This window comes from Corynebacterium lemuris (genome assembly GCF_024919295.1).
In the GTDB taxonomy this organism is placed as follows: domain Bacteria; phylum Actinomycetota; class Actinomycetes; order Mycobacteriales; family Mycobacteriaceae; genus Corynebacterium; species Corynebacterium lemuris.
Window position 1 is genome coordinate 112,787 of record NZ_JANWTC010000003.1, and the last position, 56,097, is coordinate 168,883.

The 56,097-nt window shown below is 67.0% G+C and carries 59 protein-coding genes (2 of these 59 only partly in view); 22 read left to right on the forward strand and 37 right to left on the reverse strand.

All coding sequences use genetic code 11. The features are described from left to right. Together NYP18_RS05800 and NYP18_RS05805 are read left to right on the forward strand one after the other, a co-directional pair. Positions 1-527, forward strand: partial view of a hypothetical protein gene (locus NYP18_RS05800; RefSeq protein ID WP_259427225.1) — the 3' portion only. 220 nt of this gene lie to the left of the window's left edge; the window shows 527 of its 747 coding nt (coding positions 221-747); the start codon falls outside the window, past its left edge; its stop codon occupies positions 525-527. 12 nt (positions 528-539) lie between these two features. Continuing rightward, a complete protein-coding gene (locus tag NYP18_RS05805) occupies positions 540-1,070 on the forward strand; it encodes a hypothetical protein (protein WP_259427226.1) in 531 nt (176 codons plus the stop codon). Here NYP18_RS05805 and dapF read toward each other — a convergent pair. Genes dapF through NYP18_RS05820 form a run of 3 tightly spaced genes read right to left on the reverse strand, consistent with a single transcriptional unit; the run spans position 1,064 to position 3,380 of the window. Continuing rightward, positions 1,064-1,876 carry a diaminopimelate epimerase gene (gene dapF / locus NYP18_RS05810; protein ID WP_259427439.1) on the reverse strand — a complete coding sequence of 271 codons (813 nt, stop codon included), beginning with the start codon at positions 1,874-1,876 and terminating at the stop codon, positions 1,064-1,066. The two genes, NYP18_RS05805 and dapF, sit on opposite strands and share 7 nt — an antisense overlap. A 5-nt stretch (positions 1,877-1,881) precedes the next feature. Then, positions 1,882-2,784, reverse strand: a complete 903-nt coding sequence (gene miaA / locus NYP18_RS05815) for a tRNA (adenosine(37)-N6)-dimethylallyltransferase MiaA (RefSeq protein ID WP_259427440.1) — start codon at positions 2,782-2,784, stop codon at positions 1,882-1,884. Next, positions 2,781-3,380 (reverse strand): hypothetical protein, encoded by a 600-nt coding sequence (locus NYP18_RS05820; protein ID WP_439648057.1) that lies wholly within the window; start codon positions 3,378-3,380, stop codon positions 2,781-2,783. The genes miaA and NYP18_RS05820 overlap by 4 nt, the downstream gene beginning before the upstream one ends. A gap of 104 nt (positions 3,381-3,484) precedes the next feature. On the opposite strand from NYP18_RS05820, the gene NYP18_RS05825 reads away from it, so the two are divergent. Together NYP18_RS05825 and NYP18_RS05830 are read left to right on the forward strand one after the other, a co-directional pair. Then, on the forward strand, positions 3,485-4,849 hold the full coding sequence (locus NYP18_RS05825; RefSeq protein ID WP_259427228.1) for a DUF349 domain-containing protein: 1,365 nt from the start codon (positions 3,485-3,487) through the stop codon (positions 4,847-4,849). Continuing rightward, positions 4,850-5,878, forward strand: coding sequence for a GNAT family N-acetyltransferase (locus NYP18_RS05830; RefSeq protein ID WP_259427229.1), 1,029 nt, complete (start codon positions 4,850-4,852; stop codon positions 5,876-5,878). Here the strand turns inward: NYP18_RS05830 and NYP18_RS05835 are convergent. After that, entirely contained in the window at positions 5,875-6,510 is a 636-nt protein-coding gene (locus tag NYP18_RS05835; protein WP_259427230.1) for an Rv2732c family membrane protein, read from the reverse strand. The two genes, NYP18_RS05830 and NYP18_RS05835, sit on opposite strands and share 4 nt — an antisense overlap. A 64-nt stretch (positions 6,511-6,574) precedes the next feature. After that, positions 6,575-8,086, reverse strand: a complete 1,512-nt coding sequence (gene miaB / locus NYP18_RS05840) for a tRNA (N6-isopentenyl adenosine(37)-C2)-methylthiotransferase MiaB (protein ID WP_259427231.1) — start codon at positions 8,084-8,086, stop codon at positions 6,575-6,577. A gap of 247 nt (positions 8,087-8,333) precedes the next feature. Here miaB and gluA point away from each other — a divergent pair, with 247 nt between their 5' ends. From gluA to NYP18_RS05860, 4 genes are read left to right on the forward strand one after another with little or no spacing between them, the layout of a single operon-like run. Further along, positions 8,334-9,062 carry a glutamate ABC transporter ATP-binding protein GluA gene (gluA, locus tag NYP18_RS05845; protein ID WP_259427441.1) on the forward strand — a complete coding sequence of 243 codons (729 nt, stop codon included), beginning with the start codon at positions 8,334-8,336 and terminating at the stop codon, positions 9,060-9,062. A 42-nt stretch (positions 9,063-9,104) separates the two neighbouring features. Next, a complete protein-coding gene (locus tag NYP18_RS05850; RefSeq protein WP_259427232.1) occupies positions 9,105-9,977 on the forward strand; it encodes a glutamate ABC transporter substrate-binding protein in 873 nt (290 codons plus the stop codon). Between the two features lie 20 nt (positions 9,978-9,997). After that, positions 9,998-10,684 (forward strand): glutamate ABC transporter permease GluC, encoded by a 687-nt coding sequence (gene gluC, locus NYP18_RS05855; protein WP_259427233.1) that lies wholly within the window; start codon positions 9,998-10,000, stop codon positions 10,682-10,684. Further along, complete coding sequence (locus NYP18_RS05860) at positions 10,684-11,622, forward strand: amino acid ABC transporter permease (RefSeq protein WP_259427234.1); 939 nt, start codon at positions 10,684-10,686, stop codon at positions 11,620-11,622. The genes gluC and NYP18_RS05860 overlap by 1 nt, the downstream gene beginning before the upstream one ends. 71 nt (positions 11,623-11,693) lie before the next feature. Here the strand turns inward: NYP18_RS05860 and recX are convergent, their stop codons facing one another. From recX to NYP18_RS05875, 3 genes are all read right to left on the reverse strand, one after another. Next, the gene (recX, locus tag NYP18_RS05865; protein ID WP_259427235.1) at positions 11,694-12,269 is read right to left on the reverse strand and encodes a recombination regulator RecX; all 576 of its coding nucleotides are present in this window, start codon (positions 12,267-12,269) and stop codon (positions 11,694-11,696) included. A gap of 16 nt (positions 12,270-12,285) precedes the next feature. Further along, positions 12,286-13,425 carry a recombinase RecA gene (recA, locus tag NYP18_RS05870; protein WP_259427236.1) on the reverse strand — a complete coding sequence of 380 codons (1,140 nt, stop codon included), beginning with the start codon at positions 13,423-13,425 and terminating at the stop codon, positions 12,286-12,288. 217 nt (positions 13,426-13,642) lie between these two features. After that, positions 13,643-13,858 (reverse strand): DUF3046 domain-containing protein, encoded by a 216-nt coding sequence (locus tag NYP18_RS05875; protein ID WP_259427237.1) that lies wholly within the window; start codon positions 13,856-13,858, stop codon positions 13,643-13,645. 78 nt (positions 13,859-13,936) lie between these two features. On the opposite strand from NYP18_RS05875, the gene NYP18_RS05880 reads away from it, so the two are divergent. The 3 genes from NYP18_RS05880 to NYP18_RS05890 are packed head-to-tail and all read left to right on the forward strand — an operon-like array spanning position 13,937 to position 15,818. Further along, on the forward strand, positions 13,937-14,521 hold the full coding sequence (locus NYP18_RS05880; protein WP_259427238.1) for a biotin transporter BioY: 585 nt from the start codon (positions 13,937-13,939) through the stop codon (positions 14,519-14,521). Then, complete coding sequence (locus NYP18_RS05885; RefSeq protein ID WP_259427239.1) at positions 14,521-15,210, forward strand: energy-coupling factor ABC transporter ATP-binding protein; 690 nt, start codon at positions 14,521-14,523, stop codon at positions 15,208-15,210. The genes NYP18_RS05880 and NYP18_RS05885 overlap by 1 nt, the downstream gene beginning before the upstream one ends. Further along, complete coding sequence (locus NYP18_RS05890; RefSeq protein WP_259427240.1) at positions 15,207-15,818, forward strand: CbiQ family ECF transporter T component; 612 nt, start codon at positions 15,207-15,209, stop codon at positions 15,816-15,818. Before NYP18_RS05885 ends, NYP18_RS05890 begins: the two co-directional genes overlap by 4 nt. Before the next feature lie 80 nt (positions 15,819-15,898). Here NYP18_RS05890 and NYP18_RS05895 read toward each other — a convergent pair whose 3' ends face one another. From NYP18_RS05895 to pgsA, 4 genes are all read right to left on the reverse strand, one after another. Continuing rightward, complete coding sequence (locus tag NYP18_RS05895; RefSeq protein WP_259427241.1) at positions 15,899-16,732, reverse strand: PspA/IM30 family protein; 834 nt, start codon at positions 16,730-16,732, stop codon at positions 15,899-15,901. A gap of 80 nt (positions 16,733-16,812) precedes the next feature. Further along, a complete protein-coding gene (locus NYP18_RS05900; protein ID WP_259427242.1) occupies positions 16,813-17,139 on the reverse strand; it encodes a helix-turn-helix domain-containing protein in 327 nt (108 codons plus the stop codon). 8 nt (positions 17,140-17,147) lie between these two features. Next, positions 17,148-17,621, reverse strand: coding sequence for a CinA family protein (locus NYP18_RS05905; protein WP_259427243.1), 474 nt, complete (start codon positions 17,619-17,621; stop codon positions 17,148-17,150). Further along, complete coding sequence (gene pgsA, locus NYP18_RS05910) at positions 17,618-18,163, reverse strand: CDP-diacylglycerol--glycerol-3-phosphate 3-phosphatidyltransferase (RefSeq protein WP_259427244.1); 546 nt, start codon at positions 18,161-18,163, stop codon at positions 17,618-17,620. The genes NYP18_RS05905 and pgsA overlap by 4 nt, the downstream gene beginning before the upstream one ends. Positions 18,164-18,206: 43 nt before the next feature. Here pgsA and NYP18_RS05915 point away from each other — a divergent pair, with 43 nt between their 5' ends. Further along, positions 18,207-18,512: a YciI family protein gene (locus NYP18_RS05915; protein ID WP_259427245.1), complete on the forward strand. Its 306-nt coding sequence runs from the start codon at positions 18,207-18,209 to the stop codon at positions 18,510-18,512. A gap of 1 nt (position 18,513) precedes the next feature. Here the strand turns inward: NYP18_RS05915 and NYP18_RS05920 are convergent, their stop codons facing one another. From NYP18_RS05920 to dapB, 7 genes are all read right to left on the reverse strand, one after another. After that, on the reverse strand, positions 18,514-19,626 hold the full coding sequence (locus NYP18_RS05920; protein ID WP_259427246.1) for a TerC family protein: 1,113 nt from the start codon (positions 19,624-19,626) through the stop codon (positions 18,514-18,516). 164 nt (positions 19,627-19,790) lie between these two features. Next, positions 19,791-22,640, reverse strand: coding sequence for an FtsK/SpoIIIE family DNA translocase (locus NYP18_RS05925; protein ID WP_259427247.1), 2,850 nt, complete (start codon positions 22,638-22,640; stop codon positions 19,791-19,793). 85 nt (positions 22,641-22,725) lie between these two features. Beyond that, the gene (locus NYP18_RS05930; RefSeq protein WP_259427248.1) at positions 22,726-23,352 is read right to left on the reverse strand and encodes a TIGR03085 family metal-binding protein; all 627 of its coding nucleotides are present in this window, start codon (positions 23,350-23,352) and stop codon (positions 22,726-22,728) included. A 41-nt stretch (positions 23,353-23,393) separates the two neighbouring features. Beyond that, positions 23,394-25,475 carry a ribonuclease J gene (locus NYP18_RS05935; RefSeq protein ID WP_259427249.1) on the reverse strand — a complete coding sequence of 694 codons (2,082 nt, stop codon included), beginning with the start codon at positions 25,473-25,475 and terminating at the stop codon, positions 23,394-23,396. A gap of 2 nt (positions 25,476-25,477) precedes the next feature. Next, positions 25,478-26,386 (reverse strand): 4-hydroxy-tetrahydrodipicolinate synthase, encoded by a 909-nt coding sequence (gene dapA, locus NYP18_RS05940; RefSeq protein WP_259427250.1) that lies wholly within the window; start codon positions 26,384-26,386, stop codon positions 25,478-25,480. Between the two features lie 42 nt (positions 26,387-26,428). Further along, positions 26,429-27,187: an FAD-dependent thymidylate synthase gene (thyX, locus tag NYP18_RS05945; RefSeq protein WP_126121525.1), complete on the reverse strand. Its 759-nt coding sequence runs from the start codon at positions 27,185-27,187 to the stop codon at positions 26,429-26,431. Between the two features lie 3 nt (positions 27,188-27,190). Continuing rightward, on the reverse strand, positions 27,191-27,937 hold the full coding sequence (gene dapB, locus NYP18_RS05950) for a 4-hydroxy-tetrahydrodipicolinate reductase (protein ID WP_259427251.1): 747 nt from the start codon (positions 27,935-27,937) through the stop codon (positions 27,191-27,193). A gap of 119 nt (positions 27,938-28,056) precedes the next feature. Between dapB and NYP18_RS05955 the strand changes: the two genes are divergently transcribed. After that, entirely contained in the window at positions 28,057-28,314 is a 258-nt protein-coding gene (locus NYP18_RS05955; protein ID WP_369415245.1) for a VOC family protein, read from the forward strand. Next, positions 28,311-28,934: an AMIN-like domain-containing (lipo)protein gene (locus NYP18_RS05960; RefSeq protein ID WP_259427253.1), complete on the forward strand. Its 624-nt coding sequence runs from the start codon at positions 28,311-28,313 to the stop codon at positions 28,932-28,934. Before NYP18_RS05955 ends, NYP18_RS05960 begins: the two co-directional genes overlap by 4 nt. 151 nt (positions 28,935-29,085) lie before the next feature. On the opposite strand, the gene NYP18_RS05965 is transcribed toward NYP18_RS05960, so the two are convergent. Next, positions 29,086-29,556, reverse strand: a complete 471-nt coding sequence (locus tag NYP18_RS05965) for a M23 family metallopeptidase (RefSeq protein ID WP_259427254.1) — start codon at positions 29,554-29,556, stop codon at positions 29,086-29,088. Between the two features lie 77 nt (positions 29,557-29,633). After that, positions 29,634-31,877 (reverse strand): polyribonucleotide nucleotidyltransferase, encoded by a 2,244-nt coding sequence (locus NYP18_RS05970; protein WP_259427255.1) that lies wholly within the window; start codon positions 31,875-31,877, stop codon positions 29,634-29,636. Positions 31,878-31,963: 86 nt separating this feature from the next. Here NYP18_RS05970 and NYP18_RS05975 point away from each other — a divergent pair, with 86 nt between their 5' ends. Continuing rightward, positions 31,964-32,470, forward strand: a complete 507-nt coding sequence (locus NYP18_RS05975; RefSeq protein WP_259427256.1) for a CPBP family intramembrane glutamic endopeptidase — start codon at positions 31,964-31,966, stop codon at positions 32,468-32,470. Between the two features lie 62 nt (positions 32,471-32,532). On the opposite strand, the gene rpsO is transcribed toward NYP18_RS05975, so the two are convergent. Next, complete coding sequence (gene rpsO / locus NYP18_RS05980) at positions 32,533-32,802, reverse strand: 30S ribosomal protein S15 (RefSeq protein ID WP_126121530.1); 270 nt, start codon at positions 32,800-32,802, stop codon at positions 32,533-32,535. 833 nt (positions 32,803-33,635) lie between these two features. On the opposite strand from rpsO, the gene NYP18_RS05985 reads away from it, so the two are divergent. Then, entirely contained in the window at positions 33,636-34,409 is a 774-nt protein-coding gene (locus tag NYP18_RS05985) for an IclR family transcriptional regulator (RefSeq protein WP_259427442.1), read from the forward strand. 1 nt (position 34,410) lies between these two features. Here NYP18_RS05985 and NYP18_RS05990 read toward each other — a convergent pair whose 3' ends face one another. After that, the gene (locus tag NYP18_RS05990) at positions 34,411-35,742 is read right to left on the reverse strand and encodes an MFS transporter (RefSeq protein ID WP_259427257.1); all 1,332 of its coding nucleotides are present in this window, start codon (positions 35,740-35,742) and stop codon (positions 34,411-34,413) included. Positions 35,743-35,984: 242 nt separating this feature from the next. On the opposite strand from NYP18_RS05990, the gene mhpA reads away from it, so the two are divergent. The 4 genes from mhpA to NYP18_RS06010 all read left to right on the forward strand — a co-directional run bounded on the left by mhpA (position 35,985) and on the right by NYP18_RS06010 (position 40,692). Further along, entirely contained in the window at positions 35,985-37,562 is a 1,578-nt protein-coding gene (mhpA, locus tag NYP18_RS05995) for a bifunctional 3-(3-hydroxy-phenyl)propionate/3-hydroxycinnamic acid hydroxylase MhpA (protein WP_259427258.1), read from the forward strand. Positions 37,563-37,571: 9 nt separating this feature from the next. Continuing rightward, positions 37,572-38,588, forward strand: coding sequence for an amidohydrolase family protein (locus NYP18_RS06000; protein WP_259427259.1), 1,017 nt, complete (start codon positions 37,572-37,574; stop codon positions 38,586-38,588). 83 nt (positions 38,589-38,671) lie between these two features. Further along, positions 38,672-39,775, forward strand: coding sequence for a maleylacetate reductase (locus NYP18_RS06005; protein ID WP_259427260.1), 1,104 nt, complete (start codon positions 38,672-38,674; stop codon positions 39,773-39,775). 14 nt (positions 39,776-39,789) lie between these two features. Then, entirely contained in the window at positions 39,790-40,692 is a 903-nt protein-coding gene (locus NYP18_RS06010; RefSeq protein WP_259427261.1) for a dioxygenase family protein, read from the forward strand. A 33-nt stretch (positions 40,693-40,725) separates the two neighbouring features. Here NYP18_RS06010 and NYP18_RS06015 read toward each other — a convergent pair whose 3' ends face one another. Continuing rightward, positions 40,726-41,718 (reverse strand): nucleoside hydrolase, encoded by a 993-nt coding sequence (locus tag NYP18_RS06015; protein ID WP_259427262.1) that lies wholly within the window; start codon positions 41,716-41,718, stop codon positions 40,726-40,728. 7 nt (positions 41,719-41,725) lie between these two features. Further along, entirely contained in the window at positions 41,726-42,700 is a 975-nt protein-coding gene (locus NYP18_RS06020; protein WP_259427263.1) for a bifunctional riboflavin kinase/FAD synthetase, read from the reverse strand. Between the two features lie 29 nt (positions 42,701-42,729). On the opposite strand from NYP18_RS06020, the gene truB reads away from it, so the two are divergent. Continuing rightward, complete coding sequence (gene truB, locus NYP18_RS06025) at positions 42,730-43,623, forward strand: tRNA pseudouridine(55) synthase TruB (RefSeq protein ID WP_259427264.1); 894 nt, start codon at positions 42,730-42,732, stop codon at positions 43,621-43,623. Here truB and NYP18_RS06030 read toward each other — a convergent pair. The 11 genes from NYP18_RS06030 to rimP form a co-directional block, all read right to left on the reverse strand. Next, positions 43,620-44,564 carry a type IV toxin-antitoxin system AbiEi family antitoxin gene (locus tag NYP18_RS06030; protein WP_259427265.1) on the reverse strand — a complete coding sequence of 315 codons (945 nt, stop codon included), beginning with the start codon at positions 44,562-44,564 and terminating at the stop codon, positions 43,620-43,622. The genes truB and NYP18_RS06030 overlap by 4 nt on opposite strands. A gap of 260 nt (positions 44,565-44,824) precedes the next feature. Continuing rightward, positions 44,825-45,481 (reverse strand): 4'-phosphopantetheinyl transferase family protein, encoded by a 657-nt coding sequence (locus tag NYP18_RS06035; RefSeq protein ID WP_259427266.1) that lies wholly within the window; start codon positions 45,479-45,481, stop codon positions 44,825-44,827. Continuing rightward, complete coding sequence (locus tag NYP18_RS06040; protein ID WP_259427267.1) at positions 45,474-46,289, reverse strand: metallophosphoesterase family protein; 816 nt, start codon at positions 46,287-46,289, stop codon at positions 45,474-45,476. The genes NYP18_RS06035 and NYP18_RS06040 overlap by 8 nt, the downstream gene beginning before the upstream one ends. A gap of 23 nt (positions 46,290-46,312) precedes the next feature. Beyond that, positions 46,313-47,599 carry an MATE family efflux transporter gene (locus tag NYP18_RS06045; protein WP_259427268.1) on the reverse strand — a complete coding sequence of 429 codons (1,287 nt, stop codon included), beginning with the start codon at positions 47,597-47,599 and terminating at the stop codon, positions 46,313-46,315. Further along, complete coding sequence (locus tag NYP18_RS06050; RefSeq protein ID WP_259427269.1) at positions 47,596-48,555, reverse strand: DHH family phosphoesterase; 960 nt, start codon at positions 48,553-48,555, stop codon at positions 47,596-47,598. Before NYP18_RS06050 ends, NYP18_RS06045 begins: the two co-directional genes overlap by 4 nt. After that, positions 48,555-48,992, reverse strand: coding sequence for a 30S ribosome-binding factor RbfA (gene rbfA / locus NYP18_RS06055; RefSeq protein ID WP_259427270.1), 438 nt, complete (start codon positions 48,990-48,992; stop codon positions 48,555-48,557). The genes NYP18_RS06050 and rbfA overlap by 1 nt, the downstream gene beginning before the upstream one ends. A gap of 80 nt (positions 48,993-49,072) precedes the next feature. Next, positions 49,073-49,867 (reverse strand): metallophosphoesterase family protein, encoded by a 795-nt coding sequence (locus NYP18_RS06060; RefSeq protein ID WP_259427271.1) that lies wholly within the window; start codon positions 49,865-49,867, stop codon positions 49,073-49,075. Between the two features lies 1 nt (position 49,868). After that, entirely contained in the window at positions 49,869-52,679 is a 2,811-nt protein-coding gene (gene infB, locus NYP18_RS06065) for a translation initiation factor IF-2 (RefSeq protein WP_259427272.1), read from the reverse strand. A gap of 109 nt (positions 52,680-52,788) precedes the next feature. Further along, positions 52,789-53,100: a YlxR family protein gene (locus NYP18_RS06070; protein ID WP_126121542.1), complete on the reverse strand. Its 312-nt coding sequence runs from the start codon at positions 53,098-53,100 to the stop codon at positions 52,789-52,791. Positions 53,101-53,197: 97 nt separating this feature from the next. Then, positions 53,198-54,190: a transcription termination factor NusA gene (gene nusA, locus NYP18_RS06075; RefSeq protein WP_126121543.1), complete on the reverse strand. Its 993-nt coding sequence runs from the start codon at positions 54,188-54,190 to the stop codon at positions 53,198-53,200. Beyond that, complete coding sequence (rimP, locus tag NYP18_RS06080) at positions 54,187-54,741, reverse strand: ribosome maturation factor RimP (protein WP_259427273.1); 555 nt, start codon at positions 54,739-54,741, stop codon at positions 54,187-54,189. The genes nusA and rimP overlap by 4 nt, the downstream gene beginning before the upstream one ends. Before the next feature lie 33 nt (positions 54,742-54,774). On the opposite strand from rimP, the gene NYP18_RS15530 reads away from it, so the two are divergent. After that, complete coding sequence (locus NYP18_RS15530; RefSeq protein WP_259427274.1) at positions 54,775-55,545, forward strand: DUF4439 domain-containing protein; 771 nt, start codon at positions 54,775-54,777, stop codon at positions 55,543-55,545. Here NYP18_RS15530 and NYP18_RS06090 read toward each other — a convergent pair. After that, on the reverse strand, positions 55,542-56,097 hold the end of the coding sequence (locus tag NYP18_RS06090; RefSeq protein ID WP_259427275.1) for a proline--tRNA ligase. The gene runs 1,187 nt beyond the window's last position; 556 of the gene's 1,743 nt are visible here — the last part of the coding sequence; its start codon lies beyond the right edge, outside the window; its stop codon occupies positions 55,542-55,544. The two genes, NYP18_RS15530 and NYP18_RS06090, sit on opposite strands and share 4 nt — an antisense overlap.

Sequence of the window (56,097 nt, forward strand, 5' to 3'; positions counted from 1 at the left end):
TCAGCATGGTCAACGATGTCCTCGCCTTCTGCGAGGTCGTCGACCCCAACGGCACCGTGCTGACCTCGATCACCTGCAACCTCTCCCAGGGCCCCCTGCTTGTCGACGCACCGACGCAGTCCTGGCAGCAGGTCGGAGTCACCGCCCTGGCCCTCGACGTGCAGACCTACGAGTCCCCGGAGGCCTACGAGGCCGCCACCGGCGAGGTCCTGGGCCTGCTGGTCTCCGAGGGTGCCCAGCTGGTCGCCGCCGGTTCCGGTGCGGCCGTCCCGGATGCCGCGGCCACCTTCTCCGCCCGCGTGCTGGAGGCTGAGTACCGCAACAACCAGCTCACCGGGCAGCGTTTCATCCACGCGACCGTCGACGGGGCCTTCCCCTTCGACGTCTGCCTGGTGGATGCCCCGGAGCTGCCGCAGAAGAACTCCGTCATCGCCGGTACCGCGATGCTCACCGCCTCCGTCCTCTCCCCCATCTCGGGCGGCGGCTGCGGAGGGTGCGGCAGTAGCTGCGGCTGCGGCGGCCACTAGAGGGGGTCTGACATGCCGGACAGGATGATGGTGCCGCTGGAACCGCAACGACGGTGGTGGATCCTGCTGATCATCGTGATCAGCATCCTGCTCATCCTGGCCATCCTGCGGGTGCAGGGGCTGCTGCTGATCCTGCCCATCGCGGTGATTGCGGTCCTGGTGGTGGGCAAACGCCCCGACACCTCAGAGACCCGTGCCCTGCGTTCCTCGATCGCCCTGTCCTCCGAGGACATCCAGGACGTCATCGTCGAGTTCGAGAAGTTCTCCTCCTCACCGGAGGCCGAATACATGGCCGACCGCACCCTCACCCGACCGGCGCTCCTGGACCCTGACTGCCCCGATCCCGATATCGAGGCCTTCCGTCACGAGTACGCCACAGCCCGCCGCTTCCTGGGTCGGCTGGAGGCCCGGCTGACCAAGAACCACCTGGACATTCCCCAGCTGGAGTCCCTGCTCAAGGTAACTGACCAGCGGGCCCTGGAGATCCGGGAGGCGTGGATCGCCGCCCGGCAGGCGGCCCAGCGTCTCGGCCCGGACTACTGACGCCCCCCACCGCCCAGCGCGGCCAGCTCCACCTCACCGGTGGCGATGATCCGCGACGGCCCGGTCAGGGTGGAGGTCCCGTCCCCGATCTCCACCACCACGTGCCCTCCGGGGATGTGCACTGTGACCGTCCCCGCCGCCAGGCCGGCGTCCGCCAGGGCAGCACGCGCCGCGGCCACCGTCCCGGTGCCGCAGGAGCGGGTCTCCCCCACCCCGCGTTCGTGGACGCGCATGTGCACCTGTCCCTGCTGCAGCGGGGTGCTGATCTCCACGTTGACCCCGTGGGGGAAGAAGGCGCGGTCGTAGTCCGGCTCGGGCAGCTCCATCCCCGCCAGTGCGGCCGTGTCCAGACCGGGCAGCACGCAGGCCAGGTGGGGGTTACCCAGGTCCACGCCCAGGCCGGCGATGTGCCGGTCGCCCAGCCGCGCGGTGGACACCCCGGTCACCTCGGCGGGGCCCATGTCCACCGTCACGGTGGCTGCCGTCAGGGTGCAGCCGTGCACGCGGACGCGGCGTTCCCCGGCGCGGGTGCCCACGGTGAAGTCGTCCGTGTCCACCAGTCCGCGGGAGCGCAACCAGTGGGCGAAGACGCGCACCCCGTTGCCGCACATCTCCGCGACCGAGCCGTCGGCGTTGCGGTAGTCCATGAACCACCGCCCGTCACGCGGGGCGGCACGCAGGACACCGTCCGCCCCGAGTCCTGACCGGCGGTCACACAGGGCCCGGACCTGGGCGGGGTCCGGGTTGAAGGTGCTTGGGAGGATGAGGAAGTCGTTCTCGGTGCCGTGTCCCTTGGCGAAGGGGATGGGGTTCACCGGAGGAATTCCAGTGCCTGCTCCGCCGGGTCCGCGGCGGCGTCGAACCAGGTGATGCGGGAGTCCCGGTTGAACCAGGAACGTTGGCGCCGCACATAGCGGCGGGTGCCGGTGATGGTGCGTTCCACCGCCTCCTCCCAGCTCAGCTCCCCGGCGCGGGCGGCCAGGACCTGGGCGTAACCGATGGCCCGTCCCGCGGTGGAATCGGCGGTCAGGCCCTTGTCCGCCACGAGGTGGTCGACCTCCCCGACGAGTCCGCGGTCGAACATCTGGCGGGTGCGCAGCTCGATGCGGGGGTTGAGCCATTCCGGGTCGGTGCGCAGTCCGAGGATGCGGGTGCCCCAGCGTGGCGGGGCGTTCTTCGGCGGCTGGGAGGCCTGGAAGGGTTGTCCGGTCAGTTCGATGACCTCGAGGGCGCGGACGGTGCGGCGGGGGTCCTTGTCCTCGATGACTGCTGCCGCGGCGGGGTCCACCTCGGCCAGTTCGGCATGGAGGGCATCCACGCCGATCTCGGTCAGGCGGGCCGCCCAGCGGGCACGGACGGCCGGGTCGGTGGGCGGGAACCGCCAGTCGTCGACGAGTGACTGGACGTAGAGCATGGAACCGCCGACCAGGATGGGCACCCGACCGCGGGCCAGGATGTCCGCCACGTCGGCGACGGCCTCCGCCTGGTAGCGGGCCACCGAGGCGGTCTCGGTGACATCGAGGACGTCGAGCTGGTGGTGCGGGATCCCCTCGCGTTCCTCGACGCTCAGCTTGGCGGTGCCGATGTCCATGCCGCGGTAGAGCTGCATGGAGTCGACGTTGACCACCTCGCCGCCGAGTTCGTGGGCCAGACGCAGGCCGAGGGCGGATTTCCCGGAGGCGGTGGGGCCGACCACCGCGATGGGCCGGATCAGATCTGCCATGCCGCCACGTACCTTCCGACTCCGTGGGAGGTGTCCGCCGCCACCAGTTCCGCCCGCTGCGGTGACAGCGCTGCCAGTTCCAGCCACAGTTCCGGTTCCAGCACGCCGGCCTCCGCCAGGAAGCCGCTGTCCACGGTCCCATGGCCGGCGAGCAGGTCGCGGCACCACTGGTCTGCCTCGGGGCCGCGCTCAAGCAGCGTCAGCGGGGCGCGCGGGGTCAGTCCTGCGCTGCCGTCGACCGCCACGAGGGTCAGGGCGGCCGGGTCGGGCACCCCCAGCTCCCCCCGGACCGATCGGATGGCACTGGCCCGTTCCCCCAGGACGTGGCGCTGCACCAGTTCCGGAAGGTGTCGCCCGGCACCCACCTCCACCTGCGGGGCGCCCCACGCCCGGAAGGAACCCGCCGCCCCGGTCTCCCAGCGCGGGGAGCGCGAACCGACCAGGTGGATGGGGCGGGGGCCGGCGGCGTCGATAAGCGAGCGGACAGCGGCCACGATGCGCCGGCCGACCACATCAGCGGGGGCGAGGTCGGGGACCAGGGCGGGCCCGGCGGGCATGACGACAAGGTTGATGCTCACCCGGGACATCCTACTGGCTCGTGCTCACACTCCCGAAGCGTGCGCGGTATGTTTGTTGGAGCACAATTGGCAGCCGTGTCGCGCGGCATGACGACCAGTAAAGGACCCCCGACATGACCAACTCCCCGACGCCTTCCCCGACGCCCGGCCCGAAGCCAGGACCCCGGCCCGGGCCGAAGCCGGGACCCCTCCCGGGGGTCGGTTCCCGTCCCACCCCCTCCCCGCGGCCGGCAGCCCCCGCTGTCGTCCGCCCGGTGAAGAATGACCCTGCCAAATGGGGCCGCATCGACGCCGACGGCACGGTGTACGTGAAGACCGCGGACGGCGAACGCGAGATCGGATCCTGGCAGGCCGGCACCCCGGAGGAGGGACTCGCCCACTACGGCACCCGCTTCGACGACCTGGCCACCGAGGTGGAGCTGCTGGAGACCCGCCTGAGCGCACACCCCGACGATGCGAACGCCATCAAGGAGACCGCCGCCCAGCTGCGCGAGACACTGCCCACGGCCGCCGCCATCGGTGACCTCACCGCCCTGGACAAGCGCCTGGTCACCATCATGGAGCACTCCGAGGCCGCCGGTGAACAGGCCAGGGCGGACCGCGCACGACGCCGCGAGCAGGCCATCGCCCGCAAGGAGGCGCTGGCCGGTGAGGCTGAGGAACTCGCCGAGAACTCCACCGACTGGAAGCCCGCCGGCGACCGGCTCCGCGCCATCCTCGATGAGTGGAAGACCATCCGCGGCATCGACCGCAGGACCGACGACACCCTGTGGAAGCGCTACTCCCGCGCCCGGGATGCGTTCAATCGCCGCCGCGGCTCCCACTTCGCTGAACTCGACCGGGGCCGTGCCGCCGCCCGCCGTGCCAAGGAAGCCCTGGTGGAACGTGCCGAGGCCATCAAGGACTCCACCGACTGGAACGAGACCGCACGCGCATTCCGAGACCTGATGAAGGAGTGGAAGGCCGCCGGCCGCGCCCCGCGCGAGGTCGACGACAAGCTGTGGGATGCCTTCCGCGGCGCCCAGGACCACTTCTTCAACGCCCGCAACGCGGTGACCGCCGAGCGGGACAAGGAGTTCGTCGCCAACGCCGAGGCGAAGGACAACCTGCTCGCCGAGTACGACGCCCAGATCGACCCCGCCAAGGACCTGGAGGGTGCCCGGGCGAAGCTGCGTGACCTGCAGGAAAAATGGGAGGAGATCGGCTATGTCCCGCGCGGCCAGGTCCGCGAGTACGAGGACAGGATCGCCGCGGTGGAGAAGCGCGTCGCCGACGCCGAGGAATCCCAGTGGCGCCGCACCGACCCGGAGGCGCAGGCACGCGCCAACCAGTTCCTGGTCAAGGTCGAGGAGTTCACCACCCAGGCCGAGGCCGCCGAGGCCAAGGGCAACGCCACGAAGGCCGCGCAGCTGCGCGACCAGGCCGCCCAGTGGCAGGAATGGGCCGACGCCGCGGTGAAGGCCGTCGAGGACCTGTAATTGCGTTTCCTCCCTGTTGATCGGCCGGTTCCGGGAACGGAACCGGCCGATGCCGTCCGCAACCTCGTCTTCCTGGCCAACCTCGCCGCCCAGGAAACCACCGGCGACACCGCCTCCTCCACCTCGGTGGAACGGGTCCAGCACCGCCTGCGCGGCTCCGTGGAATACGACACCCTCGCCTTCGCGCTCGAGCTCGACCCCGAGGATGACTACGCCGGTTATCTCCTGGTGAGCACTCCCCTGCTTGAGGACACCCATGTCGTGGAGGCGGAGGTCATCCTCGACGCCGGATACCTCCCGCTGCCCGGTCATCCTCTCTCCCCTGAGTCGCACGAGGTGCTGGACCTGCTCTACGCGGAGGCGGAGGCCATCGCAGCCCGTCTCGGCCGGTCCACGGTCCAGACGTGGCTGCTGCACCCCGCCACGGAGGCACCCGGTGACGGCGACTGGGCCGGGCTGCTGCGCGGCCGCGGATACGAACTCGGCCTCACCGAGATCCAAGGGGTCGTCTCCGTGGAGGTGCCCGCGCCGGACTGGCCTCCGACACTGCGTATCGACGTCGTGCGCAACCTCGCCTTCCCCACCCCGCTCCTCGACGGCGTACTCGCCCTCTACCGGCAGGCCTCCCTCGACGTACCCACCGGTGGGCTGGACGCCGGGGAGGTGGACTGGACCCCGCAGCGGCTGGCGGCCGCCGCGCGCCGGGTGGTGAACACCGGCCGGGAGATGGTCAGCGTGGTCCTCTCCGATGCGGACGGGGTTATCGGGGTCAGTGAGATCACCCGTTTCCCCGGCTCGGAACCGGAGGTCGCTGAACAGGGTCTCACCGTCATCGCCCCCAGGGCCCGGGGTCGCGGGCTGGGTCTGGCCATCAAACGCGAGGTGCTCCGGCAGGCCGCCGCGGCCCTGCCCGGTGTGAAGCGGGTCTACACGTCAAACGCCACCGCCAACACCTGGATGATCGGGATCAACAGGCAGCTGGGGTGGCGTGTGGTCAGCGGGGGTTCGGGCTGGCAGCTCCGGCTCTAGCTCTGCGGATCGGCCTGCGGCCGGTGCCGTTCGGAGGCCCGGGCCCGGCGATCGTCCTGCAGCAGCGGGTTCGTGTCCGCCGAGAAATTCGCGTTCTGCTGCATGCGGCCCACCTCGTCGAGCGGATCGGCCTGCGCCCGGGCCCGGGCGATCTCCGCCTGCTCCGGGCTGCGTCGCAGCACCACGAAGGCGAAGCCGAGGAAGGCCAGGCCCACCGCGAGCAGGGAGAGCCAGAAACCGATGTTCATCTCCACCCCGTCCTCGGCGGTGGGGCGGGTCTGGCGCAGCCAGACCGCGAAGATCGAGTAGGCGAAGCCCACGGTGGTGAACATCCAGGCCAGCGAGGCCAGCGCCGTGCGGCGGGTGATCAGCACCAGGGTGCTCAGTACCCCGACACCCAGGAAGACGAGGATGGAGTAGACGTACTCGGTGATCTTGATGCCGGCCTCCCGGGCCGGCTCGAGCTGGAGCAGCACCTCGTAGCCCCGGACCTGGCCCGCCTGGGGCAGGACCAGGGAGACCACGTAGAGGGCGAGCGCGGCGACAAGCAGCCAGAACTGCTTACCCAGGTACACCCGGGCGGAGGCACGCTTCTCCCGGGCGGCGAGATCGGTGCTGGTGGGTTCACTCACGGTGGTGGTCTTCTCCTCAGGATCAACGGGGACGGCTCCCACTCTACCCCTGCTCAGGGGCGGGTCAGCAGCCGCAGGAATCGGCCGGCGCCGGTGCCGGAGCGGGGGCACCGACACCGGGCAGGCCCAGGCCGACGCCGATGGGGTCGGTCGTGGGCACCTTCCCGGCGGCAGACATGTCGCCGGCGCGGGTACGGCGGTGGGAGGTGACGGGGGTGTCAGCAAGCAGGAAATACGGGGCGGAGCCGGTGACCGTGGTGGTGACCACATCCCCGGGGCGGATCTCCCCGTCCAGGGCACCCTCGGGAATGAAGTGCACCAGGCGGCCGTCGCGGGCCCGGCCGGTCATACGGCCGGTCTTCTTGCGGCCCTCCGCCTGGACGAGCAGCTCGACATCCGTGCCCACCAGCTCGGCGTTGAGTTCCCCGGCGATCCGGTCCTGCAGGGCGAGGAGGCGCTCGAAACGCTCCTGGACGACCTCCTTGGGCACCTGGTTGTCGTATTCCGCGGCCGGGGTACCCGGGCGCGCCGAATACTGGAAGGTGTAGGCGGAGGTGAACCGCGCCTTCTCCACGACGTCGAGGGTGTCCTGGAAATCCTCCTCCGTCTCGCCCGGAAAGCCGACGATGAGGTCGGTGGTGATCGACGCGTGCGGGATCTTGGCCCGGACCTCGTCCAGGATGGCCAGGAACTTCGTGGAGCGGTAGGAACGCCGCATCTCCTTGAGCACCTTGTCTGAACCTGACTGCAGCGGCATGTGCAGCTGGGGGCAGACGGCCGGGGTCTCCGCCATCGCATCGATGACATCGGAGGTGAACTCCGCCGGATGCGGGGAGGTGAAGCGCAGGCGCTCCAGGCCCTCGATCTGTCCGCAGGCACGCAGCAGCTTCGAGAAGGCGGAACGGTCGCGCTCCAGATCCGGGTCGGCGAAGTTCACACCGTAGGCGTTGACATTCTGCCCCAGCAGGGTCACCTCAGTCACGCCCTGATCGACCAGCGCCTGCACCTCGGCGAGGATGTCACCGGGGCGGCGGTCGATCTCCTTGCCGCGCAGGCTCGGGACGATACAGAAGGTACAGGTGTTGTTACAGCCCACGGAAACAGACACCCAGCCGGCGTAGGCCGATTCCCGCTTGGCGGGCAGCACCGAGGGGAAGGCCTCGAGCGAGTCGACGATCTCGACCTGGGCCTCCTCGTTGTGCCGGGCGCGCTCGAGCAGGGTCGGCAGCGAGCCGATGTTGTGTGTGCCGAAGACCACGTCCACCCACGGGGCGCGGGCCACCACGGTCTCACGGTCCTTCTGGGCCAGGCAGCCACCGACGGCGATCTGCATTCCCGGGTACCGGTCCTTGGTGGCCTTGAGGTTGCCGAGGGTGCCGTAGAGTTTCTCGTCGGCATTCTCCCGGACAGCACAGGTATTGAAGACCACCAGGTCAGCATCCGTTCCCGCGGAGGCGGCCGAATAACCCGCCCCCTCGAGCAGCCCGGACAGCCGCTCGGAGTCATGCACGTTCATCTGGCAACCGAAGGTGCGGACCTCGTAGGTCCTGGACGGGGTATCAACGGGGGTGTTCACGGCTGGTAATTGTAGCTTTCTCCAGCGGGGGCACCCAATCCGCGGTACCGGCCATGGAGCCGACCCACAGTGTCTACCAGGTTTTTCCTGAGGGCACCTCAGTCCGTCTTTGCCCGATCTTTGTCTGTTCTTTGTCCGGTCACAGAATCGTTTGCTCAAAGCCACACCCGTGACGCCCGCCTGTGCCTAAGATCAGACTATGACGCAGACCACACCCTCATCTGATCGTGGCCCCACGGCCACGCCCATGATCCGGATGACGGACGTGCAGAAGTACTTCGACGATTTCCACGCCCTCAAGGACATCAACCTTGAGGTACCCCGGGGACAGGTTGTCGTGGTGCTCGGCCCCTCCGGATCCGGCAAATCCACCCTGTGCCGCACCATCAACCGGCTCGAGACCATCGAGGAGGGCACCATCGAGGTCGATGGTGTGCACCTGCCCGAGGAAGGCCGTGCACTGGCCAGGCTCCGCGCTGACGTCGGCATGGTCTTCCAGTCCTTCAACCTGTTCCCCCACCTGACCATCCGCGACAATGTCACCCTCGGCCCGGTCAAGGTCAAGAAGATGAAGAAGGCCGAGGCCGGGAAACGGGCCATGGAACTGCTGGAGCGGGTGGGCATCGCCAACCAGGCCGACAAATATCCGGCCCAGCTCTCCGGCGGGCAGCAGCAGCGCGTGGCCATCGCCCGCGCACTGGCGATGAGCCCGAAGATCATGCTCTTCGACGAACCGACCTCCGCCCTCGACCCCGAGATGGTCAATGAGGTGCTCGACGTCATGGCCACCCTCGCCAAGGAGGGCATGACCATGGTCGTGGTCACCCACGAGATGGGATTCGCCCGCAAGGCGGCGGACCGTGTCCTGTTCATGGCCGACGGGGCGATCGTCGAGGACGACACCCCCGACGAATTCTTCACCAACCCGAAGACGGACCGCGCCAGGGATTTCCTGGGCAAGATCCTCTCCCACTGATGTGCCACCGCTAACCCTCAATTCCCGAAGGAAACGATGATCATGAAGAAGAATCTCCTGCGTCTCGCCGCTGCCACCTCCACCGTTGTCCTCACCGGAGTCACTCTCGCCGCCTGTGGCGGGTCCTCGGGCGGCGACGGCATGCTCGCCGCCATCGAGTCCGGTGAGGTCACCATCGGCACCAAATACGACCAGCCGGGTCTGGGCCTGCGCAACCCGGACGGCTCGATGTCCGGGCTCGACGTCGACGTCGCCGAGTTCGTGGTCAGCCAGATCGCCACCGACAACGGCTGGGAGACCCCCGCCATCACCTGGCGGGAGACCCCTTCCGCCCAGCGCGAGACTCTCATCCAGAACGGTGAAGTCGACCTCATCGCCGCCACCTACTCCATCAACGAGGGTCGCTCCCAGTCCGTCAACTTCGGTGGCCCCTACCTGGTCACCCACCAGGCCCTGCTGGTGCGTGAGGCAGAGACCGAGATCACCGACCTGGAGAGCCTCGACGGCAAGATCCTCTGCTCCGTCACCGGTTCCACCCCGGCCCAGACGGTCAAGGACGCCCTGCCGGGTGTCCAGCTCCAGGAGTACGACACCTACTCCTCCTGCGTCGAGGCACTGCGCCAGGGCAACATCGACGCGATGACCACCGACGCGACTATCCTGCTCGGTTACTCCGCGCAGGCCCCGGGCCAGTTCAAGGTTCTCGAGATGGAGCGTGACGGCGAACCGTTCACCAACGAGTACTACGGCATCGGCCTGGCCAAGGACGACACCGAGGGCACCGACGCGATCAACGCCGCGCTGACGGAGCTGCACGACTCGGGTGAATTCGACAGGTTGGTCCAGGAGAACCTCGGCAGCGACGAGTCCGTCTCCCCGGGCACCCCGGGTGACCTCTCCTTCCTCGACAACTAGCGGGCCGGGAGGATACCCCCATGGACGCACTCTGGGCCGATCTCGGCCCCCGGTTGTGGTCGGCCTTCTGGCTGACCATCCAGCTGACGATCTACTCCGCCATCGGCGCGATGATCCTCGGCACCATCCTCACCGCCATGAGGGTCTCCCCCGTCGGGATCCTGCGGAACATCGCGACCTTCTACATCAACACCCTGCGCAACACCCCGCTGACCCTCATCGTCATCTTCTGTTCCTTCGGGCTGTACCAGAACCTCGGACTGGTCCTGGCTGACCGCGGTTCACCCACCTTCCTGGTGGACCAGAACTTCCGTCTCGCCGTCCTCGGTTTCGTGCTCTACACCTCGGCGTTCGTGGCGGAGTCCCTGCGCTCCGGCATCAACACCGTGCACTTCGGCCAGGCGGAGGCGGCCCGGTCCCTGGGGCTGACCTTCGGGCAGAGTTTCAGCAACATCGTCTTCCCCCAGGCCGTCCGCGCCGCGATCGTGCCCCTGGGCAACACCCTCATCGCACTGACGAAGAACACCACCATCGCCTCGGCGATCGGCGTCGCCGAGGCCTCCCTGCTGATGAAGTCCACCATCGAGAACCACGCGAACCTGCTGTTCATCGTGTTCGGCATCTTCGCCCTGGGCTTCATCATCTTGACTCTGCCCACCGGACTGGCGCTCAGCCGGTTGTCCGACCGACTGGCGGTGAGGAAATAATGACCGTACGCGCCACAGTGCTCTACGACGCCCCCGGCCCCCGCGGCCGCCGCGTCAACCTCCTTTTGACCGTCGCCACCGTGGTCCTCGCCGTGCTCATCCTCGCCTGGATCGGCTGGACCCTGAACAACAACGGCCAGCTCGAGGCCGCGAAATGGACCCCGTTCCTGGATTCCCAGACCTGGCGGACCTACCTGCTCCCCGGCCTGTGGGGCACGCTGAAATCGGCTTTCCTGTCGATCATCCTCGCGATGATTGTCGGCGTGCTGCTGGGCCTGGGACGCCTGTCGGAACTGGCGTGGCTGCGCTGGATCTGTGCCGTGATCGTCGAGTTCTTCCGCGCCATCCCGGTGCTGCTGCTCATGATCTTCGCCTACCAGCTCTTCGCCGAGTACAACATGGTCCCCTCCCGGCAGCTCGCCTTCGCCGCGGTTGTCTTTGCACTGACCATGTACAACGGTTCCGTGGTCGCGGAGATCCTGCGTTCCGGCATCAACTCCCTGCCCAAGGGACAAACCGAGGCCGCCCGTGCGCTGGGCATGTCGCACCAGCAGACCATGCGGACGATCCTGCTGCCGCAGGCGATCGCCGCCATGCTGCCGGCGCTGATCGCCCAGATGGTCATCGCACTGAAGGACTCCGCGCTGGGTTACCAGATCGGCTACGTGGAGGTCGTCCGTTCCGGCATCCAGTCCGCCTCCTTCAACCAGAACTTCCTGGCCTCGCTGACGATCGTCGCGATCATCATGATCCTGATCAACTGGGCCCTGACCTCCCTGGCGCAGCGCGTTGAGCGGCAGTTGCGGGCCGGCCGGGCGCGCCGCAACATCCTGGCCAAGGTCCCGGAGATGCCCGACCAGGGCATCGACACCAAGGACAACGTCAACGTCGACTGGCAGGCCCCCGGTTACGTGGACATCCAGAACCCGGACCGCTGAATCCTCCTCCGACGGAAAAACCGCCGCCACCCGGCTCCGGGTGGCGGCGGTCCGCTGTTTTGCCGGCGGTGTCAGCCGAGACCGGCGATGCGTTCCTCGAGGGCCTCCCGCGCGATGCGCAGGCTCATGCCCTGGGGGAAACCACGGCGAGCCAGCACCCCGACGATGCGCCGCAGCGCCTTATCGGTTTCCGCCCGGTCGGCCGGGGCCTCCCGGATGGTGCGGGCCTTCTTCTCCGCCAGGGCCCGGGCGGTGGCCTCCTCATCGGCGGCGTCGATCTGGTCAAGGGCCTCGGCCCGCGTGGCGGAGTCGATGCCCTTCTGGCGCAGCTCCTGCTCCAGCACGCGGGTGGACTTGCCGCGGCGGGCGTGGCGCTGCCGGACCCATTCCCGGGCGAAGGCCGCGTCGTCGATGAGGTTGACCGCCGCCAGATCATCAAGCACGTCATCGACGACCACGGGTTCAAACTCGGCTTCGATGAGCCGCTCGCGCAGCTCCTGGCGGGATCGGGCCCGCACATCAAGCAGCCCCAGGGCGCGCCGGCGCACGGCCGCCTTGGCCTCCTCCGCTTCCCGGTCAAACTGGCCCGACCTGAATCCGGCGATCGCCTCCTTCAGCTGGGCGATCTTCTGCTCCCGGCTGGTCATGGCACCTCCTGCCCCGCTATTCCGCGGTGGCCGCAGCCTCGGCTTCAACTTCAGCCTCGGCCTCGTCGTCGAAGTCGACGTTGGGCACCATGTCGACCGGCTCGTCGGTGAGGGTGTCGCCTGCGGCGGCCGCCTCGGGCCCGATGCCCAGCTTGATGAAGATCTTGCGCTCGATCTCGTCGGCCAGCTCCGGAGTCTCCTTGAGCAGCAGGCGGGCCTTCTCCTTGCCCTGCCCGAGCTGGTCACCCTCGTAAGTGAACCAGGAGCCGGACTTCTTCACGATGCCGTTCTCCACACCGAGGTCGATGATGGAGGACTCCCGGGAGATGCCCTCGCCGTAGATGATGTCGAACTCGGCGATCTTGAAGGGCGGGGAGACCTTGTTCTTGACCACCTTGACGCGGGTGCGGTTACCGATGGCGTCCTGGCCGTCCTTGAGTGTCTGGATGCGGCGTACGTCGAGGCGGACCGAGGCGTAGAACTTCAGTGCCTTACCGCCGGTGGTGGTCTCCGGGGAGCCGAACATGACGCCGATCTTCTCGCGCAGCTGGTTGATGAAGATGGCGGTGGTGCCGGAGGTGTGCAGGGCTCCGGTCATCTTGCGCAGTGCCTGGCTCATCAGACGGGCCTGCAGGCCAACGTGGCTGTCACCCATCTCGCCCTCGATCTCGGCCTTCGGGGTCAGGGCCGCGACGGAGTCGATGACGAGGATGTCGATGGCGCCGGAGCGCACGAGCATGTCTGCGATCTCCAGGGCCTGCTCGCCGGTGTCCGGCTGGGAGACCAGCAGGTTGTCGGTGTCCACGCCGAGCTTCTTGGCGTAGTCGGGGTCCAGTGCGTGCTCGGCGTCGATGAAGGCGGCGATACCGCCGGCCTTCTGCGCCTGGGCGATGGCGTGCAGCGCCACGGTCGTCTTACCGGAGGACTCCGGGCCGTAGATCTCGACGACGCGGCCGCGGGGGAAACCTCCGATGCCGAGGGCCACATCGATCGCGGTGTTGCCGGAAGAGATGACCTGGATCGGCGGACGGTTCTCGTCACCGAGGCGCATGACCGCGCCCTTGCCGTAGTCCTTCTCGATCATCGCCAGCGCGGCGTCGAGAGCCTTCTGCCGGTCATCGCCCTTGGCGGAGGTGGCCTTCTTCTTGGTTGCCATGGTGGCGTTTCCTTCTGTTGGGTGGTCTGTGGTGACGTCGGTGGGTTGGTCGGGCAGGAAAGTGTCCATATCCTCTTGGACTCCGTTCGCCCCCGAAAGGCTCCCGGTTCAGGGATGTCCGCCCTCCCGCACGATGTTCTGGCCCCACGGTATCCACAGGGTGGGACACAAGGATCGTCGAGTTCGAACTTACACGCACGTTTGTTCGAAAGCAACGTCAGCGGCTGGGGTCATCACGTCCCAGTCGGCGCCCCTCCGGAACGTCGAAGTCATCACACAGCTCCAGCCACACCTTGCGCAGGTCAACGCCGTCCTCGATGAGCTGCTCCGGGGTGCGCCCACTGGAGACGAGCACGTGGGAGTGCGCGAGGAACCGCGCGTGGGCCCGCCCGAACTCGTCCTCGAGGAGCTGATGGAATTCCGTCAGTCGCATGCCCGCATGATACCGGGACCTGTGTCCACAGGCCTCCCCGACGCTCGACTGAACACCGTTCAGTGCTACCGTGTCCCCATGACCACAACCACCACCCGCACCTCGCGGTCCACGGTCCAGGACCTGGCATATGTTGCTGTTTTCGCGGCCCTGATCATCGTGCTCGCCTTCGTCGCCATCCCCCTCGGCGCCGCCGGCGTGCCGATCGTCCTCCAGAACGCGGCGATCGTGCTGGCCGGCCTCGTCCTCGGTGGCCGCCGCGGCTTCCTCGTCGCCGCGCTCGTCCTCTTCCTCGGCCTCATCGGCCTGCCCGTGCTCGCCGGTGGGCGCACCACGCTCGCGGCCCTGGCCGGCCCGACCGTCGGCTACCTCGTCGGATACCTCGTCTCTGCCGGTGTCGCGGGCGCCATCGCCTACCGTGCCCCCGCACGCAACCGCGGTGCCCAGGTCATGTGGTTCACCGGCGCCGCCGCTGTCGGCCTGCTGCTCCAGTACTTCTTCGGCGCCCTGGGACTGGTGTGGCGGGCCGGACTGAGCCTGGGCGAGTCGATCATCGCCCAGGGCGCCTTCCTCATCCCGGACGCCGCGAAATTCGCCGTCATGGTGGTCATCGCCCTCGGCATCCACGCCGCTTTCCCCGACCTCCTCTCCCGCAGGAAATAATGCCCGCCATCACCTTCGACAATGTCTCCGTCGTCTTCGACGGAGACATCTCCCCCACTCTGGACCAGGTCAACCTGGAGCTCACCGAACACCGGATCGGCGTCATCGGCGCCAACGGCTCCGGCAAATCCACCCTCGCCCGGCTCATCAACGGACTGGGCTCCCCCACCTCGGGGCAGGTCAGCATGGACGGACGCGACGTGGACAAATACGGCCGGGAGATCCGCCGCCGTGTCGGCTTCGTCTTCTCCGACGCCGAGAACCAGATCGTCATGCCCCAGGTGCGTGACGACGTCGCCTTCTCCCTGCGCCGCCTGAAACTCTCCCGCGCCGAACGCGACGCACGTGTCGACGCCGCCCTCGACCGCTTCGGCCTCACCCCTTTGGCCGAGGCCTCCCCCCACACGCTCTCCGGCGGTCAGAAACAGCTGCTCGCGCTCGCCGCCGTCCTGGTCATCGAACCCGAGCTGATCATCGCCGACGAACCGACCACACTGCTCGACCTGCGCAACCGCGTCCGCATCGCCCGGGAATTCGCCGCGCTGGAGCAGCAGCTCATCGTGGTCACCCACGACCTGGACCTCCTCGAGGACTTCGACCGCGTCATCTGCCTGGACAACGGCCGCATCATCGCCGACGGCAACCCCCGCGAGGTGTGCGCCCACTACCGGGGAGTGATGCTGGCGTGAGGAACATCCCGCTGGGTGTCCACCTTCCCGGGAACACCCTGATCCACCGTGCCCCCGCAGGCTGGAAATTCCTCGCCCTCCTGGCCCTCATCCTGACCTCCACCTTGCTGGTGGACACCCCTGCCATGGCCACCCTGTGGCTGGGCGTGGTGGCCGTGGGTTATGTGGTGGCCCGCGTGCCACTGCGGATGGCCCTCGGGCAGACCCTCCCCGTGTTGCCGGTCCTGCTGGCACTGGGAGCCTTCCAGTGGTGGCAGCGCGGCCTCGACCTCGCGCTGACCATGGTGCTCGTCCTGTGGGCCTCCGTGGCCGCCGCCGCGCTGCTCACCCTGACCACCACCATCGCTGAACTGATGGGAGCGATCGAGAAGGGGCTGTCCCCCTTCGCCCGCTTCGGCCTGCCCGTGGAGACCATCTCCCTGGCGGTCTCCCTGACCTTCCGCCTCATCCCCCTCCAGCTGGCCACCGTGCAGGAGGTGCTGGCCGCACGTAAGGCCCGCGGGGCAGGCTTCTCCATCGCGGCCTTCGGCACCCCCGTGCTCATCCGTTCCATCCGCCGCGCCCGGCTGCTCGCGGAGGCCCTCACCGCCCGCGGTGTCGGCGACTGATCCTGAAATCCGCCCTCGCCCCAGGCACAGAAAAACTCCCCGGAAACCAGTGGTTTCCGGGGAGTCTGCTTGTCTACGGGCTACTCGCCGCGCAGTTCGCGCATGCGGCGGGCGACGGCGTCATCGGCGACGTTGTCGGCACCGGGCGCGCCGCCCTCGATCGCCTTGTCCGCGGCCGGGGAGGACAGCTCGTTGCCGCCCTTCATCTCAGCGCGGATCTGCTCGAGGCGGGAGTGTCCGGCCATCTGGATGCCGGCCTGCTGCACCTCGGCCATGCGGCCCTCGACAGAGTTCTGAGCCAGCTCGGCCTGGCCGAGCGCGTTGGCGTAGCGGCGCTCGATCTTCTCGCGCACCTGGTCCAGGTTCGGGGTGGAACCGGCGGTGATGGAGTTCATGGACTGCAGGGACTCAGAGACCTTCTCCTGCATCTTGGCCTGCTCCAGCTGGGAGAGCAGCTTGGTGCGCTCGGCGACCTTCTGCTGCAGGGCCATGGAGTTGCGCTCGACGGCCTGCTTGGCCTGGTCAGCCTGCTGCAGGGACTGGTCGTGAAGCTGCTTGGTGTCCTCGACGGACTGTTCCGCGGTGACCAGCTGGGCGGCGAAGGCCTCGGCAGCGTTCTCGTACTCGACGGCCTTCTTCTCATCGCCCTCGGCGCGGGCCTTGTCAGCCAGCTGCAGGGCCTGACGGGTGTTGGCCTGGAGCTTCTCGATCTCGCCGAGACGACGGTTCAGCTGCATTTCCAGCTGACGCTGGTTGCCGATGACGGCAGCGGCCTGCTGCGACAGCTCCTGGTGCTGGCGCTGCGCGTCCTCGATGGCCTGCTGAATCTGCACCTTCGGATCGGCGTTCTCCTCGATCTTCGAGTCGAACAGCGCCATCAGGTACTTCCATGCCTTGACGAAGGGATTAGCCATGTCGGATCGGGCCTTCCTAGATTTTGTTCAACGTTAACGCCACCATGGTAGCGGACAGAACCACGTACCGTCGGGCGGTGTTATGCGCGCAGGGTGCCCGTGACGAATTCCTCCGTGACGGACTGGAGCGCCATGGAACCGGCGGCCTCGATGAGGACGTCCGCGACCGAGGTGCCCAGCGCATGGCACACGGACGCCAACAGTTCGGAGGAGACCTCCTTGCGGCCGCGTTCCAGTTCGGACAGGTAACCGGGTGAGACACGCGCAGATTCTGCGAGTTCCCGCAGAGTGATGCCCTTTTCCGCCCGGAACGAGCGGAGGGCAGCACCGAGTGCCTCCCGGAGCAGGGGTTCAGGGGCCCGCCGGGGAGCGACGAGCGGGGTATCAATGACAGCGGTGGTAACCATTACTCCTTCTAACGACCAGCGGCACCGGTTTGTTCCACCCGGGCCAGCAACCCTTCCAGTGCGGCGGCCACGGCGGCCTCCCGGATCTCCCGGCGGGAGCCGGTGAAGTTGTGTCCCTGTGTCTCGACGCCGCCCTCGTCCGCGTAACCGATCCAGACCTCCCCCACCGGGCGTCCGTCCTGTGGATCGGGTCCGGCCACCCCGGTCAGGGACACGCCCCAGTCCGCGAGGCAGACCTTGCGCACCCCCACCGCCATGGCGGCGGCCGCCTCCGTGGAGACGGGACCGAAGGTGTCCAGCACCTGAGCCGGGACACCTGCGAGCAACATCTTCAGCTCGGTGGCGTAGGTGATCAGCCCGCCCCGCAACACCGTGGAGGCACCGGGGGTGTCGGCGAGCGTCGCGGTGGCCAGGCCCGCGGTCAGGGACTCGCAGAACGCGACGGTGAGACCGCGGCTGCGCAACGCGTCGACGAGGGTCACGGCTGCCGCCGGGAATCGATCAGGTACTGCACACCCGTCCACACGGTGACCACCACGGCGGCGAGCATGACCAGCCAGCTCGGCAGATCCATCCACGCCGGCAGGGGCATCAGGTACAGGCCCACGGCGACTGCCTGCAGGGTGGTCTTGACCTTGCCACCCTTCGATGCGGGGACGACCAGCCCACGGCGCAGCATGACCATCCGCCAGACGGTGATGCCGAACTCACGCACCAGGATCACGACGGTGACCCAGACGGGCAGGACACCGATGATGTTCAGACTGACCAGCGCGGCGGTCATGAGGGCCTTGTCGGCGATCGGGTCGGCGATCTTGCCGAAGTCCGTCACCAGGTTGCGGGCCCGGGCGATGTCCCCGTCAAGTTTGTCGGTGATCATCAGGGCCACGAAGACGCCGAAGGCCCACCACATGTGATCGGCCAGCACGAGCCAGACGAACAGCGGGATGACCACGATCCGCAGACTCGTCAACACATTGGGCAGGTTGAAGTTGCTGGGTTTCGCGGGCGTCGGTGCAGTCACGCCACACACCCTACCTGCCCGGGGCCGAGTAGCATTTCTAGGCATGAAATACTTTGCAGTCCATTACCAGTACCCCCATGAGGCAGCGGAGATTGTCGCGCTGCGCCCCGAACACCGCGAATGGCTGGCCACCCTGGCCGCCGCGGGCCAGCTCGTCGGCTCCGGCCCCTACACCGACGGTGAGGGCAGCGCGCTGATCATCATCCGTCTCCCCGAGACCGCCACGCTGCGTGACGCCGAGGAGCTCATGGATAACGACCCGTTCACCCGCGAGAACGCGCTTGCGGGCCGCACCGTCCGGGAGTGGAACCCCGTGCTGAACGTGTTCCGCGGCCCGGACGGGAACTGACCTACTCCCTGTTGCGCGGGATGCCTGCCTGGCCGGTCTGATCGGCCGGCAGGTCCGGCTCCGCATCCCCGTACTTCTCGTCGTCGGTGAGCTCATGCTCTTCCTCGCGGACGAAGACGCGGGTGTCGATGGCACCCTGGGACTTCTCCCAGTGGTTGCGCCAGATGGACGCGAGCACCGTCACCGTCAGGATGCCCACGATGGCCACCAGCGACCATTCCGTCGCGATCTCCGGCACCGTCACGTTGTCACCGCCGTTGACGAACGGCAGGTTGTTCTCGTGCAGGGCGTGCAGCAGCAGCTTCACGCCGATGAAGCCCAGGATCAGCGCCAGGCCGTAGGGCAGGTAGACCAGACGGTCAAGCAGACCGTCGAGCAGGAAGTACATCTGGCGCAGGCCCATCAGCGAGAAGGCGTTGGTGGTGAACACCAGGTAGGCCTCCGTGGTGATGCCGTAGATCGCCGGGATGGAGTCGAAGGCGAACATGACGTCCACGAGGCCGATGGCCACCAGCGCCACGAACAGCGGCGTGAGGGCAAATTTTCCGTGGAAGCGGGTGGTGAGCTTGTCGCCGTCGTAGCCCGGGGTGACCGGCACGACCTTGCGCAGCCATTTGATGATCCGCATGTCGTTGGGGTCGGTCTCTGGGGCGTCGGTGATCTCGTCCCACAGCAGCTTGACCGCGGTCCACAGCAGGAAGGCCGCAAACAGGTAGAACACGTCCGACCAGGCGGAGATGACGGCGGCACCCATGAGGATGAACACCAGGCGGAAGACCAGCGCCAGCACAATGCCGATGAGCAGCACCTTCTGCTGGTATTTGCGCGGGATCTTGAAGGCGCCCATGATCAGGGCGAACACGAAGAGGTTGTCCACGCTCAGCGCCTTCTCCGTCACATAGCCGGTGAAGTACTCGATGCCGTGCTGGTGGTCCCACATGAAGTAGACGAACACACCGAACAACAGCGCGATGCCGACGTAGAACGCCGACCAGATCCCCGATTCCTTGAGCGTGGGCTCATGCGGGGTACGGACGTGGCTGTAGAAGTCGAAAACGAAGAATCCGAGAATCACCGCAATGGTGGCGATCCAGATCCACAATGGAATGGTCAAGGCCAATGCCTCCGGTCTTTTCTGGGTAGATGAATGACCGGAGGTCTCCCCCACCCGCAGACTCTGCGGGCCGACGCGACCGGGCCGTGGGGCCGTGCTGACGGTCAGTGCCGATTATGAGGTACTCCCCTCCATGACAAAGTCACACTATACACAACCGGCGCCTAAAAAGCCCCTGCCGATGGGTTGTAGGTCGCCTGCACGACGCGGGTCTCCCCCTCCGGTTCCCCGGTGGGGGCCTCGTCCTCCCAGCCGGCCTCCTTGGGCGCCTCGGCCGGGTCGGCGCCCTTGATCATCCAGATGATGGTGTCCAGCTCGTCGGGTTTGACCAGGACGTCGCGGGCCTTGGACCCCTCGGAGGGGCCGACCACGCCGCGGGTCTCCATGAGGTCCATGAGACGGCCGGCCTTGGCGAAGCCGATGCGCAGCTTGCGCTGGAGCATGGAGGTTGAGCCGAGCTGCGAGGTGACGACGAGTTCGACGGCCTCGAGCAGGTCGTCCATGTCCTTGCCGATGTCCTCGTCGATCTCCTTCTTCGCGTCGGAGGTCTTGTCGTCGGTCACACCCTCGGTGTAGGTGGGCTCAGCCTGGCCCTTGGCGGCATCCACGACCGCCTGGACCTCCTCGTCGGTGACGAAGGCACCCTGCAGGCGCTGAGGCTTGCCCGCGCCCTGGGGGATGAACAGGGCGTCGCCCATGCCGATGAGTTTCTCCGCGCCCGGCTGGTCGAGGATGACGCGGGAGTCGGTGAGCGAGGAGGTGGCGAAGGCGAGACGGGAGGGGACGTTCGTCTTGATCAGGCCGGTGACCACGTCGACCGAGGGTCGCTGGGTGGCCAGGACGAGGTGGATGCCGGCCGCACGCGCCTTCTGGGTGATGCGGACGATCGATTCCTCGATCTCCTTCGGGGCGGTCATCATGAGGTCGGCGAGCTCGTCGACCACGCAGATGATGAAGGGGTACGGGCGGTACTCCCGCTGGGAACCGGGCGGGGCGGTGATCTCGCCGGACTTGACCTTGCGGTTGTAGTCCTTGATGTGGCGCACGCGGGTGGACTTCATGTCCAGGTAGCGCTGTTCCATCTCCTCAACCAGCCACTGGAGGGCCGCGGCGGCCTTCTTCGGCTGGGTGATGATGGGGGTGATCAGGTGCGGGATGCCCTCGTAGGGGGTCAGTTCGACCATCTTCGGGTCGACGAGGATGAGGCGGACCTCCTCAGGGGTGGCGCGGGTGAGCAGGGAGACGAGCATCGAGTTGATGAAGGCGGACTTACCGGAGCCGGTGGAACCGGCGACCAGCAGGTGCGGCATCTTCTGTGCCGAGTGGGAGACGAACTCACCCTCGATGTCCTTGCCCAGGCCGATGAGCATGGGGTCGTGGTTGCCGCGGGTGGCGGGTGCGTTGAGGACATCCGCCAGCCGGACCATCTCGCGGTCGCTGTTGGGCACCTCGATACCGACGAGCGATTTGCCCGGGATCGGGGTGAGCAGGCGCACGTTGTCGGTCGCCACGGCGTAGGCCAGGTTGGACTGCAGGTTGGTGATCTTGGAGACCTTCACGCCCGGGCCCAGCTCCACCTCGTAGCGGGTGACGGTCGGGCCGCGGGAGAAACCGGTGACGGTGGCGTCGACGTGGAACTCGGCGAAAACGTCGGTGATCGCCTCGATCATCCGGTCGTTGGCCTCGGTCCGGGTCTTGGGTTTGTCGCCGTCGATGAGCAGGTCGGTGCTCGGCAGCTGGTAGTCGGTGGTCGTCTCCGGCTGGCGCGCGGCCGGTGCCGGCGCGGGGGTCTCCTCGCGCTCGGACTTCGGGGTGGCTGCGGGTACCTGGCGGGCGACGATCGCCCGGCGCATCGCCTGGTGTGACTGGGCGACGGCGTCCTCGGCGGCCTCCGGGGCCACGGCCGGGAACTCGTCGGTGTCGGTGACCTCCCGGCTGACCGGGGTGTCAAAGAGGGTGTGCTGGGTGTCGTGCTCGAATTCCTCGGCGTGCTCAGGCTCGGCGGGGTAGTTGTCCAGCGGGGTGCTTCTCGACGCCCGCGGCAGCGCTCGTTTCCTCGGCGCCGGCGTGACAGCGGGGCGCGGGGTGCGTCGGCGGCCCTCGGTGAGTTCCTCGATGTCGTCGTCGACGTGGCCGTAGATGTCATCGTCCTCGACGTCGTCGAAGGCCTCCTCCGTGCCGCGGAGGTCACCGATGAGTTCGCGGACATGATCGAATGCCTCGCGGGTGGTGATGCCGGTGACCTTGAGCGCCCCGTAGATGATGACCAGGACGAGCAGCGGGACCGCAACATAGGAACTGAAACCCGCGGCAAGTGTGCCACCGGTCCAGGTGCCCAGGGCACCGCCCGCGGTGGCACGGCCGACCCAGTCGGTCGGGTTGCCCGCGAAGACGTGCACCAGTCCGAGCATGGACACCACGATGAGGGTGGTGCCCACGGCGATGCGGGGCCGGTCGCCGGGGAGGTTGCTCACGCCCAGCATGAGGGCGACGGCCAGGCCGACGAGTGCGACGGGCAGGACGAGTGCGCCCGCCCCGATGACCAGGTGGGTGACGTGCGAGATCGCCTCGCCGACTGGGCCGGCGATGTCCAGCCAGACGGAGGCACCGAGCACCGCCGCCAGGCCGAGGAGGAGGAGCGCGACACCGTCCATGTCGGCTCCCGGACGCTGGTCCTCGTCGTCGTCACCGGTGTTTTTGGCGATGACCGTGGTCTTCCCCGTCTCCCGTTCCGTTGTCTCGTCGTCTGATCCGCGGCGGCGCGCCGACCGGGTGAGGTTGCCCATGCCGCGGGCGGTGGCACCGAAGAAGGTGCTGACCCCGTCGCTGACAGCACGAAAAGCGCTGCCGGTCCTCTCCTCGGAGGTCTCGGCAGCGCGGGAAGCGGACCTCGGGGTGACCGCAGTGCCGGAACCCCGGGAGCGTGTGGTCCCCGCGGGTCGGGTGCGGTCAGCCGTGCGCCCCTTGTTCGGGGAGCGCTTGGTTGAACGTGGCGCCGAGTTTCGTACAGACATGATCCCCACTGTAGTTGCTCATGCCACACTATTCACATCAGCCACACCGGACACCTGGTCGAATTCCGCTGCATTTATATCAAGTCTACAAGCCTGACCTGCGGGCGCACTCGAGGTTTCCCTCAACCTTCAGCTCCACGGCGTCCCGCCCGAAGACCCACAGCAGCAGCTCCCCCACGTCCCCCCGGATCCGCAGGACGTTCTCTCCGTCTGCGCTCACGCCCCGCTGATCCGCCGCGATGATCCGTGGGAAACCGGTCGCGTGCAGGATGACAGGCACGGTGCTGCTCTTCAGGGTGCGGGGAGCCATCGTGGAGAGGACACGGTAGAGCTGCTCCTGCACCACGCGGCTGAAGTCCCGGGGACGGGCCACCCCGTCCCCGCGGCGGACGTCCTCGTGGTGGACGAAATGCTCCGCCAGGTTCATGACGGGATCGACGAAGCGGACCGGGTTGAACCGGCCCGGCCCGGCCGCCCAGTCACCGACCAGCTCGGTGTAGTCACGCTCGCCGGCCTTCGCGCTCGCGCGTGCCAGGAAGCCGGACATCGCCGGCACGAACATCCCGGCGGCCGCCCGCGGATTGTTCTCACGCAGGTACAGGTGCACCGCCATATCGCGGGTGTTCCACCCTTCGCAGAGGGTGGGGGCATCAGGGCCGAGTTCCAGCAGGAGGTCGGCGAGGCGGGCGCGTTCGGCGGAGGAAAAAGACATGCACCCCAGCATAGTGCTGGGGTGCATGTCCGGCGGAGGACCTAGAGCGACGGAGGTGCGGAAGCCCGGACCTCTGCGTCGTCGATGGTCTCGTCTAGATCGGAGCTCATCGGGACGACCGTCGGCAGGATCATCGGCTCGCGGCGCCACTTCTGCTCCACGAAGCGGGAGATCCGGCGGCGCAGCTGCTGGACCATGCGGTAGGGGTTGTTCTCGCCCTCGGCGGCGAGATCGTTCATCACGTTCTCGACCAGCTCGCGGACCTCGGGCGTCATGGCACGATCGTCGTCGGAGAATCCCTTGGTCTGCACAGTCGGGGTCTCCATGAGACGGCCGGTGCGGTTGTCGATCACCGCGGTGATCGAGATCAGGCCACCGGAGGCCAGACTGGTGCGGTCGGCGAGGACATCGGCGTCGATGTCTCCCATGGTGGTGCCGTCCACGTAGAGGTTACCCACCGGGATCTGACCGACGACCCTGGCGCGGCCGTCGACCAGGTCGACGACGACACCGTTCTGCGCGAGCACCACGTTCTCGCGGGGGGTGCCGGTGGCGATGGCCAGTTCCTTGTTTGCCCGCAGGTGACGCCACTCACCGTGGACCGGCATGGCGTTCTTCGGACGGGCCGCGTTGTAGAGGAACAACAACTCACCGGCGTAGCCGTGACCGGAGGTGTGGACCTTGGCGTCATTGCCGGTGACGACGTTCGCACCGATCTGGGACAGCATGTTGATGACGCCGTAGATCGCCTCCTCGTTGCCCGGGATGAGTGAGGAGGACATGATGATCATGTCGCCGTCACGCACAGTGATCTGGCGGTGCTCACGACGCGCCATGCGGGATAGGGCGGCCATCGGCTCGCCCTGGGTGCCGGTGGTGATCAGCAGGACCTTGTGCGGGGCCAGCTTGGCTGCGTCATCCATGGAGACGATGGTGCCGCGCGGGGCCTTGAGGTACCCCATCTTCTCGGCGATCTCCATGTTGCGGATCATCGAACGACCGTTGAAGGCGACCTTACGGCCGTTGGCCACGGCCGCGTCGATGGCAGCCTGCACCCGGTAGACGTTGGAGGCGAAAGAAGCGAAGATCACGCGCTGGTTCGCTTCGCCGATCAGACGCTTGAGTGTCGGGATGATCTCGGACTCAGACGGCGAGACACCCGGGGTAGTGGCGTTGGTGGAGTCGCACAGCATCAGGTCGACGCCCTCGTCGCCGAACCGGGACAGTGCCGGCAGGTCGGTGGGACGGCCGCTCGGCGGACGCTGGTCCAGCTTGATGTCGCCGGTGTGGATCACCAGACCGGCGCCGGTCTTGATGGCCAGGCCCAGGCAGTCCGGGATCGAGTGGTCCACGTCCCAGAAACGGATGTTGAACGGGCCGCGGTTCTCGTCGGACTGGGCGTTGACCTCAATCATCTTCGGACGCAGGCGGTGCTCCTTGCACTTGGCGGCAATGAGCGCGAGCGTGAAGCGGGAGGCCAGGATCGGGATGTCCGCACGCAGCTTGAGCAGCCACGGGATCGCGCCGATGTGGTCCTCATGAGCGTGGGTGACCACGAGGGCATCGACGCGGTCCAGGTGATCCTCGATCGGGCCGAAGTCCGGCAGGATCAGGTCGACGCCCGGCTCGCCCGAGGAGGGGAAGAGCACGCCGCAGTCGACGATGAGCAGACGGTTGTTGTACTCGAAGACCGTCATGTTGCGGCCGATCTCAGAGATACCGCCGAGCGCGTAGATGCGCAGACCGTTACGCGGTGCCTTCGGCGGGGCCGGCAGGCGCTTGGTCAGGTCAGCGCCCTGCATGGACTTGACCACGTTACGACGCCCGCGGCCACCCCCCTGCTGGCCGCCCTGCCCCTGGCCGCCGCCCTGGTTAGCCTGGCCCTGGCCGCCACGGCCGCCGCGGGAGCCGCGTCCCCGGCCGGAACCCGAGGTACCCCGGGAGCGGCCGGAACCGCGGGAGGTGTTCTCAGGTTCCTGTCCGCCCTTGGCGGGTGCGGTGGATTCGGAACCGCTCGTCTCCGGATTCGGTGCCTGGAAGACCGGGGATGCGGAAGAACTCTCGGTCTCCGGCGGACCAGCCTTACGGGTGACCTTCCGGGCACGATTACGGGATTCAGTCATATTTAAAGGACTCCAGCCTTTTCCATGTCACGGCGGAGGGCCTCGATCTCCTGCTCGTCAGGTGCGACGACAGGCAGACGCGGGTCCCCCACCTCAATGCCCTGCAGTCGCAGGGCAGCCTTGGCCATGCTGGCACCACCCAGGCGGGCCTGGGCGGCGATCAGCGGTGTAAGAACAGTGGCGTTGATTTCCCGCGCACGGGCGAGGTCGCCTTCCTCGAAACTTGTGTGGAGCTCACGCAGGGCACGTGGTGCGGCATGACCGACCACGGAGATGAAACCTGTGGCGCCGATCGACAGCCACGGGATGTTCAGCGGGTCATCGCCGGAGTAGTAGGCGAGACCGGTCTCGTGCATGAGCAGCGCAGACTCACCCATATTACCCTTTGCATCCTTGACCGCAAGTATGTTGGGGATCTCGGCGAGTCGGCGGAGGGTTCCCTGCTCGATCGGGATCGAGGAACGCGGCGGGATGTCGTAGAGGCACACGGGGAGGTCAGTGGCGCCTGCGACAGCCGAGAAGTGCTGGTAGAGCCCTTCCTGGCTGGGCTTGGAGTAGTACGGGGTGACCACCAGCAGCGCGTCGGCGCCAGCCTCGGCGGAGGCCCGTGCAAGCTCAACAGAATCGGCCGTGTTGTTGGTGCCGGCACCCGCGATGAGCTTCGCGCGGTCGCCGACCTCCTCCTTCACGGCCCTGAGCAGAGCCGTCTTCTCCGCCACCGTCGTCGTCGGCGACTCACCGGTGGTGCCTGCCAGCACCAGGGAATCAAGTCCGTTGTCGACGAGGTGTGCTGCGAGGCGACGGCCGGCTTCAACATCAAGGGCGCCGTCACGGTCGAAGGGGGTGACCATGGCGACGCAGACGGTACCGAAGTGCTCGGATCCGGTCTTCGCTGTCAAACCTGTACTCATGGTGGTCAAGGTTACCTGCTTACCTTTCCTCTGGGGGAATCACTAGAATTCGGTGGCGTAGGGGCTGACGGCCATCTCGGTGCCGTCGGCCAGCCGGGAGATCTGGAAATCCGCGAACAGTACCGGGGACTGCTGCGCCAGCAGACGCAGACAGGCCACCGCCAGTGCCCGGATCTCGACGTCGGCGTGTTCCGTCGCGCGGGCACCGATGAAGTGGCGCCAGGCCCGGTAGTTGCCGGTGACGACGATGCGGGACTCCGTCGCGTTGGGTAGTACGCTGCGGGCCGCCTGGCGGGCCTGCTTCTTGCGCAGCAGCGCGTTGGGTTCGTCGGTGAGCCGCTCCTCGAGGGCGTCGAGAAGCTCCTGGTAGATGAAGCGGGATTCGTCGACGGCACGCAGCATCAGGTCGGCGAGCTGCGGATCGTCGGCGATGAGTTTCGGCAGCACGACCTCGGCTTCGTCCGAGTGGACGAAACGCTGCGAGAGCTGCGAGAAACTGAAGTTCCGGTGGCGGACCAGCTCATGGGTGGCCGAGCGGGAGATGCCGCGGATGTAGAGCGTGGCGGTGGCGTGCTCCAGTAGGGCGGTGTGGCCGACCTCCATGATGTGGCGGAGGTAGGCGTCGTTCGCCGCGGTGCGCGGGTTGGGTTTGCCGAAGGACTCGTAGCAGGCGCGGCCGGCGAACTCGACGAGCGCCTCGGCGTCGGTGGCCGTGTCATCAGCCGCCCAGTCCACCCCCTCCGGCGGGGTGAAGCGGGTCGCTGCGATCAGCTGGACGTCCAGTTCGACGGGCTTCGCCATCGCCTAGACCCCCAGGTAGCCGTCGAGTCCCACGGTCAGGCCGTCGTGGCCGGCGACCTCGCGCACGCCGAGGAGCACGCCGGGCACAAATGAGGTGCGGTCGTAGGAGTCCTGGCGGATGGTCAGGGTCTGTCCCTGGGAGCCGAAGATGATGTCCTCGTGGGCGACCATGCCGGTCATGCGGATGCCGTGGACCTTGACGCCGTCGACGTCAGCGCCGCGGGCACCCTCGAGCGTCTGCTCGGTGGCGTCCGGGATCGGGCCGAGGCCGGCCTCCTCACGCGCCCGGGCGATGCCCTGTGCGGTGTGGATCGCGGTGCCGGAGGGGGCGTCCAGCTTATGGGGGTGGTGGTACTCCACGACCTCGGCGGAATCGAAGAAACGGGCGGCCTGCTTCGCAAACGCCATGGCCAGCACCGCGGAGATGGCGAAGTTCGGGGCGATGAGGACGTTGCCCGCACCGTCAGCCGCGCACCACTGCCGGACCTGGTTGAGGCGTTCCTCGTCGAAGCCGGTCGTGCCCACCACGGCGTGGATGCCGTTGGCGATGCAGAACTCCAGGTTGCCCATCACGGAACCCGGGGTGGTGAAGTCGACGACGACCTCCGCGCCGGCGTCGATAAGCGTCTGCAGATCATCGTCCTGATCGACCTGCGCCACCAGCTCGAGATCCTCTGCGGCGTTCACGCCCTCGCACACCGCCGAACCCACGCGTCCCTTCGCGCCGAGTACTCCCACCTTGATGGCCATGGTTCCTCCTGTTATGTCGGTTATCCGGTGTCCCAGTCTAGGCTGCACGTAGCCGGACAGGGCCACGGCACTCCCCACGGGGTGCCACTAGAATCCGGGCATGCGCATCAGCCCGTTGGCTGACGCTGGTCTCCCCGGAGCAGCCGGAGGGCCCCGAACTGCTGCTGGAACCCATGGGACATCCCGCCACCCGGGCCTTCCCCCAGTTCGAGGTCGCCGATATCCACGCCGAACACGCCCGCCTGCGCGAACTCGGGGTGTGCTTCCTCATGGCGCCCATCGAGGCTGGTCCGGTCACCGTCGCGGTCTTCGACGACACCTGCGGCCACTACATCCAGCTGATCCAGCCGGATGCGGCAACTACGATGGATCCATGACCGCTTATCGACGCCCCCTGCTCCCCGCCGCCCTCACCGCTGCTGCGCTGTTGCTCGTCGCCTGCGGCAACGGCGGTGTTTCCTCCGCCCCGACCACGACCATCGCCACCGACTCAGAGTCGGGTACCTCAACGGTGACCGCCACGGCCAACCCGACCGCCACAGCCGATGAACGGCCCCTGGGCAAGCCGGACCTGCTGCCGAAAGCCCAGGAGACACAGTGGAGCGAGGACTTCATCATCCTCGACAACATCCGCGCGGGCAGCCACCAGGGCTTCGACCGGGTCGTCTTCGACCTCACCGACGGCGCCGACCCCGGCTGGCAGATCGACTACGTCGACGAGCCGCTCCAACAGGCCTCCGGAAACCCCGTCGACGTGGCCGGCAACGCCTTCCTGCACGTGATGATCACCAACACGACCTACCCCTTCGAGCTCGGGATCGAGGACCCTCTCGATCCGGGTACCTTCCCGGGTGCTGGCCAGGTCAACGAGATCGCCTACACCAGCATCTTCGAGGGCTACACCGAGGCTTACATCGGCCTGGACGAACAACTCCCCTACTCCGTGACCCTGCTGCACAACCCCACCCGCGTGGTCATCGACTTCGAGCACCAGTGATGATCTCACCCTCCCCGGGCATGCCCACCGAACCGTCCGCGAAACGGAATGTCATGGGCAGGCCCCGGCAGTTCTCCCAGTCAGGTGAGTCCGTGACCTGGATGTGCAGGTGCGGCTGAGTGGAGTTGCCGGAGTTGCCGCACTCCCCGATCTACTCCCCCGCCATCACCTGCTGGCCCGACTGCACCCGGACCGAGCCCCGCCGCAGGTGCACCATGCTCACGTAATACCCACCGGCGTCGATGATGACGTGGTTGCCGGTGATCGCGGTGATTCCACCACGGCGGTACCGGGCCAGCTGGCTGAGGACATAAGGCACGAGCGTGAGCTGGGACCGGCGGGCCACGTGGTCCGTTTCCCCGTCATGGGCCATGACCACCTGCCCGCCGACCGGGGCGAGGACCGGCCGGCCGAAGCCGGCGAACTTCTCCGGCCGTTCGGTGCCGAAGGCGGAGGCCCAGCCCCACGGTGCAGACCTCCCCCGCTCATCCACCCCGATCAGATCAATCGAATACGTGGTGCCGAGCAGGTGGCTGCCGTGGCTGGGGACCTTCCGGGCGGGACTGTTGCGCGCCAGCCAACGTCCGGTGAGCGGGAATCGGAGTATCACTGGATCGTCCACGCCCCCAGTATGCGGAACAAACGCCCCCGCCTGCTCCCTGAGGGGAGCGGACGGGGGCGTCGACAAGCAGGTGCGGTCTAGTTCTGGCCCTCGACGGGGACCAGGGAGATCTTGCCGCGGTTGTCGATGTCGGCGATCTCGACCTGGATCTTATCGCCCACGTTGATCACGTCCTCGACCTTCTCGATGCGCTCGCCGCCACCCAGGTTGGAGATGTGGATCAGGCCGTCACGGCCCGGGGTCAGGGAGACGAAGGCGCCGAACGGCACGGTCTTGACCACGGTGCCCAGGAAGCGCTCACCGATCTTGGGCAGCTGCGGGTTCGCGATGGAGTTGATCTTGTCCATCGCGGCGTCGACGGCCGCACCGGTGGTGGCGGAGACGTGCACGGTGCCGTCATCCTCGATGGACACGTCCGCGCCGGTCTCCTCCGTGATGGAGTTGATGGTCTTGCCCTTCGGGCCGATGAGCTCACCGATCTTGGACACCGGGATCTTCAGGCTGGTGATCTTCGGCGCCAGGTCGGACATCTCGTCCGGGGCGTCGATGACCTCGGCCATGGTGTCCAGGATTGCCAGACGGGCGTCACGGGCCTGGGACAGGGCGTCGGCGAGCACCTTCGAGGGGATGCCGTCGAGCTTGGTGTCCAACTGCAGGGCGGTGATGAACTCGGCGGTGCCGGCCACCTTGAAGTCCATGTCACCGAAGGCGTCCTCCGCACCGAGGATGTCGGTGAGGGAGACATAGCGGGTCTCACCGTCGACCTCATCGGAGACCAGGCCCATGGCGATACCCGCGACCGGGGCCTTCAGCGGCACACCGGCGTTGTACAGGGCGAGGGTGGAGGCGCAGACGGAACCCATGGAGGTGGAACCGTTGGACCCCAGGGCCTCGGAGACCTGGCGGATGGCGTAGGGGAACTCCTCACGCGTCGGCAGCACCGGCTCGATGGCGCGCGCGGCGAGGGCGCCGTGGCCGATCTCGCGGCGCTTCGGGGAACCCACGCGGCCGGTCTCGCCGGTGGAGTACGGCGGGAAGTTGTAGTGGTGGATGTAGCGCTTGGAGGTCTCCGCGGACAGCGAGTCGATCTGCTGCTCCATCTTGAGCATGTCCAGGGTGGTCACACCGAGGATCTGGGTCTCGCCGCGTTCGAAGAGGGCGGAGCCGTGGGCGCGCGGGATGAGGTCCACCTCGACGCCGAGGTCGCGGATGTCGGAGGGGCCGCGGCCGTCGATACGGAAGCCCTCGGTGAGGATCTTGTTGCGCACGATCTGCTTCATCAGGGAGTTGAAGGCGGCGCGGATCTGCTTGGAGGCGTCCTCGGTGGCGAAGGTGTCCAGCAGGGACTCCTCGATCTCCACCATGTAGGCGTTGGCGGCGTCCTCGCGCTCGTGCTTGCCCTTGATGGTCATCAGCTTGGTCAGCTTCTGCTCCGCCTTCTTCTTCACCACGGAGAAGACCTCGTCGGAGTAGGCGGGGAACAGCGGGAACTCCTGGCGCTCCTTGGCGGCGCGCTCAGCGAGGCCGGCCTGGGCCTGGCACAGGAGGGCGATGAAGGGTTTCGCGGCCTCCAGGCCCTGGGCGACGACATCCTCGGTCGGGGTCGGGGCACCGCCCTCGATGAGCTGGAGGGCGTGATCGGCGGCGCCGGCCTCCACCATCATGATGGCGACATCGTCGGAGCTGCCCTTGCCCTGCCCGGGGAGGCGGCCGGAGACGACCATCTCGAAGACGCTCTTCTCACGCTGCTCGTGGGTCGGGAAGGCGATCCACTGGCCCTTCGGGTGCTTTTCGTCGGTGATCAGCGCCACGCGGACAGCGCCGACCGGACCGGAGACCGGCAGGCCGGAGAGCTGGGTGGCGGCGGAGGCGCCGTTGATGGCGACGACGTCGTAGTAATCCGCCGGGTTGTGCGAGAGCACGGTGATGATGACCTGGACCTCGTTGCGCAGACCCGACACGAAGGTGGGGCGCAGCGGGCGGTCGATCAGGCGGGCGGCCAGGATGGCCTCCGTGCCGGGACGTCCCTCACGGCGGAAGAAGGAACCGGGGATGCGGCCCGCGGCGTACATCCGCTCCTCGACGTCCACGGTCAGCGGGAAGAAGTCCAGGCCCTCGCGTGGCTGGTTGGATGCGGTGACTGTGGCCAGCAGCATGTTCTCATCATCCAGGTAGGTGGTGACGGAACCGCCGGCCTGGCGGGCCAGCTGGCCGGTCTCAAAACGGATCGTGCGGGTACCGAAGGCACCGTTGTCGATCTCTACGGCGGCCTCGGTCACCCCGAAGTCCTCGTCCACGTGAAAAGTCACGGGATTGCTCATGTATCTCCTTCAATGAGAGGTCGGTGATCGTCGATGCCACCGAAAATGTGTCGTCCTTGATACAACGAAGGTCTATTCTAGCAGGCATGCTCATGCTGGCCATATGGTGCTTGCCGACGCTCGTGGACCTCACCGCCCGCCGGGGTGCGCCGGCGGCTTTCCGCCGTAACGGCCTCATCGCGGCGGGCTGGTGGTGGATCGGCTGGGGTGTGGTCGCAGGCCTCCTCGGATTCCTCGCCGGCCATGTCGCGGCGATGAATATCCCGGCCTCCGCGTTGGGTTCCGCCGGCCTGGGCGGCCTGCTCGGGGTGGCGGCCGCCGCGGCGGGTGAGGAGATCTTCTTCCGCGGTTTCCTCCAGGGCTGGCTCGATTCCCGCTGGGGTGTGCGGGCGGCGGTGTGGGGCCAGGCCGTGGCCTTCCTTCTCCCCCACCTGCTGCTGGTCCTGGTGGAACCGGCCCTGTGGGTGCTGCTGCCCGTGCAGTTCCTCATCGGCCTGGCCCTCGGCATGCTGCGGTGGCGTTCCGGTTCCGTGTGGCCGGCGGTGGTCGCCCATGTGCTGACCAACGTGACCGCGGGACTGCTCTACCAGTGAGCCGGGGACGGCAAAACCCGCCCGGCCGTGTCGGCGGGGCGGGTTCTGGGGAAGATCAGCGACTAGCGACGCAGGCCCAGGCGGGCGATCAGGTCACGGTAGCGGCCGATGTTCTCGCCGGCCAGGTACTTCAGCAGGCCACGGCGACGACCGACGAGCAGCAGCAGGCCACGACGGGAGTGGTGGTCGTGCTTGTGGAACTTCAGGTGCTCGGTCAGGGTGTTGATGCGGTTGGTCAGCATCGCGACCTGAGCCTCCGGGGAACCGGTGTCGGTCTCGTGGAGACCGTACTCGGCGAGGATCGTCTTCTTCTGCTCAGAAGTCAGAGCCATGGGATTTCTCTTTTCCTTGTTTCAGTCCACATGAAGGATCACCGGCCATCCGGTGGGCGCAACTGCTGTGGACCGCAGTCGCATGAAGCCTCGGGGAATCTTACCGGTTGGGGGTCTGGGGGCCAAATTCCTCACGTCCGAAACGAACCAAGACCATTCGCCGCCAGCGTGCTGTCAGGTCAGCGCGGACCTGACAGCACGCTGGCATATTTATCATCCGGGGTTCATCGTAAACACCGCCTGGCTGGTGTGCCCGGTCATGGCCTTCAACCTCACCCAAGCGGCCGGGACCATCACCGGTACTGCGTTGGCCGATGGCATCGCGACAATAATCCGGCGCATGGTCATCACGGTTGCCGCCCGCCTAGCACGCAGCGCCCGGTGGTTGATTCTGCACCTGCTTGAACAACGGCAGTCGAAAACCCAGTGGACCCGACTGTTCGATCACAGCCGCCCACCATCGACAACCGCCCCCGTCCGACCACCCGAGTCGAACTCCTTCGGCGCGAGACAAACAAGAACACGTGGAATGACCAGGAGAATATGCGATCCGGAGATCACCTCTGCCTCAAATTTCTGGGCACACCTGCTTTGGAACACAACTCACCACCGCAAGTCGATCGGTGGATCGAGGCTAAGCGTTCGAGCAGGGATACGATGATGTGTCGGTCCGCGCTTCACTTGCCCTGTACTGCAGCTTTGCAGCAGAACCGAAAAGCAGGGCGACAGTTCTCTCCGGTCCGGAACCGAATGGCAGTATCATCATTGAGCAAAGATTAGAGAGGACGATTGCGGTGGATGAAGGTAAGACGCCCCGTCAAGGCATCCAGTCTGTGGAGACGGGTATGCAGATCCTTAACGCGATGGCGAATGCTGGACGCCCGCTCTCCCTCTCCGAAGTCAGCAAACTGGCGGAGATGCCACCCAGCAAGGCCCATCGCTACCTGGTGAGCTTCGGCCGCGTGGGTATGACGCAGCAGGATGCCGGCACAAGTTTCTACGACCTGGGCCCGGCCATGAGACGGATCGGCGCGGAGGCCCTGCGCCGGACAAACGAAGTCCAGAGCGCCTCCAACCATGCGATGGAGCTTCGGGACCGAACCGGCCATTCAGTGAACGTCTTTGTGTGGGGCGATGCTGGCCCCACGCTGGTCAACTGGGCATATGGTGCGCACACCATCAGCATCACGGTGCGCATCGGTGCCAGCCTGCCGCTTCTGGGTTCCAGTGCCGGACTGATCTACCTGAGCACCTTGCCGGAGAGCATGGTGAAGAAGCTTCTCGACGCCGAGATCGCCGCCGATCCGCTGGCCAGGCAACGGTGGGAGCACTTCCCGGAGACCCGGGAAGAGATTCTCCGGAAGGGATATGCGATGGTCTCCGACAGCGTCCTGCCGGGAGTGTCCTCAATGTCTGCTGCGGCTTTCGCCGCTGCCGACCCCATTCCCCTGGTCCTTTCCCTGGTGGCCCCCAAGTCCCTGGTTCAGAAGGACAATCAAGAGAAGCTGGCAGAAGTGTTGACGGAAACAACCCGCCGTCTCTCTCAGGAACTGGGAGGAAACGGCGGGCACATGCTGCCACCAGGCAGTGGCGAAGGCCTGACGTGATCTAGCTGGATCGGCCGACCATGCGGGGTACCAGCGCCGCGGCCGTGGCACCGACCAGTGCCGGGATGGCGAAGGCGTAGAAATTCCACTCGTCGGACAGCGGGGATGTCAGCACCCAGGCACCAAGGGACGGGCCGACAATCGCGCCGACTCGACCGATGGCCAAAGCCCAGGACAGGCCGTTTCCGCGCAGAGCCGGGGCATATCGGGTGGCGATCAGGGCATTGCCGAGGATCTGCGAGCCGATGAAGCCGAAACCACTGACGAAAACCAGGATGTAGAAGATCCAGACGGGCGGCTGCAGGCTCATCAGGAGCAGGCTGATCGCGCCAACCAGGAAGGCGCAGATCACAATGGCCTTGGTGCCGATAACCTCAGCGATTCGCCCACCGAGGATGACACCGGTTGCGACGCCTGCCCACATGGCCACGGTCTGAATCAGTGCGGAACCCAGGCTGTATCCGATGGCCTGGAGCATGGTGGGCAGCCAGGCGCTGATGCCGAACACCAGGAGGAGACCACAGAAAGACAGTGCCCAGAACAACAGGGTGGACGTGCGGACTCCGGGGGCAAAGAGCGCACCGAGTCCCAGGAAGCGGCCTGGCCTGTCCGACGGGTTGGCCTTCGTCGAAGGCAGGTTGTACTTCGCCTCAATGAGTGCAGCGAGCTCCTCATTGCCCTTCCGGCGCAAGAAGACAGGGCTGTCAGGCAGACGTCGGTACATGAAGGCGACGAGGACGACAGGTGCGATACCGATGATGTAGAGCCACCGGTAGGACTGGCCCATCAGAAGGGCGGCCAGGAGAGGTGCGCACATGGCACCGATCGCGTAACCGCTCATGGCCAGGCCGACGTTGCGGGCGACCTTCCTTGGCTCACTGATATCTGAGACATAGGCGTTAACCATGGGGAGCACGATTCCCAGACCAACACCCACCACCAGTCGACCGATGCCGAACACGGCTGCGGTGGGGGCCAGCGCGTTGGCAACCATGCCGAGGGAGAAGATGGCGATACCGAAAGCAATCAGCCGAAGATGGCCGAATCGGTGGACCATGGCCCCGGCAAAACCCGCCCCGAAGAGCATGCCGATGCCCACGACCGAACCCATGATGCCGACCTGGGCAAGATCAACGTTCAGGCCAGGGTCCTGGAGGATCGCGGGTACGGAAGCGCCATAAACAGCCAGGTCATAGCCCTCCATGGCGGAAATAACCCAGGCAATAAAGAGAACTAGGCCCTGGCTAGCGATAGTGCGATTTCCCCGTGGGGATTGTCCTGAGGGAGTGCCTGGCTTGGCGGGCACTTTCTGCTCCTGGTGCGTGGTGGTCATGGGGATCCCTTCCCTACTGCCGGATTCCGAAAGAGTGAACTGATTGCACACTAGTGCACGCTAGCCCAAAAAGTAATCCATGTCACGTAAAACTTTTGAAGTGACGCGCACCCCCTCCGGCCGAGAAGGGGAAATCACCCCTCTCCAGCATTTTCACCAAAGCGTATTGCGTTCCTCATAAGTGAATGCTAGCTTCATGAATGTGATCCAGATCAACCAGCCCAATTCCTGTGAGGTGGAACATGACTAATTCGGTAAATCTCGACTCCAGCCACATCCGTAGTGACGTCGCCATCGTCGGCTACGGCCCGACCGGCATGGTGCTGGCCGCACTCTTGGGACAGAAGGGCATTAGCGTGACCGTCCTCGAGCGGTACGAATCCCTCTACTCCAAGCCTCGCGCTGCAGCATTCGATGACGAAACGATGCGCACCTTCCAGCAGCTCGGCGTTGCCGAGAAAGTCCTGGCCGGCACCAATGTCCAGAACGGTTACGTGTGGGTCAACGGAAAAGGGCAGGTCCTGACCGACTTCGAGTACGACAACCCCGGCCCGAATGGCTGGCCTGCGCAGTACATGATGTACCAGCCGCACCTGGAGGAAGTGCTCGACGGGGCAGTGCGCAGCATCCCGAACGTTCAGGTATTCCCGGGAGCGGCAGTAACCGAGATCGAGGACCTCGGGGAGGGTGTTTCCCTCACAGCGCTTACCACCAAGGACCAGCAGATCACGGTGGAGGCCGACTTTGTCGTGGGCGCGGATGGCGGTAACAGCTTTGTCCGCCAGGCACTCGGTATTGAACTTGACTCGTACGATTTCTCCGAGAACTGGCTGGTGTGCGACTTCAAACTGCACCATGACGTGCCCGGACTTCCGACCTTCCAGCAGGTCTGCAACCCGGACGAGCCCATCGCGATCGTGAACATCGGTCCCGGGCACCATCGCTTCTCCTTCCGACTGGAGCGTGATGCCGACCGGGAGGCCATCGTCGATCCGGACAAGGTCTGGGCCCGTGTCAGCGAATACCTCACGCCAGACGATGCGGAACTCATCCGGGTGGCCAACTACACCTTCCAGTCAGCCATTGCCGAGCAGTGGCGACGCGGTCGTATTCTGCTCGCCGGCGATGCGGCACACCAGATGCCTCCCTTCCTTGCCCAGGGGATGGTCTCCGGTATCCGGGATGCCCGCAACCTGGCCTGGAAGATCGAGGCAGTGTTGGGCGGGGCGTCGGAGAATCTTCTCGATACCTTCCAGGAAGAGCGAGAGCCCCATGTCCGTTTCATCACCGAGAAGGCGATTGAACTGGGCAAGGTCCAGACCATGCGTGACAAGGTCCAGGCAGAAGAACGCGACCGCACCATGATGGCCGCCCACGCCGCCCGCCAACGTCCCGACAAGTTCCGCTACCCGCCGATCTCTGGATCCATGATTGCCGGCAATGGCGGGCTCTTCCCCCAGGGATTTGTCTCCAGCAGCAGTCGTTCCGCCATGTTCGATGACATCGCCGGCACCTCCTGGCAGGTCATCGTCAGCCAGCCGAGCATCCTCAGACAACTGCCTGACACTGTGCGTGAACGCTTCTCGGCCATGGGTGGCAGTGAGATTTCTTTCGGCATCACCTCCATGCTGGAAGTCGCACCACTCTCTGACACCGGCGGTGTGTACACCTCCTGGTTCGCGAACGAGGAATGCCTGGCCGTTGTCGTTCGCCCAGACCGCCACATCTACGGAACAGCCCGGTCCGCAGATGAACTCACCCTGCTGCTGGAAAACCTCACCACCAGCGACGCACACTCCAAAACCCTCACCTACCAGTAGGAGCTCAACATGCAGAACAAAATCGGTCTCGAAGAGCACTTTGCCATCCCGGACACCCTCATGGACTCCGCCGGATTCGTCCCGGAACATCGCTGGGGAGAGCTCAAGCGCAGGCTCCTGGATGTCGACCAGGGCCGCATCGACGAAATGGATCAGAATGGCCTGGAAACCATGATCCTGTCGCTCAATGCCCCGGCAGTGCAGGCCATCCCGAACCGTGAGGAAGCCATCAGTATCTCGCGTAAGGCCAATGACTTCCTGGCCGAACGAGTGGCCGCCTTCCCTGACCGTTTCAAAGGCTTCGCCGCACTCCCCCTGCAGGACCCGCAGGCCGCTGCCGAAGAACTGCACCGCTGCGTCAACGAGCTGGGCTTCGTCGGCGCCCTGGTCAACGGCTTCTCCCAGGATGAGCAGACAGGCGACGGCAACGTCCCGCTCTACTACGACCTCCCCCAGTACCGGGACTTCTGGGCAGAAGTGGAAAAACTCGATGTTCCCTTCTACCTCCACCCCCGCAACCCGCTCCCCCAGGACGCACGAATCTACGATGGCCACCCGTGGCTGCTTGGCCCGACCTGGGGATTTGCCCAGGAAACCGCTGTCCACTCGCTCCGACTGATGGCCTCCGGCCTCTTCGACCAGTTCCCGGACCTGCAGATCGTTCTCGGCCATCTGGGCGAAGGAATCCCCGCCATGCTCTGGCGGATGGACAACCGCAACGCCTGGGTGGAGGCAGAACCCAACTACCCCGCCGAGAAGAGCTTCCACCACTACTTCACCAACAACTTCCACATCACCACCTCCGGCAACTTCCGCACCCAGACCTTGCAGGATGCGCTGCTGGAAATCGGTTCCGACCGAATCCTGTTCTCCACCGACTGGCCCTTCGAAAACGTCAATCACGCAGCGAACTGGTTTGATTCAGCTGCCATCTCCGAGGCTGACCGTCAGAAAATCGGCCGCGATAATGCAGCAAAGCTCTTCAAGTTGGAAGCTGGCTTAACTCCGGCTCTGCTCAGCAACTAAAAAATGCCTCGCCGCCCCAGCACACCACCGTATGGGGCGGCTTTGGCATCCCGGTAACCAGCACCAACCACAAAGGAACTGCTATGTCACTGGATTTCACCCATGTCACCCTCGGCCAGCGCGTCCTGTTCGGCGCGGGCAAGGCCGCTGAACACGTCGCCGCAGAGGTTGCCCGCCTCGGTACCAAGAAGGTGATGGTCATCGCCGACGAACGCGAACTCGAGCTGGCGCACGAAGTCGCCAATCTCATCGACGTGGCCACCTGGCACACCGAAGTGGTCATGCACGTGCCCATCGAGGTCGCGCAGCGCGCCCGACGGGTAGCCTCCGATAACGCCATTGACCTCATGGTCTCCGTCGGGGGCGGTTCGACCACCGGTCTGGCGAAGGCGATAGCCCTGACCAGCGGTATTCCTATCATCGCGGTGCCCACCACCTACGCTGGTTCCGAAGCCACCAACGTGTGGGGTCTGACGGAAAACGAACGCAAAACCACCGGCACCGATGATAAGGTCCTGCCCCTCACGGTCATCTACGATTCCGAGCTCACCCTGTCCCTGCCGGTGGCGATGTCGGTGGCCTCCGGTCTCAACGGGCTGGCCCACTGTGTGGACTCGCTGTGGGGCCCGAAGGCGGACCCGATCAATGCCGCGCTGGCCGCCGAGGGGATCCACGCGCTCAATCAGGGGTTACCGATGATCGTCGAAGACCCCAGCAGCATCGAGGGTCGCGATCTGGCTCTCTACGGTGCCTATCTCTCCGCGGTGTCCTTCTCGTCTGCTGGTTCCGGGATCCACCACAAGCTCTGCCACATCCTCGGCGGGACCTTCAACCTGCCGCACGCCCAGACCCATGCCGCAGTCTTACCGTATGTCCTGGCCTTCAACGCACCTCACGCCCCAGAGGCGGAGACCCGGATGGCCGCCGCCTTCGGGGCGGACACCGCGCTGGCGGGTCTGCAGCGACTGCGCACCCTGCTCGACGCCCCGCGTGCGCTGGCCGACTACGGTTTCACCGCCGAAGGTATCCCGACGGTGGTGGAACAGGCCCTGGCCATCATCCCGGATAACAACCCATGTGAAGTCACCGCAGACAACCTCACCGAGCTGCTGACCGCCGCACTCAACGGCGAGGACCCTGCGTCCATCGGTCAACACATTCCTGCCGCAACTGCAGCTCACGTATAGAAGGAGAAGATCCCATGACCACTGAAACTAATGCTGTTTCTGATGCTCAGACCCAGGTGGAACAGGACCTCGTCGACCGCGTGGTCGCGTCCTTCGACAACACCGATAACCCGCGTCTCAAGCAGGTCATGCAGTCGCTGACCGTGCACCTGCACGACTTCATCCGTGACGTGCGCCTGACGGAGGAGGAGTGGAACCAGGCGATCGATTTTCTCACCCGGGTCGGTCACATCACCGACGACAAGCGCCAGGAGTTCGTCCTGCTGTCGGACACCCTGGGGGCGTCGATGCAGACCATCGCCGTGAACAACGAGGCCTACGAGGATGCCACCGAAGCCACCGTCTTCGGCCCGTTCTTCGTCGACGATGCCCCGGAGATCCCGATTGGCGGGGACATCACCCACGGGGCATCGGGCCAGCCGGCCTGGGTCGAGGGCACGGTCACCGACACTGACGGTAACCCTGTCGCTGGCGCGCGCATCGAAGTGTGGGAATGCGACGAGGACGGCCTCTACGACGTGCAGTACACCGATGACCGGATGGCGGCACGTGCCCACCTGTACACCAACGAGCAGGGTGAGTACCGCTTCTGGGGTCTGACGCCGGTGCCTTATCCCATTCCGCATGATGGTCCGGTGGGCCAGATGCTCGAGGCTGTGGGTCGATCCCCGGTGCGTGCCGCGCACCTGCATTTCATGGTCACAGCAGAGGATCTGCGCACCCTGGTCACCCACATCTTCGTCGAGGGTGATCCGCAGCTGGCGATCGGGGATTCGGTGTTCGGGGTCAAGGATTCGTTGATCAAGACCTTCGAGCAGCAGGCAGCGGGCACCCCGACCCCGGACGGGCGTGACCTGGCAGATCAGGCCTGGGCGAAAACCCGCTTCGACATCGTCCTCGCACCGGCCGAGAAGTAGCCCTCCCAGGCCCGCGATGCCCCGAGGCGCCCCTCAGCGGCGAGCCATCGGAGCTGCTGCCGGCTCAGTAGCCCGGGTCTTTTCCGCCAGCGACGTCAGCCGCTGCATGAACTCCGCCAGGAAACGCTCGACGTCGACGGCGACCGCGACGTGGGCGGTCTTGACGGGATCATTGAGCCGGTCGTGGTCACCGATGGTCCGGCCGCGGGTTTCCCCCGCCAGGTCGACCTTGAGGTTGATGTCCAGGCAGGTGACCAGGCTGGGATCCACTGCGACGGCGACGGCCAGGGGGTCGTGCAGTCCGCAGCCGCCCAGATTCGGGGCGGTCGTCTCGTAGGCCCGGATGTAGTAGTCGGCGGCGTCGGCGAGGAAGTCCCCACCCGCGGTGCCCAGCTCGCGCCACACGGCGGTCTCCTCCGTCGTGAGCAGGGTCTGCAGGGTCACGTCCAGGCCGATCATGGTGACGTCCTGTGCCCGGCGGAAGAGCAGGTCGGTGGCCTCGGGATCCTGGTTGACGTTGGCCTCGGCCCAGGGGCGGACGTTACCCGGCACCGCCAGGGCACCACCCATCATGACGATCCGGGCATGCTCCGCGAAGTGGTCATCGGCTTCGATGGCCGCGGCAATCGTCGTCGACGGGCCGGTGGGCACAATGACCAGGTCCTCCCCGTGTTCACGCACCGCGGCAACCAGGAACTCCACTGCGTCACCCTCCTCAGCCTGGACCACCGGTTCCGGGAGCACGGTCTCACCGATGCCGTTGATCCCGTGGATGAACTCGGAGATCTCCAGCACCTCGAAGGAATCGCGCCTCCGTGCGTGCGGGAGGCCGGCGTAGACGGGGATGTCGCTGCGGCCGAAGAGTTCGAGGATGGCCAGGGTATTGCGCACCCCGGTCTCCACCAGCACGTTGCCGTAGGTGCCGGTGATGCCGATGACCTCGAGCTCGGGCGAGCCGAGCGCGTAGGCCAGGGCGAGAGCGTCGTCGATACCGGTGTCGAGGTCGAGGATCACTTTCGTGGTCACGGAAAAACTACTCCTGCTCGTTGATTCCGAGGATCTCGCGGACCTTCTCCACGTCCGCGGTGATGGCCGCGGTGAGTTCGTCGACGGAGTTGAACTTCACCATGTCACGCACGTGTCCGACAAAGGAGACGTCCGCGGTGTGCCCGTAGAGGTCGGCCTCCCGGCCGATGAGGTAGGACTCCACGCTGCGCGGCTCGTTCCCGAAGGTGGGGTTGGTGCCCACGGAGATCGCCGCCGGGTAGGGCACGTCGCGTTCCATGTTGCCGTCGATGGGGCGGTCATCGCGGATGGTGAACCAGCCGGCGTAGACCCCGTCGGCGGGCAGCGCCATGGACTCGGGGAAATACTGGTTGGCGGTGGGGAAACCCAGCTCGCGTCCACCCCGGCCGGCACCGTGCACGATGGGTCCGGTGACGATGAAATCCCGGCCCAGGGCCCACGCCGCACTCTCGACGTCGCTGTCGCCGAGGTACTCCCGGATATTCGAGGAACAGATACGGGTCTCCTCGTCGTAGAGCAGGTCGACGATGTTGATGTCGATGTCGTACTTCTCCCCCAGCTCCAGCATCGTGTCGGAGGTGCCTGCGGCGTCGCGGCCGAAGGTGAAGTTCTCCCCCACCACCACAGCCTTTGCCCTGAGCTTGTCGCGCAACAGGTGGGTGAAGTACTCCTCCGGCGACAGGCCCGCCAGGTCACGCCGGAAATCCACCACGAGCACGCCGTTGACGCCGAGCTCCATGGCGTGGCGCAGTCGCTGCTCCACCGGCACCAGCAGCACCGGGCTGCGGTCCGGGGCGAAGATCGCCAACGGGTGCGGGTCGAAGGTGACCAGCACACAGGGCAGCCCCTTGTCCCGGGAGACCCGGACCGCCTCATCGATGAGCGCCTGGTGCCCCCGGTGGACGCCGTCAAAGACCCCGATGGTGACCACCGATGCCTCCAGGTCCGCGGGGATGTCCTCAACTCCGTGCCAAACAATCACCGCTACAGACTACGGCATAGACTGCCGATATGACTGATCCCCTGGCCGGTTCCGGACTCGTAGTCGTTGACAAGCCCGCAGGCATGACCTCCCATGATGTCGTCTCCCGCCTGCGGCGCTTCTTCTCCACCCGGCGGGTCGGCCACGCCGGCACCCTCGACCCGATGGCCACCGGCGTGCTGGTCGTCGGCATCGAACGCGGCACGAAATTCCTCGCACACATGGTCGCGGCCACAAAGGCCTACGACGCCACCATCCGCCTGGGGGCCGCCACCACCACCGACGACGCGGAAGGTGAAATGACGGGCGGGGCGAGTGCGGTGTCGATAAGCGAGGAACAGGTGCTCACCGCCATCGCCGAACTGACCGGGGAGATCATGCAGCGGCCCTCCTCGGTCAGCGCCATCAAGATCGACGGCCGCCGCGCCCATGAACTCGTGCGCGCCGGGGAGGAGGTCGAGATCCCCGCCCGCCCCGTCACTGTCACGCGTTTCGACGCCCTCGCCTTCCGCCGCGAAGGCGACTTCCTCGACGTGGATGTCAGCGTGGACTGTTCCTCGGGCACCTACATCCGATCGCTGGGCCGCGATCTGGGCGAGGCGCTCGGGGTCGGCGGGCACCTCACCGCCCTGCGGCGTACCGCCGTCGGCCCCTTCGTGCTTGACGACGCCCACCCCCTCGACGCCCTCGAGCACTCCCCGCAGCTCTCGCTCACCCTCGATGAGGCCCTGACCCGCAACTACCCCGTCCTGCCGGTTACCGATGAAGAGGCCGACGCCCTGGCCATGGGCAAATGGCTCGAACCCCGCGGACTGGACGGCGTGCATGCCGCCGTCGCACCGGACGGGCGGGCCATCGCCCTGATCCGGGAGAAGGGCAAACGCCTGGCCACGGTCTTCGTCGCCCGCCCCTCCACCCTCTAGGCCGCCTGACGGGCCAGCCCCGCGCGCACCATCCCCGACAACCGCCCCTCCACCAGATCCGCGTAGGTGGCGTGCACGAGCATGAATCCCGCGTTCTGCAGGAGACGTTCCCGCTCCCGGTCCCGCTTCATCTGCATCACCGGATCCACCCCGGTGCTCTGCCCGTCATATTTGATCTCCCCGTGCAGCTCGACGGCCAGGTGACCATTGAGCAGCAGATCCAGCCGGTACCTCCCCTCCAGCACCGGGACCTGCACCTGGAGCGTCTCCAGCCCGGGCAGGTCAGCCGCGAGGATCTGCGCGCGGCCCCAGGACTCCAGTGGACTCTCTGAACGTGGATCCGCCAGCGCCAGGGCCCGACGCGCCGTGCTGATCCCCCGCACCGGCCCCAGCAGCTCCACCATGTTCTCGGCGCGGCTGCGGCTCATGTACTGCATCGCCAGCACCGCATCGAAGGCGACGATGCCGGCCACCACCCCGTGATATCTGGCGATGTCCACCGCCGTGCGCATGATCGTGCTCACCCGCAGTCCCTTGACCGTGGTGATCTCCTCCTGTCCGAGGGACGCTGCCCGGTAGACCACCTGCTCCGGCCACTCCTGCCGGGGCCGCCGGGAGTTCCGCCCGGGCAGATTCAGCTCCACGAATTCATCCCTGCCGGGCACCGGAATCCCGTGTACCCGTGCTGCCGACCTGCCCACCAGCACCGCCTTATGCGTGCACAGTCCCACCGCCTGCACCCGCGCCTCATCCTGCTGCCAACCGGCCAGCCCCTCCCACCGCTGCTTCTCCACGACCATCTCCGGGCACAGCCGCACATACTCCCCTGCCGCCAACCGCCGCCGCAGCTCCCGGTCCAGTGTGTCGACCGCCGGCAGGTGGATCACGGGGCACTCAGCTGCCCAGTCACGCATGGGGACGATGAATTTCCGTAGCTTCATACCCGCAGTATGGGGCCCGGAACGGGGTGGCCGGTAGGTGGCGGGGCCTGTGGCTGTGGACAACCATCGGCTGGTGGGGGTCTGTCCACAGGAGGGTGGGTGCTATCGGGTTAGGTCTTGACAGGTAGCTCCCCTCCGGTAGGTCACGACACGTATCTCGCGGGATACCGCCCCGGCCGGGGACCGCCCACCTGGGAGATACATGTCCGGACCTAACGGACGAGAGCTACATAAAGACACCGCCATCACGTCGCCGCACATCACGTCACCGCCGTCGCCGCGATGACGTAACCGTCGCGGACCATCCACCGGCCCGCGATGAAGGGCACCGGGGTGGGCCGGGTCAGCAGGTAGGAGATGAACGTGCCGTCGGAACGGATGTCGATCTCGGCGTCCTCGAAACCCAGCCAGCGGTAGGTCATGGGGAACCACGCCTTGTAGGTGGCCTCCTTGGCGCAGAAGAGCAGCCGGTCGGCGCAGTCGATGCCCTCGGAGCGCAGGCGTTCCAGCTGGGGCATCTCCCCCGGCCGGGCGATGGAGCCGATGACCTCCGGGGGCAGGGGTTCGGCGGGTTCGGCGTCCAGGCCCATGGAACGCACGTGTGTCTTCGGCGCGACGACGGCCGCCCGGAAGCCTTCGGTGTGGGTCATGGAGCCGGTGATGTCCTGGGGCCACAGCGGCATGCCGCGTTCCCCGCGGAGGATGGGTTCGTTGTCCCACTGGCCGAGGTCGCGCAGGGCCTGGTGGGCGCACCAGCGGGCGTCGCCGAACTCGGCCTTGCGGATGTCCACCGAGTGGGAGACCAGGGCCTGTTCCAGGGGGTGCAGGCCGAGGTAGTTCTGCAGGTCGGGGTTCCTGCGGTCGGTGATGACGTAGCAGAAGCGGGCGGATTCGGGGAACAGGTTCGAATCAAGCATCACCGTCACCGTGCCCGATGGTCATGACCGGGTGGGGCCAGGGGTGGAGGTGGCCGTGGCGTTCCCATTCGCGTGGGTAACCGAGGGAGACCTCGATGTGCGGCACACCGGCGACAACTGTTTCGCCGGGCATGTGGAGGTGACCGTAGATGACGGCCTTCGCGTTGTAGCGTTCGGCCCAGGTGCGGGTATGGCGGGTGCCGCACCACAGGGCGATCTCGGGGTGGCGCATGGCCAGGGTGGGTTCCTGCACGAGCGGCCAGTGGTTGATCAGGACGGTGGGGCCGTCGATACGCGAGAGCCGTTTGATGGAGTAGGCCAGCCGGTCCCAGCACCAGGCCCGGACGTCGACGAAAGGGGCGATGGCGAATTCGTCGGTCATCATGATCTGCCGGTCGTGGGCCGCCTGCACCGCCTCCTCCACCGTCAGGCCGGGGCCGCGGAAGGAGTAGTCGTAGAGGGTGAACAGCGGCACGATGGTCACGCCGTGGAACTCCGGGTAGGGGTCCTCGGGGGTGAGCACGCCGATGGCGCGGCAGCCTTCGACAAGCTCGGTGTATTTGTCGCGGCCCTGGTAGCGGTCCGTGGAGCGGGAGAACAGCTCATGGTTGCCGGGCACCCAGATCACCTTGGCGAAGCGTGCCCGCAGCTGCCCCAGGATGCGCAGCACCAGGTCAGTCCGTTCGGCGACGTCACCGGCGACGATCAACCAGTCCGAGGGATCGGTGGGCTGGATCTCGTCAATGCGGCCGGCGTTGGCCTTGACGGCCCCGTGCAGGTCGCTGACGGCCCACAGTGTCGTGGTCATGCGTGGCGCACCTCCTTATATCCTTACGTATCTACCACAGCCCAGGCCATGGACCGGAAACGCCAGACCACGGCCACGAGCCGGATGATGATGAATGCGAGCAGTCCGAGCCAGATGCCGGTCAGTCCGCCATCGACGGCGAAGGAGATCCACACGCCGGGCAGGAAGCCGCACACGACGGAGGCGATGGTGATCGTGCGCAGGAAGGCGGCGTCACCGGCGCCGAGAAGCACACCGTCGAGGGCGAAGACGGCTCCGCCGAGGATGATCATGATGATCATCAGCCACCAGGGCCCGGCGATGGTGTCCAGCACTGAGGTGTCCGTGGTGAACAGCCGCGGGATCACCCCGGCGCCGAGGGCGAAGACCGCACCGAGTGCCCCGGCGAAGATCAGCGAGTACACCGTCACCCGTTGCCCCACCTGCTTCGCGACGCCCACCGTCCCCCGCCCGAGCGCCGCCCCCGTCAGTGCCTGCGCGGCGATGGCCAGAGAATCAAGCACGAGGGTGATGAAGTTCCACAGCTGGAGCATGATCTGGTGCGCGGCCAGCGAGGAGGTGCCGAAACGCGCCGCCACCGCCGCCGCCGAGACGAAGGCGACCTGGAAGGACATGGAACGCAGGATCAGGTCCCGGCCCATGACCAGCTGGCGGCGCATGATGGACCAGTGCGGCCGCCACCCGCCGCGGTGTTCCCGGGCCAGCGCGATGAGGAAACATGCCGCGGTGATGGCCACCCCGATGACGTTGGCCACTGCGGAACCGGGCAGGCCGAACTGCCCCACCAGCACGGGGATGAGCACCGCGCCGGGGATGACACCGGCGAGGGTGAACCACAGGGGGCGGCGGGTGTCCTGTACACCGCGCAGCCAACCGTTTCCGGCCATGACCACCAGGGTCAGGGGGATGGCGAAAGCGGCGATGTGCAGCCACTGCGCGGATGCCGCCGCAGTGGCGGCGTCCCCGGAGAGCGCCAGCGCGATGGGTTCCGCGAAGACCCAGATCAGGCCGGCGATGACCAGTCCGACACCCAGGCCGACCCAGGTGGCCTGCACACCCTCCGCCACGGCCTCCTCCCGCCGCCCGGAGCCGTAGAGCCGGGAGGCACGCGCGGTGGTGCCGTAGGAGAGGAAGGTCAGCTGGGTGGTCACCGTCGACTGCACGGTGGTGCCCACGGCGAGGGCGGCGAGCTCGAAGGCGCCGAGACGGCCGATGACGGCGGTGTCGAGAAGCAGGTAGAGCGGGGTGGCGGACAGGACTCCGAGCGCGGGCAGGGCCAGCGCGAAGATCTGCCTGGCGGAGACCGTCACGACGCGCGCAGCTCCTCCAGCAGCTCCGCGAGGACCTCATCGGCGGTGCCGCGGGCGGTGTAACCGGCGGCCGGGATGTGCCCGCCCCCGCCGAGCGTGACCGCGACCTCCGAGACATCCATCTCGTTGGAGCGCAGCGAGACATGCCAGATGCCCGGCAGTGACTCCTTGAACAACGCCCCCAGGTCGGTGCCCTCGAGGGAACGCAGGAAATCGACGAGGCTCTCCACCGCCGGCAGGGAACCGTCCTGGATGAGCTCCTGGTCGGCGATGATCACCGCCGCCCGGTGGGTGCCGGCCTCCTCGATCCGCACGCCCGACAGGGCGCGGCCCATCATGCGCAGATCCGTCACGGAACCGGAGTCGAAGAGGTCCGTGGCGATGGTGCGCACATCCAGGCCGGTCTCCATGAGCCGGGCGGCGAAGCTGTGCATCTGCGGGCGCCCCCACCGGAAACTGCCCGTGTCGGTGAGCAGGCCCGCGTAGAGCGCGTGCGCGATGGGCTGGTCCAACCGGACCCCCAGACGTTCGAAGAGGTCGCCCAGGATCGTGGTGGTGGACTCGGCGTCGCGGTCAATGAGGTTCACCCGGCCGAAACCGGGGTTGGAGGAGTGGTGGTCGATGACCACGGTGTCCTGTGCGCGTGCCGCGATCTCCGTCGCGAGCGCACCCACCCGGTCCAGCGAACCGCAGTCCACGGTGATGATCAGGTCCACCTCCGGCAGCCGGTGGGCGAGCCTGACCTCCTCCGCGCCGGGGATGGTGAGCAGATTCGCGGCGAAGGGCTGCGGCTGCCCGATCAGCCCCACCGCCTGCTTGCCCAGCTGGCGCAGAGCCTGGACGGTGGCGGACACGGAGCCGATGGCATCCGCGTCGGGGCGCACGTGGCCGACGACGGCGACACAGCGCGCAGTCTCTACGGCGGCCACCGTCTCGGCATAGGAGGGTTCGGGCACTACTGACCGTCCTCCGTCTTGTAGGGGTTGGGGTCGCCCGCCGGCCTGGCGTTCTTCTTCAGCTCCGCCAGCTCGGCGTCGCGGGCCCGGGCCCGCTCCAGCAGTGCCTCCATGTGGGCGGAGGCCTCCGGGACGGTGTCCACCTCGAAGGAGAGGGTCGGGGTGAAGCGGACCCCCAGCTGGTCACCGACGATCTTGCGGAGCTGGCCGCGGGCACGGTGGAGGGCCTCCGCGGCGGCCTCGTGGTCCGGTTCCTCGTCGATGGTCTGGCCGCGGACGGTGTAGAACACGGTCGCATCGTGCAGGTCGCCGGTGACGCGGGTGTCGGTTACGGTGACCAGCTCCAGGCGACGGTCCTTGACCTCGCGTTCAATCGCAGAGGCCACGATGGTCTGGATGCGTTTTGCCATGCGGGCGGCACGGGCGTTGTCGGCCATGTCGGGCGTCTCCTCGGTAGTCGTTGTCGGAACCTCCGGAGATTCTACCCCGCGCCCCCACCGCGTTTCGACGTCACCCGTCAACCGGTGCGCAGGGCGGGCAGCGGCCAGGCCCGCCGCGGCATGTGCTCCTGCTCGAAGGGGTAACCGAGGGAGACGTCGAAATGGGGTACCCCGTCGACACGGATCTCCTCCGGCATGTGCAGATGCCCGTGGACGGCACCGATGGCCCGGTACCGCGTGGTGAAGTCCCGGGTGGCGGTCGTCCCGCACCACAGGGCCATCGGCTGTTTCGCCATCCGCAGGGTCGGCTCCACGACCAGGGGCCAGTGGTTGACCAGCAGCGTGGGGCCGTCGATCTCCGCCAGCCGCCGGTGGGAGTAGTTGACCCGTTCCGCGCACCAGGCGGGGATGTCCACGTAGGGGGCGATGAGCAGCTCATCGTCGAGGGTGGCCCGGGCGTCGCGGGCGGCGGCGAGGGCCTCCTCCGCGCTCATGCCGGCCGGGCGGAAAGAGTAGTCGTAGAGCGTGAACAGCGGAACGACCGTCACGCCGCCGAAGACGGGGTAGTCATCCTCGGGCGTGTCGACGCCCACCTCACGCAGCAGCTCCACCAGGCGCAGGTAGCGTTCCCGGCCCTTGAAACGGTCGGTGCTGCGGGCGAAGAGTTCATGGTTGCCGGGCGTCCAGATGACGCGGGCAAAACGCCGCCGGAGACGGGCGAGGGTGTCGACGACGATGTCGATACGCTCAGCCACGTCTCCGGCGACGATGAGCCAGTCCCCCGGATCCACCGCCTGCAGGCGCTCGACGCGCCCGCGGTTGGCGGACCAGGTGACGTGCAGGTCCGAAACGGACCACAGTGTGCGCGCCATATCAGGTGCGCGGGACCTCGACCTCTTCGAAGACCTCGATCTTGTCGCCGACCTCGATGTTCGGGTAGGACAGGACCATACCGCACTCGTAGCCTGCGCTGACCTCGGTGACGTCGTCCTTCTCGCGTCGCAGGGACTCGATCCTGACGTTGTCTGCGATGACGTTGCCGTCGCGGACCAGGCGGGCCTTCGAGTTGCGGCGGACCTTGCCGCTCTCGACCATGCAACCGGCGATCAGACCGATGGCGGAGGCCTTGAACAGTGCACGGATCTCCGCGACACCGACCTCGCGCTCCTCGTAGATCGGCTTCAGCATGCCCTTGAGGGCTGCCTCGACCTCCTCGATGGCCTTGTAGATGACGGTGTAGTAGCGGATGTCCACACCCTCGGTGTTGGCCTCCTCGGTGGCCTTGCCCTCGGAGCGGACGTTGAACGCGATGATGACTGCGTTTGAGGCGGATGCCAGCGAGACGTTGGTCTGCGTGACGGCACCGACACCACGGTCGATGATGTTGAGCTCGACCTCGTCCTCCATCTCGATCTTCAGGAGGGACTCCTCCAGCGCCTCCACGGAGCCGGCGTTGTCACCCTTGAGGATGAGGTTGAGGACACTGGTCTCCTTGAGCACCGCATCCAGATCCTCGAGGGAGACGCGCTTGCGGGCGCGTGCCTGCGCTGCGGAACGCCTGCGGGCGTCACGCTGTGCGGCGATCTGACGTGCGACACGGTCGTCCTCGACGACGAGCAGGTTGTCGCCGGCGCCGGGGACGCCGTTGAGGCCCTGCATCTGGACCGGACGGGACGGACCCGCCTCCTCCACATCGTGACCGTGCTCATCGATCATGCGGCGGACGCGGCCGTAGGTGTCACCCACGACAACGGAGTCACCGACGCGGAGGGTACCGCGCTGGACCAGGACGGTGGCCACCGGGCCACGGCCGCGGTCGAGGTTCGCCTCGATGGCGACACCCTGGGCGTGCATCTCGGGGTTGGCGCGCAGATCCAGGGAGGCATCCGCCGTCAGGACGACAGCCTCGAGCAGCTCATCGATGTTGGTGCCCTGCTTCGCGGAGATGTCGACGAACATGGTGTCGCCGCCGTACTCCTCCGGAACCAGGCCGTACTCGGTGAGCTGGCCACGGATCTTCTCCGGGGAGGCCTCCGGCTTATCGATCTTGTTCACCGCGACGACGATCGGCACATCGGCCGCCTTCGCGTGGTTGATGGCCTCCACCGTCTGCGGCATGACACCGTCGTCGGCGGCGACCACGAGGATCGCGATGTCCGTGGACTTGGCACCACGGGCACGCATGGCGGTGAACGCCTCGTGACCCGGGGTATCCAGGAAGGTGAGCCGGCGCTCACGGCCCTCGATCTCACGACCGATCTGGTAGGCACCGATGCCCTGGGTGATGCCGCCGGCCTCACCCGCACCGACCTCAGCCTTACGGATGGTGTCGAGCAGTCGGGTCTTACCGTGGTCGACGTGACCCATGACGGTCACGACCGGCGGACGCTTGGCCAGGTCATCCTCGCCACCCTCGTCCTCACCGAACTGCAGGTCGAAGGACTGGAGGAGCTCGCGGTCCTCGTCCTCCGGGGAGACGACCTCAACGACGTAGTTGATCTCCTGACCGAGCAGCTGGAGGGTCTCCTCCGGCACAGCTGCGGTGGCGGTGATCATCTCGCCCAGGTTGAACAGCGCCTGGACCAGTGCGGCCGGATCGGCGTTGATCTTGTCCGCGAAATCGGACAGGGAGGCGCCACGACGCAGACGGATACTCTGGCCACGGCCGTCGGGCAGGCGGACGCCACCGATGACGTTCGGCGCCTGCATTGCCTCGTACTCGGAACGCTTCTGACGCTTCGACTTACGGCCGCGACGCGGTGCGCCACCCGGACGCCCGAAGGCACCCGCGGTGCCGCCACGGCGTCCGCCGCCGCGGAAACCGCCGCCGCCCGGACCGCCGCCCGGACGACCGCCGGGGCCGCCCTGGCCACCGCGGCCACGACCGGCTCCGGCAGCCTTCTGCGGCATCTGGCCCGGGGTCGGGGCCTGGGAGGCCGGAGGCATGTTGGCCGGGGACGGACGACGTCCGCCGCCCTGTGCCGGACGGTCACCACCGGGACGCGGGGCACCCTGGCCGCCGGGACGCGGTGCGCCCTGGCCGCCCTGGCCACCACGGCCACCGGGACGGGGACCACCCTGGCCACGTCCGCCGCCCGGACGCGGTGCCGGACGCTCGCCGCCGGAAGAGAACGGGTTGTTGGCGACGCGGGGACGACCGCCCGGACGCGGCATGGGACGCGGCATGGCGTTGGCCGGGGTGGGGCGCTCCCCACCCGGCTTCGGGGCGCCACCCGGCTTCGGGGCGGGCTTGGCTGCGGCCGGACCCGGCTTCGGGCCCGGCTTGGCTGCGGCAGCCGGCTTGGGGGCCGGTGCCGGTGCAGCCGGCTTCGGGGCCGGTGCGGCAGGCTTGGCCGCCGCGGCCGGGCTCGGGGCGGGCTTGGCTGCGGCAGCCGGCTTGGGGGCCGGTGCCGGTGCAGCCGGCTTCGGGGCCGCCGGGCCCGGCTTCGGGCCGGGCCTGGGGGCCGTTGCTCCCGGCTTCGGGGCCGGCTTCGAGGCCGCTGCTCCCGGCTTGGGGGCGGCCTCCTTCTCGTAGAGATCCAGCATCTTACGGACCACCGGGGGTTCCACGGTGGAAGATGCGGTCTTGACGAACTCACCCTGCTCCTTGAGCGTGGCAAGCAGTTCCTTGCTGGTTACGCCGAGCCTCTTGGCGAGCTCGTGGACGCGTAGCTTTCCGGGCACTTTTCTCCTCTTGTTGTTACCAGAGGTCGAGTCAAGCCCCGGAAAGGGAACTCGACCTCTAGATGATGTCTGTGACTTTCATCGCTGATGCTTCATCGTGCTGTGCTCATCAGTGTTCGGTCTTCCTTGTGATGTCGGGTCCGGCGGCCTGCGCCGCCAAGTACGTGCGTACGGGACCTGTGTCCGGGATTCTCCCGGACACCCGAAACGCCCGCCCGAAGGCGCGGCGTTGTTCCGCCAGCTCGAGTGCCGCGAGATCAGGGGTGATCCATGCTCCCCTGCCGGGGAGGCTGCGGGAGGGGTCCGCCAGGAGGCGGTTCTCATCCGCGGGATCGACGACCACCCGGAGCAGCTCCGTGTCCGGTCTGCGTTCGCGGGTGGCGATGCAGGTACGGACGCGGATCTCACGGGTCTGCGTCATTCGTCTCCTACAGAAAGCCTGATCATCAACGGCACGTGGGCCATCGAACAGTTTACGCTATTTTCACCTGGAATTGAACTCCCGGCTGCACTCGGGGTCAGTTGATGTCCGAGTGGATGTCGATTTTCCAGCCCGTGAGGCGTGCGGCGAGGCGGGCATTCTGCCCTTCCCGGCCGATGGCGAGGGAGAGCTGGTAGTCCGGAACAGTCACGCGCGCGGTCTGGGCCTCGGCATCCGTGATCTCCACGCGGACGACCTTGGACGGGGCGAGGGCGTTGCCGACGTAGGTGGCGGGGTCCTCGGAGAAGTCGATGATGTCGATCTTCTCTCCCCCCAGCTCGTTCATGATGTTGGTCACGCGCTGTCCCTTGGGGCCGATGCAGGCGCCCTTGGCGTTGAGCCCCTTGACCTTGCCGGAGACGGAGACCTTGGAGCGGTGGCCGGCCTCGCGGGCGATGCCGAGGATCTCGACGGAACCGTCGGCGACCTCGGGCACCTCCAGCTCGAACAGTCCGCGGACGAGTTCGGGGTGGGTGCGCGAGAGGTTGACCTGCACGTTGCGGGGCCCCTTGTTCACGCCCACGATGTAGGCCTTGATGCGGTCGCCGTGCTTCAGCTTCTCGCCGGGGATCTGCTCTGCGGGCAGCAGGATACCGTCCTGGGGGTCGGCCTCAGTGCCGAGCTGGACGATGACGATGCCGCGGGAGTTCGCGGTCTCGTCCTTCTGCACCACACCAGAGACCACGCGGCCCTCGAAGGCCTGGTACTCGTCGAAGAGGCGGACGTTCTCCGCCTCGCGGAGGCGCTTGACGATGGCCTCGCGGACCACCTGGGCGCTCAGGCGCGCGAAGTTGTCGGGGGTGTCGTCGTACTCGGAGCCGACCTCGCCGTCCTCGTCGAGTTCGGAGACGATGACCGCGACGGAGCCGGTGTCCTGGTCGATGTCCACGCGGGCCCGGGAGTCCCCCTCCTCACCGCGGTATTCGCGGTAGGCCTGGATGAGTGCGCTGCCGATCGTGCGGAGCATGTCGTCCACCGGGATGGACTTCTCCTTCTCGATGGTCCTCAGCGCAGCCATGTCGATATTCACTTGTTTTCCTCCTGCCAGGCGAGCGCCTGGTCATAGTCGAGTCCCGTCAGCTCGGTTTCCGCTGCCGGGGGTGTGGCGAACTCAATTTCTACCACCGCACGGGGGTTTTCGGAAAATTCCAGGACGCGCATCTCGCAGCCCTTCTTCACCGGCCGCACGAGCACCACGGAATCCTCGCCGGGGGCCAGCGCACCGACCCGCCACACGGACTTCTGGCCGTCCTCCAGCAGTTCCACCAGGCGGTTGCGGTTGCGGCGCCAGTGGCGCGGCAGGGTCAGGGGGGCGTCGACACCCGGGGTGGAGACCTCGAGGGTGTAGCCGGCGCCGAGGTTGACCTCGCCGCGCTCCTCGGCGGCGTCGAGACGTGCGGAGACCTCCTGGGAGACCGCCTCGAGCAGGTCGAGGTCGGGCCGGGAATCCGAGTCCACCCGGATGCTGACCACGGATTTGCGGCCCGCACGGGTGACCTTGACGCCCTCAATGTCGAGACCGCAGGAGTCGGTGACGGGAGTGATCAGTGTGACTAGTTCGTCTTCGCCGGGGAATGCCATGCCCATCAGCCTATCGCGGGTAGGGTGTCGGCTGTGAAACGTCGATTCGCCCTCCTCCTCACCCTGCCGCTTCTGGCCTCCTGCTCCGTCGGGGACGTGGCCTCCGCGCTGGGGCCGCGGCCGAATTCCCAGGTCGCCGAGCTGGCGGACCGCGCGGCCAGCGACGCCGCCGCTCTCGACGGCGCGGCCGCCGAGGTGCGGGCCCGCCACGCGACGGAGCTCTCCGCCGAGATCACGCGCCTGTGCGGCACCCACGCCGACGGCACCGTCCCCGAATCCTGCGCCTTCCAGGCCGAGGTGACACAACTGGCTGAGACGGACGTCGAGGATTCCCTGCTGCTGAGCCTGGATACGGCAGTGCCGGAGGAATCCCACGCCCTGGTCATCCGGCAGGCCGTGGACCTGGCGGAACTGGGCGGGGGCGAACTGCCCGCAGACACCCAGGTCAGCGACAGCCGCGACATCGATGCCGCCCGGGAACTGCTGCGCCGCGAATACGCCGCCGCCTGGGGCCTGGGGCTGGCCAGCGCGTACCTCTCCCCCGCCCGCGGCGCAGAGATCGATGAGCTTCTCGACGCCCACGACGAGCGCATCCTCGCCCTCCGCGAGATGCTCGCCCCCCATGGCGAGGTGCCCGTCGCCGAAGCCGGCTACGAGCTGGCGGGCGTCACCGGACCCGCGGATGAGGTATTCGTCGCCCGCCTGCAGGAGGACCTGCGGCAGGCCTGGCTCGGCGCTGCGGTGCAGGCCCACGACACCCCCTGGCGGGAGTTCGCGGTCCACGGCACCGCGAGCATCAACTAACCGCGGACCAGTTCGACGACCTTCGCCACGGCCTCATCAGCGGCGACGTCGAGGGTCTCGCCGCCGCGGATGCGCAGCTCGACCTTGCCCTCGGCGAAGGACCGGCCGAGGACCACGGCGAAGGGCATGCCGAGCAGCTCGGCGTCCTTGAACTTGACACCGGGGCTGACCTTGGGGCGGTCGTCGAAAAGCACCTCGATGCCGGCGGCGTCGAGCTCGGCGACCATGCGGTCCCCGGCCTCCAGGGCGGCGGCGTCCTTGTTCGCCACGACCACATGCACCTGGTACGGGGCGATCTCGACCGGCCAGTTGAGGCCCTTGTCATCATGGCGCTGCTCGGCGAGCACGGCCATGAGACGGGAGACACCGATGCCATAGGAACCCATGGTGGGGATGGAGCGCTTGCCGTTGACGTCGAGGATCTGCACGTCGAAGGCCTCGGTGTACTTGCGGCCCAGCTGGAAGATGTGGCCGATCTCGATGCCACGCTCCAGCGTCAGGGTGCCCTGGCCCGCCGGGGCCGGGTCACCCTCGCGGATCTCGGCGGCCTCC

Coding starts and splice junctions, on each gene's coding strand:
- NYP18_RS05970 (WP_259427255.1), bottom strand. CDS start 31,877: ATGAGCAATCCCGTGACTTTTCACGTGGACGAGGACTTCGGGGTGACC.
- NYP18_RS05860 (WP_259427234.1), top strand. CDS start 10,684: ATGACCGTACGCGCCACAGTGCTCTACGACGCCCCCGGCCCCCGCGGC.
- NYP18_RS06035 (WP_259427266.1), bottom strand. CDS start 45,481: ATGCTTGATTCGAACCTGTTCCCCGAATCCGCCCGCTTCTGCTACGTC.
- NYP18_RS06005 (WP_259427260.1), top strand. CDS start 38,672: ATGTCACTGGATTTCACCCATGTCACCCTCGGCCAGCGCGTCCTGTTC.
- NYP18_RS06040 (WP_259427267.1), bottom strand. CDS start 46,289: ATGACCACGACACTGTGGGCCGTCAGCGACCTGCACGGGGCCGTCAAG.
- NYP18_RS05805 (WP_259427226.1), top strand. CDS start 540: ATGCCGGACAGGATGATGGTGCCGCTGGAACCGCAACGACGGTGGTGG.
- NYP18_RS05960 (WP_259427253.1), top strand. CDS start 28,311: ATGACCGCTTATCGACGCCCCCTGCTCCCCGCCGCCCTCACCGCTGCT.
- dapA (WP_259427250.1), bottom strand. CDS start 26,386: ATGAGTACAGGTTTGACAGCGAAGACCGGATCCGAGCACTTCGGTACC.
- NYP18_RS05820 (WP_439648057.1), bottom strand. CDS start 3,380: ATGTCCCGGGTGAGCATCAACCTTGTCGTCATGCCCGCCGGGCCCGCC.
- mhpA (WP_259427258.1), top strand. CDS start 35,985: ATGACTAATTCGGTAAATCTCGACTCCAGCCACATCCGTAGTGACGTC.
- rpsO (WP_126121530.1), bottom strand. CDS start 32,802: ATGGCTCTGACTTCTGAGCAGAAGAAGACGATCCTCGCCGAGTACGGT.
- NYP18_RS05850 (WP_259427232.1), top strand. CDS start 9,105: ATGAAGAAGAATCTCCTGCGTCTCGCCGCTGCCACCTCCACCGTTGTC.
- NYP18_RS05875 (WP_259427237.1), bottom strand. CDS start 13,858: ATGCGACTGACGGAATTCCATCAGCTCCTCGAGGACGAGTTCGGGCGG.
- NYP18_RS05975 (WP_259427256.1), top strand. CDS start 31,964: ATGCTCATGCTGGCCATATGGTGCTTGCCGACGCTCGTGGACCTCACC.
- truB (WP_259427264.1), top strand. CDS start 42,730: ATGACTGATCCCCTGGCCGGTTCCGGACTCGTAGTCGTTGACAAGCCC.
- thyX (WP_126121525.1), bottom strand. CDS start 27,187: ATGGCGAAGCCCGTCGAACTGGACGTCCAGCTGATCGCAGCGACCCGC.
- NYP18_RS06060 (WP_259427271.1), bottom strand. CDS start 49,867: ATGGCGCGCACACTGTGGTCCGTTTCGGACCTGCACGTCACCTGGTCC.
- NYP18_RS05825 (WP_259427228.1), top strand. CDS start 3,485: ATGACCAACTCCCCGACGCCTTCCCCGACGCCCGGCCCGAAGCCAGGA.
- gluA (WP_259427441.1), top strand. CDS start 8,334: ATGATCCGGATGACGGACGTGCAGAAGTACTTCGACGATTTCCACGCC.
- NYP18_RS05990 (WP_259427257.1), bottom strand. CDS start 35,742: ATGACCACCACGCACCAGGAGCAGAAAGTGCCCGCCAAGCCAGGCACT.
- NYP18_RS06070 (WP_126121542.1), bottom strand. CDS start 53,100: ATGACGCAGACCCGTGAGATCCGCGTCCGTACCTGCATCGCCACCCGC.
- NYP18_RS05895 (WP_259427241.1), bottom strand. CDS start 16,732: ATGGCTAATCCCTTCGTCAAGGCATGGAAGTACCTGATGGCGCTGTTC.
- recX (WP_259427235.1), bottom strand. CDS start 12,269: ATGACCAGCCGGGAGCAGAAGATCGCCCAGCTGAAGGAGGCGATCGCC.
- NYP18_RS06000 (WP_259427259.1), top strand. CDS start 37,572: ATGCAGAACAAAATCGGTCTCGAAGAGCACTTTGCCATCCCGGACACC.
- rimP (WP_259427273.1), bottom strand. CDS start 54,741: ATGGCATTCCCCGGCGAAGACGAACTAGTCACACTGATCACTCCCGTC.
- NYP18_RS05915 (WP_259427245.1), top strand. CDS start 18,207: ATGAAATACTTTGCAGTCCATTACCAGTACCCCCATGAGGCAGCGGAG.
- recA (WP_259427236.1), bottom strand. CDS start 13,425: ATGGCAACCAAGAAGAAGGCCACCTCCGCCAAGGGCGATGACCGGCAG.
- NYP18_RS06030 (WP_259427265.1), bottom strand. CDS start 44,564: ATGAAGCTACGGAAATTCATCGTCCCCATGCGTGACTGGGCAGCTGAG.
- rbfA (WP_259427270.1), bottom strand. CDS start 48,992: ATGGCCGACAACGCCCGTGCCGCCCGCATGGCAAAACGCATCCAGACC.
- gluC (WP_259427233.1), top strand. CDS start 9,998: ATGGACGCACTCTGGGCCGATCTCGGCCCCCGGTTGTGGTCGGCCTTC.
- NYP18_RS05930 (WP_259427248.1), bottom strand. CDS start 23,352: ATGTCTTTTTCCTCCGCCGAACGCGCCCGCCTCGCCGACCTCCTGCTG.
- NYP18_RS05935 (WP_259427249.1), bottom strand. CDS start 25,475: ATGACTGAATCCCGTAATCGTGCCCGGAAGGTCACCCGTAAGGCTGGT.
- dapB (WP_259427251.1), bottom strand. CDS start 27,937: ATGGCCATCAAGGTGGGAGTACTCGGCGCGAAGGGACGCGTGGGTTCG.
- NYP18_RS05900 (WP_259427242.1), bottom strand. CDS start 17,139: ATGGTTACCACCGCTGTCATTGATACCCCGCTCGTCGCTCCCCGGCGG.
- NYP18_RS05885 (WP_259427239.1), top strand. CDS start 14,521: ATGCCCGCCATCACCTTCGACAATGTCTCCGTCGTCTTCGACGGAGAC.
- NYP18_RS05925 (WP_259427247.1), bottom strand. CDS start 22,640: ATGTCTGTACGAAACTCGGCGCCACGTTCAACCAAGCGCTCCCCGAAC.
- NYP18_RS05880 (WP_259427238.1), top strand. CDS start 13,937: ATGACCACAACCACCACCCGCACCTCGCGGTCCACGGTCCAGGACCTG.
- NYP18_RS06010 (WP_259427261.1), top strand. CDS start 39,790: ATGACCACTGAAACTAATGCTGTTTCTGATGCTCAGACCCAGGTGGAA.